The following is a 57,671-nucleotide window of genomic DNA, read 5'->3' as shown; positions in this document are numbered from 1 at the left end:
TCAGTACCGCTCCGGCGGCCTCCCAGCGCGTCTCCGGATACTCCCGGTCCGTGACCCGGACGATCAACCGGTCGCTGTCCGGGTCGTGTGCGGCAGTGACCTCCACGGGCAGCCACTTGCGGCTTGGCGTGCCCCGTAGCCCGGCTGCGAGGCTCGCGCTGAGCAACCGCTTTTTTCGGTAGCCGCGCTCGGCCGTCCGCTCATCGAGATCGCGCTGGGACTGGTCGAAGTGGTGTCGCAGCGCCCGGAACAGCTCGCTGTGCGGCGTGTCCTGCAGAGTGAGTTCTGGCCTGGCGTGATGGATCAGTGTGTCGCGGTCGAGTTGTGGCCACTCACGCGGCACCGGCCGTACCAGTCCGCCGATCCGGTCAAGCATGATCTCGATTTGGTCCTCGACGGACTCGGCGCTGGAGAGGCCATCGAGGCGCCCCGCAGCGTTCAGCTCGGCGGTCCTCCGGCTGAGCCCGATCGTTCCGTTGGCGAAGTCCAGGGTGAGGTAGCCCTGACGCCACATGTCGTGGAGCAGATCGAGGACCACGCGGTGGCTCAGCCCGAGTAGCTCGGTGAGCTCGTGGACGTCCAGTCGCTGCGCGTTGGCTCGTGCGGCGATAAGGCGTAGGGCGGTCTCCTCGATCGGTGAGATGCCGTCTCCGAAACCGAAGCGGACCCGGACGGGCAGCGCGTCGCAGGGGAAGAAGAGCATCATGGTCTCCGTCATGAGCCGTCCCCCAGCACCTCCCCGGCGGCGAGCACGTCGCCGAACCGGGTCACAGCGGTGGTCAACTGACTCCAGAACGCCAGGTCGGGACCGGAGACCTCACCGACGGTCGCGAAGTGGGCGATGTCGCCTACGATGACCAACAGCCTGCGGGCCCGCGACATCATCACGTTGATGATGTTCGAGTACGCGAGGTGCCCGATGCTCTGCTGCGCACCGCCACGCATCGTCGATCGCACCAGAGACACGATGACAACGTCCGCTTCTCGTCCCTGGAACGAGTGGATGGTGTGCACTAGGGGCCCGAGGCCCTGCTTGTCGCGCAGCTCGGCCAACTGATCCTGGTACGGAGTGAGGATTGCGAGCCCTTCGTCTCCGAGTTCGGCCGGCGGCCCGCCCATCGTCCGCACCAGCTTGGCGACCAGCCGGGCCTCGCCGGGGTTCTTCCAACGGGGCTCGTCCCCACGATCAGGGAGTGCGCCGGTGTCGAGCCAGACCAGTGATCGGCCGCGAAGGGCGGACGGATGGCGCACCCAGCTCGGCTCGATCTCTCTACCCTGGTGCAGCCCCGACTTGTGTAGGCCGTCTGGGTCCGCGGGGACAGTCGTGTCTGGATAAAAGACCCTCCCCACGCACTCGGCGATGGGCCGGGCCATACGGAACTGGGTGTCGAGTCGTCGCAATGGCGGCCCGGTGTTCGGTGTCGCGGCGTCGTCGGCGTAGTGCTTGAAGATTCGCTCGAAGGCGTCGAATACCTCCATGTGCTCCTGTTTGCGGGCGTAGATGTCGGCGAAGGAGGCGCTGGGGTCGCCCGCGCAACTGTCGATGAACCGTTCGAAGTCCTCCCGGCCGTGCGCGCCGATCTGTTTGTGGTCGCCGATCAGGGTCCAGCGGGTGCCGCGCACGAGGGGAATCGCGATCTCCGTCATCCACGCCTTCGCGGCCTCTTCCAGGACCACCCAGTCAAACTGGGTTCGCGCTCCGCCAGGCGTCACGTTCTCCGGGGTCGCCATGGCACAGGTCGCGAAGACCAGGTTCGCCGAGCGCTGCAGCCGGTCACCCAGCTCGGGCCAGATGTGATTGTGCGCGTCGGTCCGCAGGGCGTTCCGCCATGTCTTCAGCACCGGCAGTACGGGGTCGTTGGCTGCGATCTTGCGGAGAACCGCGTCGACCCGGTCTCGCATCCAACCAAGCTCCCGTTCGGTGGTCCGCTCCCGCATCCAGGGCTCCACCGCTGGGGCCACCCGGGCGTTGTCACGGGTCTCCCCGGAGGCGATCCGCATCGCCACGCCGGGCCAAGCACCTGAGGGGCGTCCCCGCCCGTCGAGCGCGCCGAGCTCGAGGAGTAGCCGCTCGGCGAGGTTGTCCAGCGCGTATCCCGATTGGGCCGAGATCAGCACGCGGGCTCCCGGCTGCGCGGCGAGGTAACGCTTGACTGCCTCGACGACCAGAGTCGTCTTGCCGGTTCCCGGCGGGCCCTGAACGGCGAAGAACGGCTGGTAGGAGAGCATGTCCCGGACGGTCTGCCGGTGCTTCTTCCCGGCCAGTCCCTCGCCGGCCTGCACCCAGCGGTTGGGGAGGAGCTTGTAGCTTCTGGGCTTGCGGAACTGGCGCAGCAATTCCGCAGAGTCGGCCAGTTCCCAGTAGGCGGTGGTCTGCCTGCGAAGCGAGACGATCGTGCCTCGGTCCTCATCGAGGCGGATCCATCCTGCCCCGGGCGGCGTGCGACGCGTTCGTTCCGTGGCGCGCGACGCGGTCACCTTGATGCGGTCCTGCCCAGCATTGCCCGAAACCCGCCAGTTGGAGCTGTCGTGCCAGGCGGGCCTGCCCCTGTGGTCGGCGCCGATCTGCAGGATGACATCCCCGCCGGTCTCCTCCAAGGCCCTGAAAAATTCGCCGAACTCCAGCCGGGCCCGTGAGTCATCGATCTTGGTCAGCAGCGGGTTCTTGCGGATGCGATCCAGATCGCGCTTGCGGTCGTACTGGAGCTCGAAGTCGCCGTGGTCGGTCTCAACAAGTGTGTACGGGTAGATGCGAGCTTGGAGGTGGGCTCCCTGGTACTCCAGCGTCCATTCGATCAGGGTTCGGTCGCGCGTGTCGGCCGGGGTCTCCCTGGCCTGATTGCGGACGGAATCGATGAGCGGGAGCCAGCTCGGCCGATCGGCCAGGACCGTGTCCAGCACGCTCGTGGACATCCGATCGGAGAAAAGCTCGATCGCGGGCAAGGAGATGCGGGTGGTCTGCTCCAGCAGGTCCTCCAGCCGCCTGCGGAACTCGGGCTGGTTCTTGTCCACCGGGTATTTGATGATCAGAGCTCGCTCCTCCGGACTCCCGGACCGGCCGAACACTGCCCCCCGCCGGTACAACTGGCAGAACCACGCGCCGCGCGAGCCGAGGAGGAGGATCTTCGCTTCTCGCTTGGACTCGGCGTTGCTGCCGCCGAGGGGGACGTAGGGCTCGGCGCCGTGCTCGACATGGAGCATCTGAGCGTCTCTGAGGTCGTCGGCGATGACGGTTCGCAGTTCGTCTTCGCCGGTTTCCGTGGTGGAGCTGTGAGTGATCCAGCCCCACGTGAGCAGGGTGCTGTCGGACCATGTCGGCATGTAGAGGACGGCGCGCGGCGAAGTGGCGTCGTCGTCGGTGGTCCAGAACGCGGCGATCTGATTGTGGTCGCGTGCCAGCTGGTTCGCGGCCTCGCCAGCAGGTAGGCGGGACTCGGCGTCGTCAGCGAGCATGCGCGCGAGCAGCGCGCCGAGCTTGGCGGGCAGGGAGCCTGCCTGCGCTGCCTCCCTGATTGCGTCCCGCATCGCCTGATGCCGCTTGCGGACGGCGACTACGCGTTCGTATGGCGTGCCGTTCTCCGGCACCTCGGGGAGCCCAGCCGGGTCGAGAAACCACTCCCAGGCGATCGCGGCCAGGCTGAAGACGTCGGAGTCCGGCCCTTCCTCGAAGGGGGCGCCTTCCAGCAGGTAGAGCAGGCGTTCGGGCGGGCAGTAGTGGAGCGGGTCGTGGCCATCAAGGCGGCGCAGGAAGAAGTCGCGGAGTCGGGTGTCGGGGGCGTTGGCGTCGACCGCCGCGAGATCCAGCAGGTTTGAGATCAGCGTGCTCATCTCGAACCTGGCGATCCACATTTCGTAGTCGTTCTCGGCGTCGACGTAGATCGTCGCAGGAGACAGATCGCGGTGCGTCACGCCGAATTCGTGGAGTTCAGCCAGTGCTTCGGCGAGGGCGCCGAAGCGGTTGACCGCCAATGTCGGCTTGGCGCGCATAAAAGGAGCGGCCTCGGGAGTCGCCATCGAGAGATCGGAGCCACGAGTGGCGATGAACGCCACTCCGCCCGTCCGCACGCCCGCCTGCCGGGTGTCCTCGTCCTCCTGATATCCACCGCTCAGCACCTCCGGGACTGCGCGCAGCGCAGAGTTGCCGAGGCGAAGCAAGACCCGAAGTTCCTGCTCCCATAGCGCGCCGCCGAGATCCGCGAGACCCGTATAGACGTGCAGATCGACGGGGGCGTTCTTGGCATCGACCAAGCGGTAGAACCACACCGAGCCCTCGATCACCGGCTCGCCGCGCAGTTGCCCGGCGGGGGCCGAGTAGGGGCCGTATTGGCAGGCAGGGCCGTCGAAACAGAAATGCCGCACCAGACGATCTACATCACCGATAGTGGTCACGAACCGCCTCCCGTGCCCCCAACTGCGGTGGGCAATAGGAGTCATCTTGTCACGCTTTGTAGGGACGAGGCGGGTAATCGTGTCTATCCAGCGGCCACATCAGGCCCATCAATCCCTCCACAGGTGTGAACCGATCGCGGCCACCGCTCGTCCCGGACGGCTATGGAGGTTTCGCTTGGCGGGCTGGGTTCTTCGACCTTCGCCATGGTGCTGCGACGCTGAGCCGGCTTGGCAAGGTCGACATGAAGGTGTTCGGTGCGACGCTCGGTCACTTCCGGTCATTATTCACGGGGGATACCTACGCCTCGGTTCTGCCTGAGGTGGCCGAAGCGATGGCCGCCGTGGTACCGCCGCGACGCGATGGCCACACCAGACACCAAGAACGCCCCCGCCGCAGGCTTTCAAAGCGGCCGCACATCGCGTGAACACTCACCGTAATCGCCCCGGCGGTTGGTGACCAGGATCAGCACCAAGCGCCCCGCTGGGCGCAGGAGGCACGGTTGTGGGACGCCTGGGCTACGGTCACCGGCCACCCACCTTCTCCGCCCGAGGTGAGGAGCAGCATCCTTGACCCATCTGGTCGGGATGGTCAGCGAAGAGCTCGGCGCATCCGTGCCGCAGGAGTCCATGGAGGCCGACGCTTGATCCATGACGAAGCCCGCGGAGGCTCCCGGTGGAACGATGGAACACCGGGTCGTAATGAGAACAGCCGCTGGCCGGCGAAGGGATTCGCGGTCCTGGCAAGATCGACCGTATCGTCTCGGCGTGCTGGCACGTGCGATTTGATTTACTGGCTTGCGAGACGACGAGGAGGCTGCAGTGCCGCTGGAAATCGGATTGTGGCGCGTCGACGACGAGCCGGTAAAGGTCCCCATGGCGTCGATGCCGCTGGAGTCGCGCCTTGAAGACCTGATCGAAGCCGACCCGAGCCTGCTCGGCCTACCGCTTTTGCTCATTGGTCGCCAGGTTCCCACGGCCTACGGCACCTTCATCGACCTGCTGGGAATCGACGCGGAAGGCACGCTGCACGTGCTGGAGCTCAAGCGGAACCGCACGCCACGCGATGTTGTAGCGCAGGTGCTGGACTATGGCTCCTGGGTGCACGGTCTTACCAACGAAGAGGTCCGTGCGATCTACGCCCAGTACATGCAAGCACGCGGCAATGACATGGAACTTGACCAGGCTTTCGCCGAATGCTTCGACTCTGGCCCTCCAGATGCCTTGAACACCGCCCACACCCTGACCGTGGTGGCCAGCGACATCGACGCCGCAACTGAACGAATCGTGACGTACTTGGCGTCGGATTACCAGGTACCGATCAACGTGCTGTTCTTCCGCTACTTTGAAGATCAGGGCCACAAGTACCTCGCGCGGACCTGGCTGATGGACGAGGCGATAACGGCCGCTGCAGCGACAGGGCCCAAGAGCCAGAACAAGAAGGAGCCTTGGAACGGGCAGGACTGGTACGTCTCCTTTGGCGAGGAGGAAGGTATCCGAGACTGGTCGGATGCCCGTCGCTACGGCTTTGTGTCCGCTGGCGGCGGTGACTGGTTCTCCCGGACGCTGCGGGCCCTTAAACCCGGCGCGAGAGTGTTCGTGCACATTCCCAAGGTGGGGTACGTCGGCGTCGGCACGGTCTCGCAGGAAGCCCAACCCTATGAGGATGCCGAACTTGTTGTTGGCGGTGTCCCCCAGAAGATGGCCGGCCTGGACCTGGCCGGCCGCTACCGCCATGACCTGCCGGAAGACGAACAGGATCGCCGCGAATGGGTCGTCGCCGTGGATTGGCAGGCAACCGTCTCCCGCGATCAAGCGCTCTGGAAGACCGGCATGTTCGCCAATCAGAACTCTGCGTGCAAACTCCGAGCCAGCTTCACCCTGGACGAAGCCACCCGCTATTTTAAGATCGACGTTTAGTTCGATGCTGCCTATCCCTCGTTGACCCAGTCGGCTGAAGCCAGCAGCGGGGCGTGGGATCTCCATCGGTAGGGTGGCGGTGGCTTCTTGAGTGCCGGTCCACAGCTTTCCGCCGTCCTTGCCTACGGGTGCCTCCAGCGCTCGGAGCCAGGCGTTTCCGGAGGACGTCGTGACGGGGGCGCCGATGGTCCTTCCGCTATGGCCCCACGCTTCGGCTTTGCCGCGAGTGGGTGTGCAGCCGATCCGGAACGTCGCGCCAGCGAATGCGGCGTGCATCCGCTCGCGGACGTCGGGATCGTCAGGCTCGGAGAACACGGCAGATGTCCTGGAGATGTGGGAGTGGAATGGCTGGCCGCTGGAAGAGCTGAGTGCTTCTCGCCAGTGTGGCGCAGTCGATGCCGAGAGCAGGGCTCCGGTGAGTCCAGGCGTGGGGGTCACTACCGCGAGCGTCGCGGCGACCTGTGGGGAGCGGGACTGATGAACTCGGCCAGGTCGGAAGTGACCAGGTCGATGAGTTCGCCGCCGTTCAGTGGCGCGGAGGCCCACACCTCCAGACCGGCCCCGGCGGCCTCCACCACGGGCCGACGCGAACTGCGTGCGTGGTTGGCTGAGTTTTGTAGGGCGGGTGTTAGCCGACGCTGCGGATTCCAGGTGGAAGAGGGTCATCGTGCCGAAGACCGTTCAGTTGAGGACGTACACGATCAGAGAAGGGCTGCTCGAGGAGTGGGCGGCCAGGTGGCGGGAGTCGGTGGTGCCGCTGCGGTTGAAGCTGGGGTTCGGGATCGGGGGTGCCTGGCTTGATCACGAGCACAGCCGGTTCGTGTGGGTGATCTGGTACGAGGGGGAGGAGACGTTCGAGGAGGCGAACCAGCGGTACTGGGCGTCGCCGGAGCGGGAGGCGATGGGGCTGGACCCGTCCGAATACCTGGTCGATCGGGACGTGCGGGTGGTCGAGCAGGTCTACTGACCGGGCTCGGGGAGTAGGTGGGCGAGGCGTTCTTCTTGCGCCAGTGGGCGGAACACGCGGGTCCCGGCCTTGGATTTCAGGACGTCGAGGTCGACGTCGAAGGGCCAGAGCCGGGCGGTGCCGTCGAAGGAGGCGGAGATGACGGTCTGGCTGTCCGGGGTCCAGGTGACGGAGACGACTGGGCCGCGATGGACACCGACCACGCCGATCTCGGCGTAGGTCCTTCCCGCCCACAGACGGACGGTGCGGTCGTAGGACGCAGTGGCGATCATGAAGCCGTCGGGTGACCAGGCAACGCCGGCGACGCGGGCCTCGTGGGCGTCGAGGACGGCCAGTTGCTCGCCGGTGGTGGCGTCCCAGACGCGAGCGGTGCCGTCAGCGGAGCCGGTGACGACCCGGCGTGCGTCAGGGGACCAGGCGATGTCGTCGACCCAGTTGGCGTGGCCGTGCAGCGTCATGACTTCGCCGGGGTCATGGACGTTCCAGATGCGGGCGGTGCGGTCGTCGGAGGTGGAGCCGAGGTGCGTCCCGGTGGGCGACCAGGCGAGGCCGACGACCCAGTCGTGGTGACCGGCCAGGCTCTCGGTGGAGTCGTGGTCGCCGCGGGGGTGGAGGACGATGGTGCGGTCGTGCCCTGCGGTTGCGAAGGTGTCCGAGCCAGGGCACCAGGCCACGGCCTCATGAATGTCGCTGCTGGGAATCCGTTCGCCGGAGATGTCACCAGGTGAGGCTTCGTCCAGCCTCCACAGGCCGATCGTGCGGTCGCTGGAACAGGAGAGCAGCATCGTGCGGCCTTCCACGCTGTTCCAGGCGAGGTCGTGGACGGTGTCCTGGTGGGCGGTGATCACGGCGTGGAGGGTGCCGTCGGCGGCGTCCCAGATCCGGATCGTCGCGTCGTCACCAGCGGTGGCGATCAACCGTCCGGACGGCGTGACCGCGGCGGCGCGGACGGGGCCGCGATGGCCGGCCAGTTGGAGCCCCTCGGCGCCCTTGGGGGTGACGTCCCAGATGCGGGCGGTCGTGTCGGCCGAGCCGGTGGCCAGACGCGTGCCGTCGGGTGACCAGACGACGCCCCACACGTCGTCGGTGTGGCCGCGGAGGGCGAAGATCTCCTCGCTGGTCCGCGGGTTCCAGACGCGGGCGGTGTTGTCGCTGCCGCAACTGGCCAGGTAGGCGCCATCGGGTGACCACGCCACGTTCCACACCCGGGTGCCGTGGCAGCGGATGAGCCCGGTCTGTGCTGAGGAGCGGATGTCCCAGATGCGCATGGTGCCGTCGCCTCCGGCCGACGCGACGAAGGCTCCATCGGGGGACCAGGCGACACCTTCCACGAAGTCCTGGTGACCGTGGAGCACCGTGGCCGAGCCGGCGGCGAGATCCCAGATACGGACGGTCCTGTCATGGGATCCGGTGGCCAGCAGGTTCCCGCTGGGCGAGAAGGCGATGCCGAGGATGTTGTCGGTGTGGCCGTGCAGCTCGGTCAGGAGTTCGTAGGTGTCGGTCCGCCAGATGCGCACCACCCGGTCGCGGGCCCCTGAGGCGATCCTGGTTCCGTCCGGTGACCAGGCGACGGTTCGCGCGACGTCGGTCGCGCCTGCCAGCACAGCCAGCGTGTGGCCGGTGGCGGTGTCCCAGACGCGGACGGTGTGGTCGCGGGAGGCGGTTGCGATGCGGCGGGCGTCCGGTGCCCAGGCGACCATCTCCACCATGCCGTGGTGGCCTTCCAGCATGGCGGTGTTGGAGCCGGTGGTCGCGTCCCACAGCCGGCATGTGCCATCGCGGGACGCGGTGGCGATCAGAGCCCCGTCGGGCGACCAGGCGAGATTGCGGACCGCGTCGGTGTGCCCGTCCAGTACGTGGGTCAGGTGGCTGAAGGCCAACGCTGCCATGAGTGCCCGGGTGGCGGCGGGGGTCGGCGGGCACTCCGACAGTGCTGCCGCGGCCAGCAGGATCGCCAGCTCGGGGTACTGCTCGGCGTTGGCCAGGACGTACTGGCCGACCCCCTCCGACACGCGTCGCAGGAACGCCAGGTCGCGCCGTTTGGACGCCTCGATGAACGCGCGGATCTCGCCGCTGTCCTGCCCGGCGGACTCCAGGCCCTCCAGCCACTGCAGCGCGAGCTGGAGTCGCTCGCCGGTCAGCAGGTAGTCGGCCTTGTGCCCGGCCTGGCGCCAGTCCGCGGCCCATCGTTCCAGCTCGGCGCGGCGCCGAAGCAGCTCCGCCCGTGCCTCCACCTCCTGGCGCAGCGGCGCCCACTGGCGGAACAGCGCCTCATGCGCGACCTGTGCGATGGGCGTTCCCTCCCACACGTCGGTGATCAGCAGCCGGGCCTCCACGAACGCGGTGACGACGCGTCGCTCGTCCTGGCTCAGATCGTCCAGGACGACGCGGCGGCGGGTGGCCTCGGTCCCTTCCGTGGTGACGAACTTGAACAGCACCGCCAGGATCGGCTCGATGCCCTCGTCTCCGCGCAGCGCGATGACGAGCTGGTCGGCCTGCCGGGACAGCGCGCCCGCAACCCCGCCGAGCCGGCGGTACGCGTCGAACGTGGCGACCTTCCCGCGCCCGGCCGCGAAATACAGCTCCTGTAGCAGATAGGCCAGCAGCGGCAGTGCGTCGGCCGTCCCGGTGTCCTCGACGATCCTGGTGACCAGGCCGGGCTCGAACCGCAGCCCGGCCAGTGTGCCTGGTGCCTCGACCACCGTCGCGAGTTCGGCCCGCGTCAACGCGCCGAGCGCTATGGGGCGGGCGAACAGTGCGGCATGGCCGGTCTCCAGGAAGGAGCGCAGGAACTCGATGCGGACCGTCGCCACCACCCACAACCTGGAATCGGCACGCAACGCCGCCGACAGCGCCGACAGGAACAGGTCCCGCTGGTCGGATCCGGCGAGCGTGAACAACTCCTCCAACTGGTCGACGGTGATGAGGACGCGGGCGTCGCGCCGCCCCGAACGCCGCCGCGTCTGTGCGACCAGTTCGGCCAGCGCGGACGGCGCGCCTCGCAACCGTTCTGCGTCCAGAGCGCTGCCGAACGTCGTCGCCAACGCAGCGATCGGATCGGACCCCGGCGTCAGTACCGGCTGCACCAGCCAGCGGCGCCCGCGCAACCTGGGGATCAACCCCGCCTGCACCAGCGAGGACTTGCCGCTCCCCGACGCCCCGGCGACGACCACGAACCGCTCGCCATCGCGCTGGTACAGCTGACGGAGCAGCGTGCTCACCGGCTCGTCCCGTCCGAAGAACACCGCCGCCTCGTCCTCGGCGAACGCCTCCAGCCCCGGATACGGAGTGCGGCCCGGATCCCACTCGCGCTCCGGCGCCCGCGGCGGATTCTCCAGCCGCGCCGACACTGCCGTCAGGACGATCAACGCCACGATCAGTACCCCGAGCCCGGGAACGGCGAACTTGCGCAGCAGGTCCAGCGGCAGCGGCGCGTCGTCGCCCCCAGTCGCGTAGTTCGTCAGGATGCCCAGAAGGGCGAGCACGACCACGAGCAGGACGTTCAACGCGATGTTCAGGCGGGGTCTCATTCGCCGCACCATCGGCACGCGCCGCCCATCCCGCTACCCACGCGACCCCACCCCGTCCCCGGACACGGCCTGATCTTCTTCAATAATCGAGCGGGACGCCATTGCTGCAAGGGGAAGGCGATGCTGAAGGTCCGACCCGAACGACTGCGGTCCTGGACGTCCGGATGAGCGCTGCACGGAGTACGACCAGGTCAGCCGCGCACACTCGCCAGCTCGACGCACTCGCCGCCATTGCTGTGGGGTCGGCTCCCTTGCGCCGGGTGAGGCTTCCGAGGGGCATGAGGCCAGTGTCGGACGCGCGGCTGGACCTGTCAGTGGGCATGCCGCTCGGCTGGGGCTGCCTCTGGTGGAGGTGGACGGGCGTGGGGTCTTGCCTGTGGGGACGGTGGGGTGCGGTGGGTCGTCCGGGTCGGGGGACGGGACGACTCGCCGCTGCCGGTGGTCGGGGGCGGCGCGGGAGTGCCGGGTGGTCAGTGCGTGTCGGCGGCGGCCTGGACGGCGGTGCGCAGGGCCACGCGGGTCAGCAGGAGGACGGCCCCGTCCGGATCCTTGCTGTCCCGCACCGCCACCGCCCCGGCTGCGCCCGCCAGTTCCACGCAGTCCCCGCCGTTCTCGCCACTGTGGCTGCTCTTGCGCCATGGGAGCCCCGCCACCTCGACGCAGTTGCCGCCGTTCTCGCCGCTGCGACTCGCCTTGCGCCAGGTGACGTTCGTCAGGTCCATTTCTCCAGCGCCTCTTTCATCTTGTCCCGGGACATGTCTTCCGGGAGCGCTCTCGCGCGCAGCTCCCTGAGCGATTCGGAGAGTTTGGCCAGGTCGGAGGGGTTGTCGGTCGTGATGCCTCGCACCGTCGTCTCCAGGTAGGCGACCTCACTCCGGTCCTCCATCGTAGCCACGACGAAAGCGCCTCCCGTGCCTGCCGGACGCCCGTTGTTCCGGACGATCTGGATGGTGACGTTGGGAAGCTCGCTCATAGCGATCAGGTGCTCTATCTGCTCGCGCATTACCTCCGGCGAGGTCACCAAATAGTCGAGGACGTGTTCACTCAAAAGTGCGACCAGCGCTGTGGGGGGTGCGTCCTCCCGGGTGAGGATGGCCTGACGCGCCATGCGAGCTTCCACTGCCTCGTCCGAGTTGAGGAAGCCGCGGGCGTAGGCCGGAGTCTGGAGCAGCCCGGGGACGATCGTGTGCTGCCAGGTGACGAGTTCCGCGGCGTCCGACTCGGTCTGGGGCCAGTCGAACCAGCTCGGTACCGGGTGGCCGTCCCGGTTCAGGTCCTCCCACAGGCTGAGGAGCGATCCGCCCGCCTCCAGGTAGGTGTCGACGGTCTCCACGAAGGAGCGGGTGGCACGCTTCTTGCCGTTCTCGATTCGGCTGACTTGCGCAGTACTGACCTTTGTCAGGTGAGCAATCGTCTCCTGCAGAACGTCTTTGGCTTCTCGTAACCGGCGCATCTGGCGGCCGAAGGCCACGAGCGCGGGGGACTCGTTGGGACGCTGACGCCGTGGCGGCATGATCGCTTACCCCTTTCGGTAACTTGCTCCCACACCTGTGGCGCTTGCTGACGAGATCCGCTTTAGAGCGGCATGCCAAACCTAGCTCCGAAAGTGGCTGAATGTGTGGTGTTCACCACACACAGTGAGGAGAGGTCATGGGCGAGGCGGCGCGTCACGAGCACGAATTGGTGGTGAAGAACGACCTCAAGGTCGTCGCCGAGGTCCGGCGGTTCGTCCGGCTGGTCACCGGCCAATGGGATATGGACGACTTCGTCCCCTGCCTGGTGGCCAGCGAGTTGGTCACCAACGCGCTCCAGCACGCGATATCGGAGTCGGACGAGGATGTGATCTTGCGGTTGAGTCGCACCGAGGACGACGCGCTGTGGATGGAGGTCCAGGACGCCGCCTACGCCCTCCCGCACATGCTGGCGGCCGACACGACCAGCGAGACGGGCCGCGGCCTGTTCATCGTCGACCAGTACGCCCGCTGCTGGGGCATCCGCGCCCTGGCCGGCAACGTCGGCAAGGTCGTCTTCGCAGTCCTCGATGGCTCATGACGACCGCAAAGGGGGAGCGGTACCGTCCGGCGAGCGGCGCGCTATGGGGTCGTGGGGAGGCGTATGCGGACGAGGATTTCGGCGATCTCGCGAGTGCGCTCGTCATCGGGGCCGTTGATGACCAGGTGGTCCTGGAAGAGGTGCTCGAACACGTTGTCTGCGGCGGTCTTGTCGCCTGCCGAGAGCAGGAGCATGCCAATGCTGTGCCGGATGTCGAGCGCGAGTTCGCTGGCGTGGCTGTCGGAGGCGGCAACGTCGTCGAGGAGGCTCTGGAACTGGTCGAGCGCAACGGTGGTCTGGCCGAGGTTGGCGCGGCAGAGGGCGGCGTAGCGACGAGATACCAGTGCGCGATCGCTGGTCGGCCCGGCAGTGCGGGCGTAGGCGCCGGCCAGGGCATCAAACTCGGGAAGGGACGTGCGCGAGTCCCCGCCGAGGAAGAGGATCAGCGCGCGGTGGAAGCGAAGCTTGAGTAGGTCGGGGCTTTCGGAGCCCAGCATCTTGGCTGCCGGATCGATGACCGCCTCGACGACGTCGGCCGCCTGCGCGAACCTCTCGTAGCCGAGAAGCTGGGTGGACCGCTTGAGCGCGTCATCGATGGCGGCCCGGAGTTGGGTCGGAGGTGTGGTCGGCGCCTGCGGCACGCTGGGCGGTGCCGAGACGGGTGGTTGACGGCGCGTGCGCCGGCGAGGGGCGTTCGGCTGCCGATACAGCAGAGTCGGGTCAGGCATTTCGCCAAGTCGCTCGCTTGTGGCGACCGCCGGTGAGCTGGGGGACGGCAGGAACGGGAGAAGGCGCTCGTAGACGGCGTAGGCGTCGGCCGGCCGCTGTTCGGGCTTCTTGGCGAGCAGATCCAGGACCAGCTTTTCCAGTTCCGGCGCTACATCCGGACGCAGCTTGCGTAGCGGCTCGGGTGTGGCGGTGAGGTGCTGCTTCCAGAGTTCGTACTGGCCATCGCCAATGAAGACTGGCGCGCCCGACAAGAGTTCGTGCAGGACGCAGCCCAGCGCGTAGAGGTCGCTCTGCGGGGTCACCTGGGCGGCGTTGACCTGTTCGGGGGACATGTAGCGGCTAGTGCCCATCGGGCTGCCCGTGACCGTGATCTTGGTGATGTCGCGGCGGAGGATCGCGGCGATGCCGAAGTCGAGGACCTTGACGGTGCCGTCGTCGGTCACCAGGACGTTGTCGGGCTTCAGGTCGCGGTGGACGACCGGAATCGCGTGCGCGTGGGACAGGACGGTGGCGATCTGCGCGCCGACCGCGGCGGCCCAGGCGATCGGCAGCGGGTCGTCCGGGTCGATGTAGGAGCGCAGGTTCCTGCCCTCGATGTACTGCATCACCAGATAGAGGCGATCCGCGGAATCGGCCTCCAGCACCGCGTCGTACACCTGTGGAACGCCGTGATGCTGGATGCGGGCGGTGACGCGCGCTTCACGGCGGAACCGTTCGGCCAGGTCGGCGATGCGCTCGGGCGAGAGCAGCATGTCGGGGCGGATGGCCTTGACGGCGATCTCGCGGTCGAGGGTCGAGTCGTAGCCGCGCCAGATCGTGCCCATGCCCCCGGAGCCGATCTCCTCGATCAGTTCATAGCGGGTGGCAATGGTTCGGATCGGCATCCTTGCTCCGCGTGCATTGGCTTTTGTCCGGTGTGGCCAGTGTTATGGCGGCGGAGATCGGCTGTCCAGCCGTCCTCCGATTCGCTCGGAGAACGGCCGGGCAGGCGAAGGATCAGTCGACGCCGGCCTGCTCGCGCAGGAGTTGCCATGCCGCGCGGCGGGCGCGGCTGTTGAGGGACGACTTGAATTCGGGGTCAGAGCCGAAGTACTTCTCGCCGAGGGTGGCGATGGTGTCGACGTGGTCCATCATCTTCTCCTCGAAGACCTTGTCGAAGACGACCCCGAAGTTCTCCTGGTCGTTGTTGGCGACCGCGGCCTGCTTCACCTTCGGCTCGGCCATCGCCTCCTCGAAGGGCCGGATGATGTCCTCTTCGGTGAAGTCCGTGCCGAACTTGGCGTTGAACTTCTCGATCAGCTCTGTCAGCGGCGACTTCTCGGGCTCTTGGGCGCCACCGGCGCCGTCTCCGAACCCCTTGACCACCGTGGCGCCCTCAGGGGCGAGGCTCAGGTCGTGCTCGCCGGTCTTCTCCACCCGCATGTGGCTGAGGTCGACCTCGCCGATGTCGACACCGCCGTCGGCGCGCCTGGGAAGCCGGTTGAGCAGGTGCCGCCCGTACAGGTGGAGGCGCTCCAGTTCGGGGTCGCGGTACGGGACGATCTGCGAGAGGAACCCGTACTTGCGCACGTAGTCGTTGAGGTTCGCGCGGAAGTCCTCGGCGGCCTCGTGGTCGTCCTCGTCTTCGCTGTCGATCAGCGCGGTGAAGCGCTCGACGGCCGGGTTGAGCAGCCGGTACAACTCGGCGTGCAGCTTCTCCCATCGTGCGACCGAGCCGCCGGCCTTCTCCTCGGCTTCGAGGTAGGCGCGCGCGAACTCGTCCATTTCCGCGTCGACGAGGATCTGCGCGGACATGACCCGGCTCTGCGCGGAGTAGAGGAGGTTCGGGTCCGACGGGAGGGTCATCGCCTCCTCGTAGTACGGCCGGAAGTACTCCTGGATCTCGTTGGCGTCGTTGACGAAGTCCACGACCGCCAGGTCTGTCTGGCTCTTGCGGTCGGCGGTGCGGTTGAGCCGGGACAGCGTCTGGACGGCCGAGATCCCCGCCAACTTCTTGTTGACGTACATCGTCGTCAGCAACGGCTGATCGAAGCCGGTCTGGTACTTCTCGGCGACGATGAGGATCCGGTACTCGGGCTTTCCGGGACCACCGGTCTGCGTGCCGAGGTCGTCGGCCCGCGTGTACGCGAACGCCTTGGGGAGGGCGCTCTCGGGCAGGCCGCCGTTCTCCTTGGACTCGGTGACCTCGTCCTTCTCATAAGTCAGCGAGCCGGAGAACGCCACCAAGACGTCGATGCCGTATCCCATGTCCTCGATGTGCTGCTTGATCGCACGCGACATCTGCACGGCGCTCTTGCGCGATGCGGTCACCACCATGGCTTTGGCACGTCCACCGAGCCGCCCCTGCGTGTGCGCCCGGAAGTGCTCCACGATGATCTTCGCATGCTGCGCGACGGTCGAGGGATGCGTCACCGCGCACCGCGCCAGCAACGTGTTCGCCTTGGACGGGTCGACCTCGCGCTCGTCGGGGTTCTTGTTGACGAGCTTCCAGTAGGTGTCGTAGGTGACGTAGTTGCGCAGCGGGTCGAGGATGAAGCCCTCCTCGATCGCCTGCCGCATCGAGTAGGTGTGGAACGGCCGGTACATCGGCTTGCCGTCCACAGTGCCCAGCGTTCCGAAGTGTTCCAGCGTCTTGCTCTTGGGGGTGGCCGTGAACGCGAAGTAGGAGAGGTTGGACGCCTGCGAGCGCTGCGCGGCCTTGTGCTCCAGCTTGGCCTTGACCGTCGTGGCGCCCTCGTCATCGGTGTCGGCGTCCAGGGCGTCCAGGCCCGAGTCGCGCAAGGCGGCCTTGACCGCCGTCGCCGCGTCCCCGGACTGGGAGGAGTGCGCCTCGTCCACGATGATCGCGAAACGATGCCCGGCGATCTCGGTCGGGTTGCGCCGCAGGAAGTCGATCAGCGCCGGGAACGTCTGCAGCGTCACCGTGATGATCTTCCCGGACGACTGGGACAGCGCCTTCGCAAGCTGCTCGGACTTGGCACCGATTTTCTCGTCGATCTTCACCACGAGCCCCGCGGTTTGCTCGAACGCGCCGATCGTCTCCCGCAACTGGGCGTCCAGGTTCCGCCGATCGGTGATGACGATGACCTTGTCGAAGACCGGCGTCCCCGGCTCGACACCGTTCGCCACCGCCTCCGGAGCCAGGTCCGCCGCGTTTACGGAGGTGTGGAGTGACGACAACCGGTGCGCCAGCCACGCGATGGTGTTCGACTTGCCTGAGCCGGCCGACGCCATCACCAGGTAGTCGTGCCCGGCCCCGTAGCGGGCGGCGTGCGCGGTGAGCTTCTTCACCACGTCCCACTGCTGGTAGCGCGGGAAGATCAGCGTCTTGCTCGTGCGCCCGCCAGCGCTCTTGGTCTTCTGCTCGTGGACGAACCGCTGGAGCATGTCCAGCCAGGTGTCCGGCTCCCAGGTTCGCGTCCAGAGGTATGAAGTGGCATACGTCCCCGGCTCGACCGGCGCAGGATTGCCCGCGCCGCCAGGCTGGCCCGGCCCTTCAGACCCGGTGTTGAACGGCAGGAACCGCGTCTTCTTGCCACGCAACTGTGTCGCGACGAACACGAGATCAGGATCGACGCAGAAGTTCGCCACCACCCGCTGCCGGAAGATCAGCTCGCTCGGATCGCGGTCGCTGCGGTACTGCTCCTTGGCCTGCTCGACGCCCTGCCCGGTCAGCGGGTTCTTCAGCTCGGCCGTCGCAAGCGGAATCCCGTTGACGAACAACGCCAGGTCGAGGCGGTTTCCTTTGTCGGCCTGCTTGGTCGCGTACTCCAGCTCCCGCACGACCGTCAGCCGGTTGGCCCGGTACTCGTCCAGCACGGAGTCGTCCAGCACAAGGTTCGGCTTGAAGTACGCGACGCGAATCAGGACGCCCCGATCCTTCACGCCCTTGCGGAGGACGGTGAGCACCCCGTCCTCGGCGATCGCCTTGTCGAGCCGCTTGGCGAAACCGACTTGAGCGGCCTCGGTGCTGTTCCCGTAGAGCATGACGAGGCGTTCCCACTCGTCGCCCTGCGTCGCCCCGATGAACGTGAAGAGTTGCCGCGTGTCCAACCCGAGCTCTGGCCGGTAGTCGCGCGGATTGCCTTCCAGCCAGCCGCCCTTGAGCATCACCGCGACGATCGCGTCCCCGAACGCCTTCTCGTCATGCACAGGACTCATGCCCTACTCCGTAACCCCACGACCGGACGCCGTGGACACATCGAACTGCCCCGTAACCGCCGCCGTAATCAAAGCCTGCCGCCGCTCCGCCAGAACTTCGAGCTGTCGGTCTAGCTTGCGTTGCAAATCGTCACCCCTATGACTCACTTCGTCCATCTGGAGGGCGATATTGCGCTGCTCGCTGGGAGGTGGGCAGGGGATGCCGAGGCCAAGAAGCGTGGCAATATTGATGCGCGTGAAGGTGCTGCCGATCTGCAGTGATTCGATCTCACCCTGTACGACCACATTGAGTACGAAGGAAAGAAAGAGTTGATCTTGATCGACACTTGTGATTCGGCATACATCTTGCCCCATTGTAAATCTTGCGGCGGTGTCGACGTATGCGGCTATGCCGACGGACGCATTCCTGCTATATACAATGTCGCCTTTGCGTGGCCTTCTCAAGTCATCCGCTAGGTCGCGATAATCGGACTCGCTGACGAAACGATGTGCCCGCGATAGATCCAATCTTCCGGGTTTGATGTCGCCAGGGCTGATTACAGGAATGCCGTGATCTAGGTATGTAGGGGTACGATGCTTGCAGTCAATTACTGTCCATCGCCGCTTGAGGGGTAGGAGTTTCCAGCCCTCAGGGAGGTTGGGTATCCACGGGCTTCCTGTGTTGTATATATTCTTATATTTGGCAACGCCTGTCGCCAGTTCTGAAATGCGTTGATTTGTGTGCTCCACAAGGAGGCTCTTCTGGCGCCACCGAGCCTGTAGTAGCTTGTCGATGCGTCTAGTCTCGGCGTCGAGAAAGTCGGCAATGCGTCGCTGTTCTGTCAATGGCGGAACGGGTAGGACGAGATTGGCTAGCATTGCCGAATCGAATGCTGTCGATCTCTCTCTAATTCCCTTGGCGAGTGAAGTGATATGCCCATTTAGGGCCATTTGTCGGATAAGATAAGCGTAGTAGCGAAGGTCGGCCTGCGACGTAGGTGTGTATGCATGGACAACGGGCGATGCTTTGCCATTGGAGTCGGATATGCCAATAGCTCCAGCAAATCCGTCCATGCTGTGGACAACTAGGTCGCCCTTCCTGATGCCTTGGTAGCCGATTTCTTGAAGGGCTTCGGTAAATCCGCTCAGTCGCCGGTTGGCTCGCAGGGTCACTGTACCATCGCGAAACGCAGTTACAACCCGATCGCTGCTATTGATCGAACGGCGTTCGCGATTCATCAACCACTTGGCGCGTTGTACGGGCCATGATTCAGGAATGCTGCCGATTCCCACGATCGAGGTCATTCAGTCACCTCACTGAGCAAGGTCTGGATCTCGGCTTCGAGGGTCTTGAGCTCTGCGTCGATCTCCGACAGGGGGCGTGGGGGGGTGTAGACGTAGAAGTGGCGGGTGAAAGGGATCTCGTAGCCGATCTTGGTTTTGGAGTGGTCGATCCAGGCGTCGGGGACGTGCGGGAGGACCTCGCGCTTGAGGTACTCCTCGACGTCCTCGTCCAGCGGGACGTTCTCGTAGTCGCGGAGGTCGGTGTCGGGTTCGATGACGCCCTTGCGCACCACCTGCACTTCGCCTTCGGGGTCGCGGACACCGATGGCGTCGCGTACGGCCTTGGCGAACGGCGCGCCGGGTGGCCACTGGAGGCCAGCGTCCACGACGGCGCCCATGAGGGCGTTCAGCATCTCCGCCTTGGTCGGCCAGGTGGTGCCGAGGAGCGGGCGGACCGCATTGATGAAGGCTTCCGCGTAGCCGAGCTTCTGGACCTGCTTCGTCGCCTCAAGCGCCGCGAGGGTCTCGTCGGTCAGCGCGAAGCGGAGCTTGAGCGGGCGTTCGACGGTGATGCGGTGGTAGCCGAAGTCCTGGTTGCGGAAGACCTTCACCTTGCCGTGCAGCGGGTGCTCGGGGTCGTCGGCGACCTCCAGGGCGTCGCTGTAGAGCTGGGTGATCTCGGCGATGTGGTCGGGACGTCCGTCCTGGCCGTCGCCGATCTCCTTGCGCTTGTCGCCGAGGGACTTGCGCATCTTCTGCCAGTAGTCCCGGGCGTCCAGCAGGATGACCCTGCCCTCGTGGTCGGCGTGCTTGCGGTTGGTGACGATCCAGAAGTACGTCGAGATGCCGGTGTTGTAGAACAGCTGGTCGGGCAGGGCGACGATCGCCTCCAGCCAGTCGTTCTCGATGATCCACTGGCGGATCTTGGACTCGCCGGACTCGGCGGCGCCGGTGAACAGCGGGGAGCCGTTGAAGACGATCGCGACGCGGCTGCCGCCGGCCTCCCGCGGCTTCATCTTCGAGATCATGTGCTGGAGGAAGAGGAACGAGCCGTCGTTGATGCGCGGGAGCCCGGCCCCGAAGCGTCCGGACTCGCCGAGCGTCTCGTGCTCGTGCTCGACCTCCTCCTTGACCTTCTTCCACTCGACGCCGAACGGCGGGTTCGCTAGCAGGTAGTCGAACTTGGCGGTGCGGTGGCCGTCGTCGCTGAAGGAGTTGCCGAACGCGATGTGGTCCGGGTCCTGGCCCTTGATCATCAGGTCGGACCGGCAGATGGCCCACGACTCGGGGTTGAGTTCCTGCCCGTAGACCTCGACGGTCGCGTCCGGGTTGAGGGAGGTGATGTACTCCTGGGTCGTGCTGAGCATCCCGCCGGTGCCGCAGGCCGGGTCCAGCACCTTGCGCACGACGCCGGGGACGCTGAGTGCGTCGGCGTCCGGCGCCACCAGCAGGTTGACCATCAGCTTGATGACCTCGCGCGGCGTGAAGTGCTCACCGGCCGTCTCGTTGGAGAGCTCGGAGAAGCGCCGGATGAGGTCCTCGAAGAAGTAGCCCATCTGGTGGTTGGACACGACCTCGGGCCGGACGTCCAGGTCGGCGAAGCGTCCGACGACCTTGTAGAGCAGGTTCGCGCCGTCCAGCCGCTTGATCTGCTGGGCGAACTCGTACTTCTCCAGCACCTCACGCGCGTTCGGGGAGAAGCCCGCGATGTACTTGGCGAGGTTCGTCGCCGCGTGCTCCGGGTCGTTGGCGATCTTCTCGAGGGTGTAGCCGGTGGTGTTGTAGAAGGACTGGCCCGATGCGCGGCGGAGGAACCGGTCGGTGTCCATGTCCTTGCCCTTGAACCGCTCGACCGTCTCCTGGACGGCCGCCCGGGTCGGCTCCAGGACGGTCTCCAGCCTGCGAAGCACGGTGAACGGCAGGATGACCCTTCCGTACTCCGACTGCCTAAAGTCGCCGCGCAGAAGGTCGGCGACCGACCAGGCGTGGTTCACCAGTTCGGTGTGCTTGCTCGGGTTCAAGGGGTTCCCTTCTTGGTGTGGCGGACCGTGGGGCCAAGGGCTATCAAGTCTGGTTCACCAGAGCCGCGTGGTGCTGGCCCTCATGGCAACTCGGGTCCATGGGGCAGCAGCGCTCCGCCGCTGAGGGTGGTGGCTATGAGCTCAGCCATCTCGTTCGCGCACGTCGCAGCGCTTTGCGCGCACCTCCTGAGCTCGTGGACATTTCGGAACGCCTGGCCATAAGCGGTCTGCTCGTCCAGCGGGAGCAGAGGGACGCGCAGGCGGGACGCCACGAGTTGGTGCGTGGAGGAGCCGGTGGTCGCCTGGTTGACGTTGTCGGGTGCGCTGACGAACCCGGCGAGGAACCACGGATCGAGACGTGCCGGGTCGGGCCGGAGCAGGAACACGCCGCTGCCGAGCAGGCATCCGGCGTCGTCGTCTCCGGCCACCCGTGTCGCGACGCCCTGGGGGCCGACGACCTGAGTGACCAGGACGTCTCCCGCCTCGATGACGAACGGGTCGGCCAGGGGCGTCTCGCGGGCGTCGCCGCTGGCCCGCGTGCCGTCGAGCAGGTCACGGGCCCGGAGCACGGGACGGGCCGCGAGGTCTGTGGGCGGGGTGTCGGCCGAGGAGGCCCGCACCCCCCGATGGACGGCGAGCGCGCCACCGCGGGCGAGGTCGGCGATCGTGGCGCTGCGCCAGGTGCGGCTCGCTTCCCCGGCCGAGGCCAGCGGCCCGATCTCGCTCGCTTTGGCCAGCGCGGCCACGCCCGTCTTGAGTCGTTCGGTGAGCTTGAGGACGTCGCGCAGGGCCGCGTCCGGAGTGACCATCGGCGCCGTGCGGACGTGCCGTGCCGGTGAGAGATCGACGAGATCGTCCAGGAGGTCGATCGTCGCCACTGCGCGGGCGGTCCCCGGGATCTCGGTGAACTCTGTCGGCGCGGTGAACGCCTCCCACGTGCTGAGGATCGTCTTGCGGAGCTTGCCCGTGTCCGGCGCCCTGCCTTGGCTGGACGGCTCCTCCGTGGCGGCGGCCTCGTCGGAGGCATCCATCAGCAGGACCTGGTCCGGGCCGGAGCGGCCGGCTTCGGGGCGTCGCAGGATCCACAGGTGAAGCCCGATGTGGTGCGGTACGGCGAGGCCCGGCGGGAGCGCGATGATCCCGCACAGTGCCCCCTGCCGCAGCAGTTCGACCCGGATGCGGCGGCCGGACGAGCGTGACGCGGTCGCCGGCGGGAGCAGCAGCACGGCGCGGCCGCCCTCGGCCAGATGCGCCAATGCGTGCTGGATCCAGGCGAGTTCCGGTTCCGAGCGTGGTGGGACGCCGTAGGCCCATCGCGTGTCGAGCGCGAGTTCGTCGTGCCCCCAGTCGCGATCGCCGTAGGGCGGGTTGCACACGACGGCGTCCACAAGCAGGTCGGGGAAGGCGTCGTTGCGCAGGCTGTCCCCGGTCCTGACGTCCACGGAAGCCTTGGGCACCGTCTCGGCCAGCCGGGTCTTCGCTTGGGCCGCTGTGACAGGGCGGTACTCCTGGCCGTTCACGCTCGCGCCGGGCTTGAGGGCGGCCGCGGCCGCGGCGAGGAGGCGCCCGCCCCCGCAGGCCGGGTCGAGAACGCTGCGGACCCGCTGGCCTTCGGACGTCGCCAGCCCGGCCATCAGGTCGGCGAGCGCCTCCGACGTCGGATGCGTCCCGCGGATGCCGACCGGTCCTTCGGTCTGATCGTCGAGGACGTCGAAGACGGCAAGCGGGCCTTCCTCGTGCGCCACCTTCGCCGCCGAGCGCAGGAGCTGCGCGGGGACGTCCGCAAGGCCCGCTTGACCGGCTCCGGTCGACGAGAGCGCTTCCGCGTACAGCGCGATCAGTGCGCTGTCGTCCAGGGCCGCGGCTTCAGCGCGCTTCTTGGTGTCCAGTCCGGCCAGGTGTGCCGTGAAAAGGGCCACGGCCTCGGCTTCACGCGGCGGGCGCCCGTGCAGGTGCGCCCGCAGGTCGTCCCTGGACGAGCGCGCGGGAAGGCGGCCTCGCGCGTCGAGCCACGCCTCGATCTGCGCCCGGTCGTAGCTGGGGCTGGCCTCCGTCCCCCCGCTGGGCTGCGGAAAGTCGGGGTGGCGCCGGCGCCAGTTGCTCACGGTCGCCCGCGTCACCCCGGCGAGCCGAGAGATCTCGGCGGCGGTCAGTTGCTCGCTCTGCGATGCCATCAGAACTTCCTCGTCAGCTTTCGGGAGCAGCCCAACTGTACAGCATCCAATGATGCAAAGCTGTTTGACAGTGCTTTCACGTCGTGCTCTCATAGTCATGCTTTCAACCGCTCGACGCTAGGAGCGAGGATGACGAGTTGGGTGGCGATCGACTTCGAAACGGCGAACGCCCGGCGGGCAAGCCCGTGCTCGGTCGGACTGGTCAAGGTGAAGGGAGGGCGGATCGTCGAGGAGTGGTCATCGCTGATCAGACCCCCCGACGGGCACGACCTCTTCGACGCCTTCAACGTCGGAATCCACGGCATCACGGCGGACCGCGTCAGAGACGCTCCCGGCTGGTCGGAGACGCTGGAGCACATCGTTCGGTTCGTCGGCGATACGCCCTTCGTGGCGCACAACGCCGCCTTCGACATCGGGGTCCTCGCCGACACGTGCGAGGCGAGCGGCCTTCGCGTCCCGGACCTGCGGTTCGCCTGCACGCTCGTGGTCGCAAGACGGACCTGGACCGGCCTGCTCGCCTACAAGCTCCCGGTGCTCGCCGACGCCCTGGGCATCGAACTGCCGCACCACCACGACGCCGGCGATGACGCGCGGGCGGCGGCCCAGGTGATGCTCGCCGCGCTGAGACGGCAGGGGACGGCCACCCTTGACGACCTCCTTGCCGTCCAGCGGATCCAGATGGGCTCCTACCGCGGCGGCGTCCGCCGGGGGTGCAAGTACCGGGGAGCCACGCGGCGCGAGCCGTACCCGGATGCCGAGCCCAACGCCGACCCGGACAACCCGTTCTACGGACTCACCGTCTGCCTCACCGGATCACTGCCAGGGATGACGAGGACGGCGGCCGCCGAACGGATCGCCGCCTTCGGAGCCTGGACCGTCCCCCACGTCACCAAGTTCGTCGACCTGCTGGTGGTCGGCGGCATCGAGCCCTACCAGCTCGCCCCCGGGGCGAAGAAGACCGGCAAGCTCGCCAAGGCCGAGCGGCTCCGCGACTCCGGTCACGACATCACGGTCATCGACGCCGAGGAGTTCTACGAGCTCCTCGCGGTCGCCGAGGGCTGACCAGCTCATGCGGAAGCGCGCCGCGGCCTCCGCTCCCCGAAGACGCGCCGCCGTCCGCTTGACCAGCCCTACCCCTAAGCGGGCGGCGGCGCCCCGCCAACACGAACCCCATCCCAGGGCGCCGTGCAGAACGCGCCCGGACACAAAGGAGCGCCCCATGCGCAAGATCATCCTCGGCCTCGCCGCGGTCGCCGTCCTCACCGCCGGCTGCAACCTCGAAGAGGACCCGGTCGCCGTCCAGTCGGCCGACCCGGGCAAGTCGGCGGGCAAGAGCGGCGCCGCGTCCAAGGGCAAGGCCAAGGCCTTCCCGATCAAGCTCACCGCCAAGCGGGCGCGCGCGAGCAAGAGCGTCCTGAGCGACGGCGGCGCCCTGTCCTGCGTCAAGGTCACCGTCACCAACCAGACCAAGAAGCAGCTCGAGGTCAACCCGCTCTACTTCTCCATCACCGACACCAAGAACACCAAGCACGACAGCAGCTCCGCCCTCGGCGAGTACGAGGGCCAGATCGACACCACGGAGCTCGCCCCCGGCGAGAAGGCCACCGGCCTGGTCTGCGCGAAGGGAGCCTTCCGCCCCAAGATCGTCGCCATGACCAACCCGCTGTTCTCCGAGGCTGCGCGAGCCCAGGTCGCCTGATCAGGGACGGGGCCAAAGGAAAAGGCGGTTCGGGATGCGAGACGCCGCTTCATGGCCCAACCCGGTCACCACGTGCGCTGTTTCGTCTCTTTAACCAGATAAGTCGCAACACGCGGCTACCGTTTCGCAGGTCACTGGAGTTCCAGGGCCATCCCCGCATCGGTGCCGACCTCACATGAAAAGGGAGAGCATGAAGATCCTGCATGCCGCCGATCTTCACATCGACAGTCCACTGCGGGGCCTGTCTCGCTACGAAGGAGCTCCGGAGGACGACCTGAGGCTGGCGACTCGGAGAGCCCTCGAAAACCTCGTCCGGCTCGCGACTGACCTGTCCGTGGACGCCGTCCTGCTCGCAGGGGACGTGTACGACGGCGGTTGGACGGACTACCACACCGGCCTGTTCTTCAGCCGCCAGATGTCACGTCTCCGCCAGGCCGGCATCGGCGTCTACATGGTCTCGGGCAACCATGACGCGCAGAACCGCACAATGAAGGACCTCAAGCTCCCGGACAACGTGCACGTCTTCTCGACGGACGTGCCCGAGACCGTCCGGGACGAGAGGATCGGCCTCGCCGTCCACGGCCAGGGCTTCGCCGAATGGGACCTACGCGACAACCTCGCCACCGGGTATCCGGTGCGCGACGACGGCCTGTTCAACATCGGGCTGCTGCACACCGGCCTAGAGGGCGGATACACCGAGCACAAGCGGTACGCGCCCTGCACGATCGCGGACCTCGAGGCGTGTGGCTACGACTACTGGGCGCTCGGCCACATCCACACCCGGCAGATCGTCGCCCAGGAACCGTGGATCGTCTACCCAGGCAACATTCAGGGACGCCACGCCCGTGAGACCGGCCCGAAAGGGTGCACCGTCGTCACCGTCGACGACACTGACCTCCGCGTCCGCGCCGTGGAACACCACGACCTGGACACCGCCCGCTGGGAACGCCTCGACGTGGACGTGACCGGTCTCGACGACGTCGACCGCGTCCTCGGCGCCGTCCAGCGACGCTTCCAGGCCATCCCAGAGGAACGGCTGACGGCCGTCCGCGTCGCCCTGACCGGTGCCACATCCGCCCACACCGCGATGTGGAGGGACCGCGAACAGATGCTCAACCAGCTCCGGGCGGCGGCCGGGCACCACCCGCACCTGTGGCTGGAGAAGCTCGATCTCAAAACGACCGGTGAGGACCTCGGGGACTCCGGCGTCGACGCGGCTGGAGTCCTGGCCGACGTTCGCCGGGTGCTCAAAGCCCTTGGTGCCGACCCGGAGGGCCTCACCGCCGAGCTTTCTCGCCATCCGCTCGCCGGGGTGATTCCTTCCGAGGCCAAAGGGCCGGACGGCATCACCCCGGATGATCCGGCATGGGTGAGGAACCTGGCCGACGACGCCTACCAGCTCGTGGAGTCCCTCTTGCAGGAAGCACGGTGACCGGAATGCGCATCGACCGCCTTGACCTCATCGCCTACGGGGCCTTCGACGGCCACAGCCTGGAGGACCTGGGTGCTCCCGGCGTCCACCTGGTCCACGGCCCCAACGAAGCCGGGAAATCCACCGCCCTCAGCGCCTTGGCCCGGCTGCTCTACGGCATCGACCACGCCACCCCGTACGCGTTCCGGCACGGCGGCCGGACGCGGCTCGGCGCCCGGCTCTCGAAGTCCGGCGGAGTGGCCCTGGAGATCGTCCGCCAGAAGAAACGGAAGGACGTGCTGCTGGACGGTGACGGAAGTCCGCTCGGGCAGGAGGAGCTCGCCCCGTTCCTCGGTGGCATCGACCGCGACACCTTCACCACCGAGTTCGCCCTGAACAGCGACGAACTGCGTAGAGGCGGGGCACTGCTCGCCTCCGGCGAGGGGGACATGGCGCAATTGCTCGCCGCCGCACGATCGGGCATGCGCCTGAAAGCCGTTCTGGAGGCGATCGAGAACCGTCAACGCAAACTGTTCCTGGCTCGAGGGAGGACGACCCCCAGGATCAATGTCGCACTGAACCGCCTGAAAGACGCGCGGCATGAGGCCCGCGAAGCCACGCTGCGACCCGAGCAGTACCGGGGCGCCGAAGAGGCCGCGTCCGAGGCCGAAAACCAGTTCGCGGCGAACGAGAAGGAGCTGAAGGACAAACAGGCGCTCCGGGAGGCCAAGCGGCAACTCCTCGGGATGCTTCCCCTCCTGGACGAGCAGCTCGACCTGGAAGAGCGAATCGCGGAGATCGCCGCGCAGGGGCCGTCCGCCCCCGACGACATCCGTGAACAGCTCGGCGACCTCTTGACGGAGCAGAGCAACCACAACGCGGTGCGCGCGAAGAACGCGCCGTTCCTCGAGAACATCGATCAGCAGCTCGCCGAGATAGGCGACGACGGCTCCCTCCTCCCGCACGCTGCCGCGATCGGCCGACTCTCGAAGGACGTCACGGCGGTACTCGAGGCTGTGACGCGGCGGGACGAATCGTCCAGAGAGGCCGCGCGCATGCGAGTCGGCGCCGAAGCGCGGCTGCGCACCGTCCATCCGCATGCGACCGTGGCCGATGAGAACCTCTACCGGCTCCCCGCCGCCCTCCGCGCGACGGCCCAAAGCCTGAGGGACGAGGGCCGCAAGCGCCAAGACGCCCTTGGCCGCGCCCGGGATGAGGTCAAGCGGCACCGGGAGAAGAGAGAGCGGCTCGGCAAGCAGCTCATTTCCCTCCCGGCGGCCGAGGATGTCACGCAGCTGAAGAACGCGCACGCCGCAGCCCCTCACGAACTGCCGGACAAGGTGGCGGACCTCCAGGCCACGGAGAAGAAGCTTGCGGGGCGGTTCCAGCAGACGCTGAACCAGCTGGAACTGCCCGAGCTGACACCCGCCGACGTCCTGAACCTTCGACTCCCCGACATCAGAACAGTCACCACAGCCGAGGCCGACTACCGCGAACTCGACAAGGGGCTTCGCGAACGCGCCGCAGAACTCGATCAAGCTCAGCGGCAGCTGGCCAAGGGCAGAAAGGAACTTGAGCGCCTCGTCACAGACGAGTCCCCGCCGACCCGCGACGAGCTCCGTGACCAGCGAAGGTTGCGGGACGGACTCATCACCCGGTTCCGGGACGACCCCAGTGCCGAAAGCTCCCTCCGGGAGGCCGTTCAGCGAGCCGACACCACCGTCGACCAGATGCTGCGGCACGCGGAGGAGGTCAACAAGAGGGCCGAAACCGAACGTGAAATCGCCGAACTGGAATCCGCCATCCCCGAACTTCAGGCGGCGGTGGAAGAGGCGCAGACCAACTTGGCGCAGGCTTGCCAGGTCTGGGACGTCCTGTGGAAGGGCTTTCCCGGTGTGACCCCCGAGCCCGACCGAGGAGCGGGCGTCCTGGACACCTTCGGAAGGCTCGAAAACGAAGCCCGGGACCTCGAGGACTCCCGTATTGACCTCCACGAGCAGCGTGACCGCATCTCCGCCCACACGGCTCGGCTCAAGGAACTGCTGCGATTCGACGACGCACCGGCAACCGCCGGCAACGCCCGCGCTGCCGCGCTGTTCACCGAGGTCCTTCGCACGGCCCGCGCCCGGATCGATGAGCACGACGCGAGCGCCGCGGCACGGACGGCGGCGCGGCGCGACCTCGACAACGCCGAGATCGAACTCGCCGAGGCGGAGGCCGCCGAGGCCGACGCCGAGAGGGACGTGACCGACCACGGGAAGCAGTGGCAGCAGTTTCTCGGCACCGCCGGCCTGCCCGCCGACCGAGACTTCGACACCGCCTTGACCGAGCTGGACGCCCTGTTCCAGGTAGCGACCGAAGTCGACGCCGTCGCCGCGACCGAGGACGACCTCCGGCAGGCCGAACAGCGGATCTCCGAATTCGAGCGGCTGTTGCAGGACACCCTTCACTCCTGCGGGCGGAATCTGCCGGCGTCCTCCATCGGCTGGCAGCAGGTCATCGACACCCTTGGGCAGGACCTGCAGCAGCAGCGGGAGGATGACCAGAAGCGTCGCGGCCTGCTCGACCACAAGTCGGGGCTCGTCAAGCAGATCGAAGAAGCCGAACTCGAACTCAAGGGAATCGACAGCCGCCTGCAGGACTTCTGCGCACGCCTCGGCGTGTCCTCGCCCAGCGAGGCGGAGGACGCGGTGGCACGCGCCCGCGACCTGAGGGAGAAGTCCACCGCCCTGGCGAAGATCCAGCGGGCCCTGCCGGCCGGGTCGAGTCTTATCCAACTCCGCCGGCAAGCGGAGGAGACGTCCACCGATGAACTGACCGGCGAGCTGGCCGAACTCGACCACCAGATCGAGGAGCTCGAAGCGACCAAAGACGACTGGTTGGAGCAGCGGACGACGCGACGGGACGCGCTCGGCAGGCTCAACGGCAGCGGGGACGCAGCCCGCGCCACCGCCGACATCGCCGCGATCTGCGCCGAATTGGCCGAGGACGCCGAGGAGTTCCTGCGGCTGGAGGCCGCGCGGATCGCCATCCGGACCTGCATGGAGGACTATCGGAACAGCGATCAGGAACCCGTCCTGGCGGAGGCCTCAGAGATGTTCGCCAAGTTGAGCCTCGGCCGCTATTCGGGTCTTGAACTGTCCGACGAAGAGCGCCCCACCATCCTGGCCAAGTCGTCCACGGGAACGCTGCTGGCGCCCGCTGCCCTCAGTGAAGGCACGCGCGACCAGCTTTACCTGGCCCTGCGCCTGGCCACACTTGGCCGCCATGCCGCGGACGGCAACACCCTCCCGATCGCCATCGACGACATCTTCATGACATTCGACGAGGCGCGTACCGAGGCGGCGCTGCGAGTGCTCGACGGCCTGGCGGACCGTTTTCAGGTCATCGTGTTCACGCACCACAAGCACGTGATCCGCAGTGCGGCCAAGGAACTACCCGTCGGCCGGTGCCACGTACACCAGCTGCCGAATTAGCCCTGACGGCGTTAGAACTTGAGGCCCTCGGGGTCCTCTCTCTACTCATGTGGATCATTTTCAACGCTCTCGACGAGCCTCCAGGTTCCGTACTTCGATCAGGAGATGGCGGCACGCCGTGCCGTAGTCTTCGCCAATGCCCACCGACGATGTCCGGCGCGGCACCCCCCACGGTAAGGAGATCACATGCAGGACCCTTTGGACTCGATGGAGATCTCCGAGCCCGAGACCTACGGCCACAGCACCACATCTGACTCCCCTCTCGCTGACGATCCGACACCGGACGCGGACGGCGACTCGGCAACGGGACCGAGGGTCCCGCAAATGTCCCCGTACGAAGCGCGCATCTGGACGGCGCTCGAAACCCACTGGCAGCGCAAGGCCGATCGACGCCAGTTGTTGCCTGCGAAGGCTCGAGTCGCCATCGAGGCCGCTGGGTCGAAGACGAAAGATGCCTTGGGCCGTGCGGGAAACGCAGTAGCGGAAGCTACACCAGATTCCGTCAAGGCTTTCGGCGAGCGTGCAGCCGACACGGTGCTCGCTCCAGCGGTAGAGGGTGCTATCCGGTTGGTCGACCTGGTCAACGATTGGGCAGTGGAGCTCACCGATCCGCAGAAGGTCATCGACTTCCATCGGAGCCGTGGTCGCGATGTGTCTTCAGTTGACGACCTTCGTAGTCTGGACCTCGCAGAACTCGATGAGGTCGTCCGGAACCTAGTACTGAAATGGCGCTCCCTTGGAGCTGCTGAGGGAGCCACGCTTGGCGCCCTCGCTCTCGTTCCGATCGCGGGTGGGGCAGCGGCGATCTCAGCGGACATCGTCGTCATGCAGGTGCTCACAACGGCGATTGCAACCCGCGTCTGCTACGCATACGGTTTTGACGCGACTGACCCGGAACTTCAGCACGTCGTGGAGCGGATGGTAGCTCGGTCTTTTGGCGAGCAGATTCCAAAGGCGTCCACAAACCGCAGTGCGAATCTCGCGGCGGCGGCTGCCAAGGGCCGTAAGAAGTGGAGCGCCAAACTCCGTGACGACCATAAGCTCCTCGCGGCTCTCGAGAAGCTGATGAAGCAGTGGAGCAGCAGCTCCCGTGTTCCTGTCGACAAAGTAGCGAAAGGTATTCCCGTCGTCTCGATCGTGACGTCGGCTGGAACCAACGCCTGGGTCATTGGGGACGTTGCGAAGCAGGCTCGTCTCTACGCTCAGACCCTCTTCCTTGCTGAGAAGTATGATCTGCCCCTGCCCCCTCGGTTGACCAAATTCGCCAGCGAGCCAGACGGAAAGGATTCGGCGGACGATTTCGAGGCGAATTAGCAGGTCCTCTAGAGTGCGTAGAGCGCGAGAGAGATTCGTCCTCGGATGGGCCGCTCATCCTGCTGCCTCTCTATAAGCATTGGTGAGGGCCTCCAAGAGGTCGTCGGAGACCTCGTGGGTGACGTTGCCCCGCTTCAGCGTGGCCTGTAGAGCCGTTTCGACGAGTGGGATCGAATGGGGTGCCCGTCGCTCGAACACGCCTCGCCAGAACTGCAGGTAGACCGATTTGGTGTCCTTATAGATGGTCACCAGGCCCGCATCGCCAGGTAGGCGAGGGAGCAGCGTGGTGATCCCTGCTTTTCCCTGGTAGGTGGACAGGTCTACCAGCCGGTCTCGCTGCAGTGCCTCTGCCCACCGGGTGAGCCTTTCGAGCAGCTCCCGTTTGTCGGCTGGCGCGTCCGCGATGACCGCGCGGAACTCCTCGGAGCCTAGGACCGTGCGCTGTCGCTCGGTCACCTCGGCCGTGGACAGCTCCCGGTCCCGTCGTGCGGGTTCAACGCGCTGGGGCACGAGGACCTGCCCGCCGTTCACGTCGTAGACCGAGACGGTGACGAGATCGATGACGATCCCTTGGGTCACCGATTCCAGATAGCCGACGATCTGCGCCAACTCATCCGGAACGCTGTCGAGGACGACGACCAACCGGAAACTGCCCTCCGCCAGGCTTTGCGCGAGTCCTTCGGTGAACGCCTGCGGATCCACGGAGTGCTCCTGATCATCTGCCTCGACAGCGCTCACTACCGTTTTGAATCCGCGCTGGTTCAGGTGGGACGCCAGGACCTGCGACTCAAGCTGGCCGGCATCAAGACCCTGGAGGTATGCAGCGTACGAGAGGACCTGGGCCACCACCGCGCGGCGAGCCTCAGAGTTCCCGGCCAGCTTCACCTCCACGATCACCATCTGCCCGGATGGCTCCACAGCCACAAGATCGGCATATCCGCCGCCCAGCCGTACTTCGCGCCCCAGCACCGTGATCCGCGGAGAGCCGGCCAGCGGCAGAATCTGTGGACTCTGCTCGACGAGGTCGTGCAACGCTGCCTCAGCTGGATAGCCGCTCGGCGTGAGAAGGCGCCACTTTCCGCTTTGATCGGTTCTCCAGATAGCCGTCACAACCTGAACATAACGCCCGAAGGTATGACCAGCCCAGCTTTTCCAACAGCCGCAGGCGACGTTGACGATCGCCCGCACTGATCGGCTCACGGTCGCAAATCGTTATCCCGAAGTCGGCACACCGAATCGGATCTCAGCCCTGTGTGCCGTACCGCCCCGGCCGGGCGAGCTATACGCATCCGCCTCTCGGTGTGTTGATTTTAAGCGTCAGTACGACACACCGATGCTTGAAGTTGTCGTTTCGCATGCGATGAGAGAAGCTGGGCGCCAACGCTGCGCCCTGCGCCCTTGGTCCCGCTGGCGCAGAGCGCAGGGCAAGAAATGGAAAACGCAAGCGTTATCGGGCGCGGACCGGGCGCGGTCCGCAGTGGGAGAGGGATCGGGCGCGATCCCAGGTCAGGAGGCTGATGGTCGAAGACGGGCGTGGCGAGTCCTCGTCGAGCATGGCGAGGCGACGCAACCGCCGAGCTCATGGCGAGTCGAAGCGGAGGCGGGTGTTGTACATCCTGTTGTCGGACGACGAGCACGCGGCGGTGTCGAGAGCCGCCGAGCGTGAGCGACTGGCGACCGCGGCCTGGGCAGCGCTGACGCTGCTGGCCGCTGCGAGCGGGACGCCGCGAGCAGAGCACAACGAGATGCGCGAGGTACTGCAGGCCGTCATGCAGGCGCGTGGGCAAGCGCAGCGGATCGGCGTCAATCTCAACCAGGCGGTCGCCGCGCTGAATTCGGGGGAGGTGTCGTCGACGATCCAGTGGTATGCCCGCGCCGCCGCGCAGACGGTCCGCAAGCTGGACGACCTGGCCGAGGAGTTGAGAAGGCGGCTGCCGTGATCGCTCTTTGAGCGTTGCGTCGTGATCGGGAAGGTCTTGCGGGGCGTCCGGGTCCAGGGGTTGCTGCGCTACCTCTACGGCCCGGGCACCAACGGCGAACATCACAACCCGCACATCGTGGCGGGCTTCGAGGACGCGGCCGATCTGGAGCCGGGGGTAGGGCCTAATGGTCGCCGCGACTTTCGTCATTTGGAGGGCCTGCTGACACAGCCGCTGGCGTTGCTCGGTGAACGGAACTACCGAAAGCCCGTCTGGCACTGCGCGGTCCGGGCCGCTCCTGAAGACCCGGTCCTCACCGATGGGCAATGGGCGCAGATCGCGGCCGAGATCATGAGCCGGACCGGCTTGGCGCCGACGGGGGACGTGGACTCCGTTCGCTGGATCGCCGTCCGCCACGCCGACGACCACGTCCACATCGTTGCAACGTTGGCGCGGCCGGACGGCGTCCGTCCAGAGGTATGGAACGACGGGTACCGGGTCCGCAACGCGTGCCGGGCGGTGGAGGAGCTGTTCGGTCTGCGTTCCACGGCGCCAGCGGACCGGACAGCCGCCCGCCGTCCCAAACGCGGTGAAACAGAGAAGGCCGTCCGCCGTGGTCAGCCGGTGCCAGCCCGTACCGTCCTGCGTCGCAAGGTCCAGACGGCGGTCGCCGGCGCCTGCAGCGAGAGCGAGTTCTTCGAGCGCCTCCAGGCCGACGGTGTCCTGGTGCGGCAGCGGTTCAGCCAGCGGACGGCCGGCGAACTGACCGGGTACGCCGTGGCTGCACCCGGCGACGTGAACGCGGACGGGCAGCCCGTCTGGTACGGGGGAGGCAAGCTCGCCTCCGACCTCACACTGCCCAAGCTCCGCCACCGCTGGGCAGGCGCGGACGGCTCGGTCCGCGGCTCGTCCGCCGTCCGTCCGCTGGACGGACGGCACCTGTCCGAGCGGACGAAGCGGGCCGTGCTGCGGACGACCGTCCGCCGCGCCGCGGACGAAGCCCGGACGACCAACGAGTTCCTCAGCCGCCTCCAGGACTACGGCCTCCTGGCCAAGGTCCGCGACAGCCAGCACACGCCTGGCCAGATCACCGGCTACGCCGTCGCGTTCCCCACAGACCACGGTGACGAAGAACCGACCTGGCACGCGGGAAGCCGCCTTGCAGACGACCTCTCAATCACGCGGCTCCAGCAACGCTGGGCCTCGCCCGCCGCCGACCACGCGCCAACTGTCGACGACGACCTCACGACCGAGGAACGGCAGGCGTTCTACGACGACGCCGCCCGTGCCGCTGCCCACGCCACTGCTCATCTCCGGCGCGACCTGGCTACCAATCCACACGCAGGCCAGGACGCCTGCTGGGCTGCGTCCGATGCCCTTCACGCGGCTGCCCAAGCAACCGGGAACCACCACCTCCGCCGCGCAGCCGACACCTACGCCCGCGCTGCCCGTGCACCCTATGGGCGTCTTCCTCGCCCGACTCCTGCTGGCAACGCCTTGCGCACCACGGCCCGGCTCCTCGCGCTAACCGGCGTCATCAAGGACCGGACGGCGGTGTCGATGATGCTGCTGGTCTCCAGGCTCATCACCCTGCTCGACACCATCGCCGAGCTCCGCCGACTCCAGGGCCGCCACGCGCAAGCCGACGCCGCCCGAAGAGCCGCCTCGCAGGTCCGCGCAGCAAGACCCGCCGACCCCGACAACGTCCCACGTCCACCCGCAGAGGCAGCCATGCCCTCGCAAGCGCGCCTTGCCATGGCCGCGTTCCCCAACCCGTGGGCTCCGCTGCTATCCACGACATCCAGCCGCCCCGCACCGCCCAACCCCACGGCACCAACCCGCCCAAGCCGCCCGCGCCGCTAACAAGTTCGCCATGGCGAAGCATCACCCCACCTCCACACACCAAGACACGGAGGCATCCGAATGCAGACCATGCACCACAAAGACCTCGACACACTCCCCACGGTCGTCAGCATCATGACTGCTGCTCGCGCACTTGGCCTGTCGCGTACGTACGCCTACGAGCTAGCGAAGCGTGGCGACTTCCCCTGCCGCATCATCCGAGTCGGCACCACCTACCGCGTGCCGACCGCGGAACTCCGCAAGCTGCTCGGCGTCACGTAGTCCTCAGGAGTCGGCTGGCTCGCTGATTCCGAGTGAACCAAGGAGCGGCTGGCAAGTCCGGAGAGAGACCGCCCGGCGCCGGGATGGCGACGAAGCTCGGCATCCCGGTGCAGGGCGTCTGACCTCGGCTTTCAACCACCAAGGCTTTGCTTGAAAAGATCTACCTGCCTGTAGTTGACTCACCGTGAGCGTGCAGCAGCAGAACGCCACTGCCTCCTTTCCGTGCCCCGGGACCTCCCGTCACCCCCTGCCCGTGAAGGCGATCGAGGGCCTCGCTGCCCGGCAGGAAGCGTTCTGCGAAGCCCCTTACACCCGCCTGAAGCTCACCGAGATTGACGAGGAGCTCGGCGCGAATCGAGTGGTGTCCGACTGGGAGACGGCCTCGCGAATAGAGAGCTCCCGCAGAGCCGTTTCGCAGCCCCCGCCACCACGGAACGAACCGTTCCCGAAGGAGGAGACATGCGAGGTACGACCTACAAGCGTTGCGGTTGCCGTAATCCCGAGACCGGCGAGAAGTACCCCGCGGGCAAATGCCCGAAGCTGGTCAACCGCGACCACGGAGCATGGTGGGCGCGCTACGACGCCCCCGCAGGAAGCAGCGGCCGACGAAGACAGCCGACCGTCGGGCCATTCAAGACCAAGAAGGCGGCGCAGCAGGCACTCACGGAAGAGCTGGCCAAGTTCGAGATCCATGGACGGCAGCTGGATCGGAGCCTGAAGACGGGCGCGTACCTGGAGACGATCTGGCTTCCGGCTAAGAAGGAGAGCCTGTCCACCTCGACGTTCGCGGACTACACGGAGATCGTCCAGCTCTACCTGGCGCCCGGCCTGGGACACCTCAAGCTGGTCGACCTCAGGGACAAGCACGTGATCGCCCTGTACGAGGCGATCATGCAGATCAACCGCCCCCTCCCCGAGGGAGCGAAGCCGAGCGAGATGCTCCGGCGCCTGCTTGAAGTCCGCGCGTACTCAACGCGACAGCTCAAGGTCGGAGAGGCTCCCCGCCGCAAACAGACCAAGCCCATCTCCCCGACGCGGGTGAGGAAGATCCATGCGGTTCTGCTCTCGGCGCTCAACTGGGCGGTGAAGTCCAAGCGCCTGAGGGAGAACCCGATCGCGCACGTAGAAACACCTCGCGTCAGGGGAAGGCGGGCGAAGCCGCTCGTCTGGACGACCGAACGCGTCCAGCGATGGCAGGAGACCGGAAAGGTCCCTGGACCGGTGATGGTCTGGACGCCCGCCCAGACGGGCGCCTTCCTCGACTTCATCGCGGACGAGCGGTTGTACGCCCTCTTCCACCTGGTCGCCTTCCGGGGGCTGCGTCGAGCCGAGGTCGCAGGACTGGCCTGGGCGGACACCGACCTCCAGGGCGCGGGCACGCTGACCGTCCGCGAGACACGTCCTGGTTCCGAGAGCCAGGCCGACGAATACGACGACACCAAATCCGAGGCCGGCGAGCGCACCGTGGCGCTGGACGAGGCGACTATCTCGGTACTGCTGGACTGGCGGGCCGTTCAGGAACGAGAAAGATCCGCCGCTGGCCCCGAGGTATGGGTGGACTCCGGACGGGTCTTCACCCGCGAGGACGGGGCACGGCTGCGTGCCCCGTGGATCTCCACGCGGTTCGAGGAACTGATCAAGAAGTACGGACTCGTCCAGGACAAGCACTCCGTCGAGGGCTGGGCCATCGACAGGATCGCTCGTCACCATCGGATCTCCGTTCGCACCGTCCAGGTGGCGACGGGAGGTGAGCCGCTGCCGCCGATCCGCTTCCACGACCTACGGCACGGAGCCGCGACGCTCGCCCTGCTCGGCAACGTCAACATGAAAGTGATCAGCGAGACTCTCGGCCACGCCCGCCACTCCTTCACCGCCGACACCTACACCTCAGTACTTCCCGAGGTGTCCCGGGCAGCCGCCGAGGCGGTGGCCGCGGTCGTCCCTCGTCGGACGCGGCAGAGCACACCTGACGCCGCCAACGTGATCTCGCTTGCGGACCGACGCAACCGGCGCGGCCAACACGCAGGGTAGTCAGAGCCGAGACGGTCAGCACCCGCATCGTCCGGCGACGAAAGCGCTCCGACGACATCCCGTGCACACCATGTGCACACCAGGCCAGGAGAAACGGACATCTGGAACGCGACAGGGACTTCGCTCAAGATCGCGATCTTGGACGAAGTCCCTGGTCAGTGTGGCGGAGGATCGGGGATTTGAACCCCGGATGGGCTTGCACCCAAACCGCATTAGCAGTGCGGCGCCATAGACCGGACTAGGCGAATCCTCCAGGAGCCGTCAGGCCCAGGACAGGTTACCGGTTCGGCGAGCCAACCGGCAAAGCCTGACCCTCGGCTCCGACAGCATAGTCGGAAACACGTCCCGGCGCCGCGCTCCCGGGGCCGCGGGAGCGGGTCGCGCCGGGCGTCAGCCGCCGAGCCGGAACCCGGTGAACCCGCAGGCCTCGGCGAGGTCGTTGCCGTGCTGCCGCATGCCGGCCAGGTCGGGCTGGCGCGGGGTCGTGCTGCCGGACTGCACCTGGCGCAGCATCGAGGCGGTCTCGTCCAGGTCGCCCGCGAACGCGGTCGCGGCGGTCTCGACGTCGCCGCCGGCGCTCTGGCCCTCGGACCGCACCTTGGAGGCCGTGTCCGAGAACTTCTGCGCGGTGGCCGAGGCGCCGCCCGGCGTCGTCATCGACATGCCGCCGGTGGAGAAGCTCCGCAGCTCGGTCTCGATGTTCTTGCAGGCAGTCTTCTTCTTCCCGCCGGCGATGGCGTCGACCGCGCCACAGCCCGTGGAACCGAGCATCAGTCCACCGACGGCGAGGACGCCGACCAGCTTGGTGGCGGACATGCGCATGGGGATTCTCCTTCAGGGGGTTGGGCTTGCGAACGGGCTACACCCTCCCAGGTCACACCCGCCCTAATCACCCCTTTGGCGTAGCTACCCCACCAAGGGTTCCGTGACTCAAGTCACAGTGTGGGCTCCGTGCATCCGTGAACCGATTCGCGGTCAGGTCCCCGGAGCCGGTACAGTACTTCCGGCAGGCACCCGTAGCTCAACGGATAGAGCATCTGACTACGGATCAGAAGGTTAGGGGTTCGAATCCCTTCGGGTGCACATGGCTTAGAGGCCCCTTCCGGTTTCGGAAGGGGCCTTTTGCGTGCCGTGCCTGGTAGGGGGCGTGTGGGCGTCTCTGTGCGGGTCAGGCCTTGTTGGTGGTGGTCCAGCGGGTTTGGTGGCCTGAGGGGCGCGGGAGTGTGCCGTGGGCGAGGATCTGTTCGTGGATCTGGTCCAGGGCGGTGTGGAGCGGTCCGAGCAGGGTCGGGTCGAGGCCGTCGAAGAACATCTGCTTCACCAGGGCGGCGTGGCCCGGGGTGGCCCGGCGCAGCGCGTCCCGGCCCTGTGAGGTGAGGACCGCGTCGGTCCCTCGGGCGTCGGTGCTCGACGGGCGGCGCGCGACCAGGCCGCGTGCTTCCATGCGCAGCACCTGGTGGGAGAGCCGGCTCCGCTCCCAGCCGATGCGGACCGCCAGGTCGCTGAGCTGCAGCCGCTGGTCGGCGGAGTCGGCCAGGGCGTTCAGGACGTGGAAGTCCTGGTGGGAGAGGCCGCCGTCGGCCTGCAGCTCGCGATTGATCTCGTAGTTGAGCCGGAGCGCCACCCGCATGTAGGCGAACCAGGTCGCCTCCTGCTCGGCGGTCAGTCCGCTGTGGGCCGGCTCGTCCGCGCTGTCCCCCAGGTCGTTCGGCATGCGGGCTCCTCTACGTGGCGCGGCGCTCAGGCTAGCCGATGCCGCATCTCCAGGAACAAGTGCGTGACGAGCCGTGTTAACCGCGATGCGTGACATGTCACGTAAATCAAGGAGGTAGATGTGACTAAGGCAGTCGTGCTCAGCGACTACGGCTCCCCGGACGGGCTGGTTCCGGGTGAGGTCGAGATCGGTCCGCCGGGGGCGGAGCAGATCCGCGTGAACGTCGAGTTCGCCGGGGTCGGGCCGACGGACCTGGCCATCAGGTCGGGCCGCCTGAAGGGCGCGTTCGGTGCCCGTCCGGGTTCGGTGCTCGGGTTCGAGGCGGCCGGTGTGGTGGACGCGGTCGGCTCCTCGGTGATCGACGTGCGGGCAGGTGATGCGGTCGCGGTCTTCCTGCCCGAACTCGGCGGTTACGCCGGGCAGGTGCTGGCCCGTTACTGGGTGCGGGTTCCGCGGTCGGTCGGCGCCCAGGCGGCCGCGGCGCTGCCGGCCTCTGGGGAGGCGGCGGCACGGGTCGTGGACGAGGTCGGCGTCGCGGCGGGCGAGACCGTGCTGATCGTCGGCGCGGCGGGGTCGGTCGGGCTGATCGCAAGCCAACTCGCCGTCGCGCGCGGGGCGGAGGTGATCGCCGCGGTCCGTCCCGGCGATTTCGACCTCGTGGCGAGTGTGGGCGCCGCTCCGGTGGCTTACGGGCCCGAGCTGGTGGCGAACGTCCGGGCCGTCGTGCCGTCGGTGGACGCGGTCATCGATGTCTCCGGTGCAGGTGTCCTCGGTGCCGCGGTCGAGCTGGCCGGCGGACCTGGCCGGGTGGTCACTCTTTCGGATCCGCACGCCGCCGACTTCGCCGTCCGGCTGTCCGGGCCGGACGGGCCACGCATCACGTCGCGGTTGGAAGCCGTCATGGAACTGCTGGCCGCCGGGCGGCTGACGCTGCGCTCGCAGAGCGTCGCCCCGCTGATGGACGCCGCGCAGGTCCACCGCGGCATGGAAAACGGTGGGCTGCGGACCAAGGTCCTGCTTTCCACGCAGGTCTGATATCTGGAACAGGAGTAGTCATGGGACAGCTGGACAACAAGGTGGCCCTGGTCACCGGGGGCACGTCGGGCATCGGAAGGGCGACGGCGCAGCGGTTCGCGGACGAGGGCGCGTTCGTCTTCGTCACCGGCCGCAGGCAGGCGGAACTCGATGCGACGGTCAAGGCACTCGGTGATCGAGGCCGGGGAGTTCGCGCGGATGTGTCGAGCGCCGAGGACCTCGACGAGCTCTATGCGCAGATCCGCGGGGAGGGGCGCGGTCTCGACGTGCTGTTCGCCAATGCCGGCGGCGGGACGTTCGCGACCCTGGCCGACGTCACCCCGGAGCATTTCGACGAGACGTTCTCGATCAACGTGCGCGGCACGCTGTTCACGGTGCAGAAGGCTCTTCCGCTGCTCAACCCGGGCGCGTCGGTCATCCTGGCCGGCTCGACCGCGGCCACCAGCGGCACCGCGGCGTTCGGGGTCTACGCGGCGAGCAAGGCCGCGATCCGGTCGTTCGCCCGCACCTGGGCGGTCGAGCTCGCCGACCGGGGCGTCCGGGTGAACGCGATCGTGCCGGGGCCGATCGACACCGAGGGGCTGCGCGGCCTGGCGCCCGACGCCGCCTCGGCCGACGGGCTCGTCCGGCAGTTGGGCAGTGCCCTTCCGCTCGGCCGGCCCGGTCGTCCCGAGGAGGTCGCCGGCGCCGTGCTCTTCCTCGCCTCGGGCCAGAGCAGTTTCGTCACCGGCAGCGAATTGTTCGTCGATGGCGGTGACGAGCAACAGTAGCCCGCGCGCAACCGGTTGCCCGGGGCGTCACTCGAAGGCGGGAGACACCGGTTCGGGCTCGCGTGGAGGTCGCGTCGCGAGTCCGAACCGGGCTTCGGTCGCGTGCGGACGGGGCCAAGGCCGCTCTGGGGTCAGCGGCCCAGTGCTCGGCGGACGGTGAGGTGGTGGCGGGTTCTGAGGCGGCGGAGTTCCCAGAGGCTCACCAGCGTGACCGACAGCGGGCCGCCGAGGATCACCGCGAGCCGCGCCGGGACCGGGAGGCCGTCGTAGTCGTGGGAGAACAGGTCCATGATCGCGAGTTCCCAGACCAGGACGGTCGCGATGATCGGGGGCAGGACCTCGTGGATGTCGGCGGTCCGGAACACGTGCACCAGTGCGACGGCGGCGCCGAAGAACACGAACACGATCGCCCAGAGCGCCACGAGGGCGATGATGACCATGACGAGGAGCTTCGCGTAGACGGCCGGGGACGGCTGCTCGTCATCCCCGATGAGGCCGCCTTCCGGCATGACGGAGGTGAGCACGACGAAGAACAGCACCGTGCCGCCCAGAGCCAGCAGCGACCCGAGCGGCTTCAGCGTCCGCCGCAGGTGGAGGGCCCGGAGGTGCGGGCGGCTTCCGAGGATGAACGCGCCGACGACGATCGGGAAAGTGGCCGGCAGCAGGGCCGCGGACGTCACGATCTGGTCCGCCCGCTGGTAGGCCAGAGACTGGGCGTCCGAGGCGACGCGGTACGCCACCGTGATCCACACCACCGCGATGAGACCGACCACCGCGCGCAGGACCTGGACCTTCCGCACCGCCGGATCGTCCACCCGGTCCGGGCGCGTCGGCCTGGCCACCTGGCGTCCGGCGATGACCGGGTTGAGCAGCCGGAACAGCCGCCGCCTGCGGGACGGCGGGCGCGGCGGTCCGGGCGGGGGTGCCCGGCCCGGTTGGGGGCCGCCGCCGTACTGCCAAGGGCCCGGCGGCATCCCGCGGCCCGGCGGTTGCGGCGGCCGGGCGGGGGGTTGCGGTCCGCCGCCGTACGGTCCCCAGGGGTTCTGCCCAGCACTCATCGACGTTCCCGCACTGTTGAGGATACGGCCGGACGCTCATCGTCATTGAGTGAAAACACATAGCAAGGCCTGAAATGTGCCCACTCTTGATGGTTTCGTCCGGGGGGCGGATCCACGACCCCGCCCCTCAGCCCATGTGACACCGCCGGGGAGGGAAATGTTCGCGCGACCGCCCTTGCTGATCGTGACCGTGCCGTTCACCTCGAGAAACCTGGCGATGCCTGTGGATCGGCGGCCGGCCGGGTTGCGTCGAACGCGCGATCGGCGAGACGGAGAACCCGGCCGGGGATAGTTTCGTCGGGAAGCCGATGGCAAGGACGGCAGGTTGCCGCCGCCGCGCCGGTGCCGGGCGTGACGCTGTGCTGGGAGCGATGGGTGGATCTGCGCGACGAGATCGAGACGGTCCTGCGAGGCTGGCACGCCTACGAGGCCGACCGCGGGCCGGTGGCCGTCATCGACTTCGACTGCGCGCCCACCGCCGCGCCCGTCGAGGCTGCGACCAGCCGTCTTGCGGTCTACCGGGCTCTGTCCGACCTGCGCGTCCGCACCGTCGGGGCCGGCGCCGACCGGCCCACCGCGCGCCTGACCGCCGATCTCGCCTATCTCGGCGCCCTGCTGGGGGAGCATCCGCCGCTGGGCGACTATGTGCGGGCCACTCAAGGGTGCGTCGCTGTCGGGTGGCGGGACGACTACGTCGCCTACCGCGGCGACCAGGCCCGCCAGGCACTCGGCGCCGTCGGGGTCGGGTGGGGTTCGGAGACCGTCCGGGAGCTGAGGGCGGTCGAGGGGCCGATCGAGGCCGGCGAGGCGCCGGACGCGATCAGGCAGGCCGCGGCGGACTACGAGGCCGCCGTCCGTCAGGCCACAGGTAGCGAGGCGCCGTTCAACCTCACCATCGAGACCGCCGAGGTGGACGCCTACTGGGCGTACTGGCTGGACGGTTCCGGGGCCGACGTCCGGCTGCGCCTCAACCTTCGGCGCGCCGGCTTCACCAAGGTCGCGGCTCGCCAGTTCGCTCTGCACGAGGTGCTCGGCCACGGCCTTCAGAGCGCCAGTTGGTCGGCGCGAGCCGCTGCCCAGGAGGTCTCTTGGGTGCGTCTGATGTCGGTGCACGCGCCGCAACAGGTCCTGCTCGAAGGGCTCGCGCAAGCGCTCCCCCTGTTCATCGCCCCCGATGACGAGCTGATGGTCGCCCGCACCAAGTTCGACCACTACAACCAGCTTGTACGCGCCGAACTGCACGTGGACCTCAACCGGGGTGCCGGCATCGGCGAACTGGCCGAGCGCGCCCGTGCGCGCATGCCCTGGACGACCGAGGCCGCGATCGCAGACGTCCTCACCGACAGGGGAGCCGACCCCCAACTCCGCTCCTACCTGTGGGCCTACCCCGCCGGGATCGACTGGTTCGCGAACCTCGCCCGAGCAGACCAGGCCACCAGAACGGCCGTCCTCCACGCCGCCTACCGAGACCCGTTGACGCCCACGGAGCTCGCAGCGCTCTGGCCGGCGGGCCCCACCATCGGCGGCCAGGGCGTGGCGGCCGACTCCGTGCGCTGACGCTTCGCAGACGGCCTTGAACCGGCCCGGCGTCCTAGCCTGAGGGCATGCCGGGCGAGTGGCGTGTGCGCGAGGTCAGGTTCGGAGCCGGGGGCGTCACATTGGCCGGCCTGCTCGGGGTTCCGGGCGGTGAAGCAGTGGCGGGCGTGGTCCTTGTCGGGGGTTCGGGGCCGTCCGACCGGGACAACGACGGCTCCTTTCGCCCGATCCGCCGGTATCTGCTGGAGGCCGGGGTCGCGGTCCTGAGCTACGACAAGCGCGGGGTGGGGCGGTCGTCGGGCCGGTGGTGCGCGGCGACGATGGACGACCTGGCGTCCGACGCGCTGGCGGCGCTGGGCTTTCTGCGCGCCCAGCCGGAGGTGCCTGACGAGGCCGCCGGGTTGTTCGGCCATAGTGAGGGCGGCTGGGTGGCCTTGCGCGCGGCCGCCCGGGGCGCGCCGTCCTGGGTCGTCACCAACAGCTGCCCTGGTGTCACCCCGGCTGAACAGGAACGTTACGCGCTGACCACCGCTGCCGGAGCGTCCGGCTCGCGTCATGAGCGTGACGTGGACTCCGTCGTGGCGCGCTACGACCGGCTGGTGGAAGCGGGCCGGCGTGGTGCCGGCTTCGCCGAGGCCACTCGGATCGTCGCCGAGGCGGGGCACCCGGCCCTGGCCGCCTTCTGGTCCGATGTCGACGCCGATGGCTGGGAGTTCCTCAAGCGGAAGCAGGATCACGATCCCCTGCCCGACGCGCTTCGGCTGCGCTGCCCGCACCTGGCGATCTTCGGCGGTGCCGACGAGGTCGTTCCCGTCGCCGCCAGCGTCCGGCTGTTCAGCGAGGCCGCGTGTGACGCCGACCGCGATCATCGGGCGTCGCTGACGGTGCAGGTGTTCCCGGGAGCCGACCATCGGGTGCGGCGGGACGGTGTGCTCGCCCCGGGCTACCTTCCGACCCTCGCGAAGTGGATCCACGCCCCGGGCTAGCTCGTCCCGGGCCTGCGGAGGGCAGGCGAGATAGCGAGTCGTTCCGCTGCCTAGCCGGGACGTCGTACCGAGGTCGTGTCGCTTGTCAGCGGCGAGCCGTTCGCTGACACGGGCAGGAGGTCGGGCACTCGGGCGCCGTCGCCGTCGACCAGGACGGAGTGCTCCTCGCCGGCTGCGAAGGCGTGGCGCTCGCCCCATTGCCGCAGCGTGACGATCACGGGGAAGAGGTCCCTGCCCGCGTCGGTGAGCGCGTACAGGCGGCGCCTGCCCGACGGGGCGTCGACCTGGGTGAGCAGTCCGTGGGCGGTGAGCTTGCGGAGCCGGTCGCTGAGGATGTTGCGGGCGATGCCGGTGCGCTGCTGGAAGTCGGTGAACGAGCGGGCGCCGTCCATCGCGTCGCGGACGATGAGCAGGCTCCACCGGTCGCCGACCAGGTCGGCGGTGCGGGCGACCGGGCAGCCCGGGTCCGTCCACGCGGGGCTCCGCCCGCCGGTCTCGTCGCGCGCCATCACCCCTCCAAGGAGTTGCGTAATGAAACCATTCTGACCTACGCTCCGCAGAGTTTCAAAATGAAACCAATCGGAGGTGGGCCGGTGCGCTGGACGACGAGGCTGCTGCTGGCGGCGGTGTGCGGGGTGGCGGTGGCGAGCGTCTACGCCGGGCAGCCGGTGCTGGGCGCGATGGGGAGCGATCTGGACGTTCCGGTCGACTCGCTCGGCTGGTTCGTGGCCGCCGGGCAGCTCGGCTACCTGGCCGGACTGGTGCTGCTGGTGCCGTTGGGCGACATGCTCGACCGCAGGCGCCTGATCGCCGCGCACCTCGCCCTGGTGGCCGCCGGGACGGCGATCACCGCGGTCGCCCCGGCCGCCTGGGCGGCGTTCTCCGGGCTGGCCGCGGCGGGGGTCTTCGCGGTGGTGGTGCAGACCGCCGTCGCGTACACGGCGTCGCTCTCCCCGGCCGGCGAGCGCGGGCGCAACCTCGGCATCGTGACCTCGGGCGTGGTGATCGGCATCCTCGGTGCGCGCGTCGTCGCGGGAGTCCTCGCGGACCTGTGGGGGTGGCGGAGCATCTACCTGGCCCTGGCGGCCCTCGCGGGAGTCCTCGCGCTGCTCGCCCTCACCGCGCTGCCCGCGGACGTCCGGTCCGGGACGGCGAGATACGGGCAGGTGCTCCGGTCCTTCGGCGGGCTCTTCGTCCAGCCGGTGTTCCTCGGCCGCGGGCTGATCGCGTTCTTCCTGTTCGCGTCGTTCGGCGCCCTGTGGAGCGGCATGGCCCTGCCGCTGGCCGGGGCGCCGTGGCATCTCGGCGAGGCGCAGATCGGGCTCTTCGGCGTCGCCGGGCTGGCCGGGGCCCTGGGCGCCGCCCGGTCCGGGCGCTGGGGCGATGCCGGGCACGCGCGCCGGGTCACCGGGATCGCGCTCGCGCTCCTGATCGCCTCCTGGGCCGCGATCGGACAGCTGCCCTGGTCACTGCCGCTGCTGATCCTCGGCGTGGTCCTGCTCGACTTCGCCGTCCAGGCCGTCCACGTGAGCAACCAGCACACGCTCACGACCGCCTACCCCGACCGCACCAGCACGACCATCGGCGCCTATATGGTCTTCTACTCCCTCGGTTCGGCTCTGGGAGCGGCCGCGACCACGGCCCTGTTCGACGCCGTCGGCTGGATCGGCTCCACCGTCCTCGGTGCGACGCTCGCCCTCTGCGCTCTCGCCGTCTGGGCCGTCACCCCCCACCCGGCGGGACGCGCCGCCCGCCGTCCCCGGCTCGAACAGGCGGAGAAGGTGTGACGGACGGTCGAGAGGTCGCGGGCGCGCTAGCGGCGGGCGTGGCGGATCTTCAGGCGGCCGAGGCCCATGGTGCCGGTGATCCGGATCTCGGGGCCGCCGGGCCGGGCGGGACGGCGGGGCGTGTAGCGCGCGTCCTTCAGCCCGGTGTGCAGGCCCTCGATGTCGACGACCGCGTCGCGCGGCACGATGATCTTGGCCTGACCGGTGCCGACCTGCAGCTCGATGGCGACGACCGGATGCTCGATGATCGCCTTGGACAGGTCCAGCCGGACCCGTCCGAAGGCCGACTCGACCTTGAGGGAGCGCGGTACGCGCCAGGCGCCCCGGCGCTTGATCCGTCCGGTGGCGGCGCCGATCGTGGTCGTGGCGCCCGTGTCCTCGTCCGGGAGCGCGGCCAGGGGCACCGCGAGGTCGCCGTGGGTCCTGGCGGTGAGGACCTGGTCCAGGCGCTCGTCCATCTCCTCGTGCGTGAGGTGCCCGGTGGCGTAGGCGTCCCGCAGGCGCTGCGCGGCGGTGTCGCGGTCATCGTCGCCGACGAGGCGCGCGAGGTCGTCCGGACGGGGGGTCACGAAGGCCACTCTAGCGCCGTCCCCCCGCAGGGGTTCGAGGCGCGGGGCCGCCCGCCGGGAGTCAGCGCGAGTAGGGCCCGGAGCGGGAGGTCAGGGCCGTGAGGGGCTTGCCGACGCCAAGGAAGGTGTGGCCCGTCATGCCGTTGATGATGCCGGCAGCGGAGGCGTACCAGGCGCAGACGGCGGTGAGGACGCCGAGGTAGCCGCCGATCTTGATCGTGGTCTCGCTGGTGGAGAAGTTCCCGATGAACAGGATGATCTCCGTGGCCTCCAGGGAGACGAACACCGCCAGGACGGCCTGGTTGACCTGGGTCGCCCAGAGCATCATGTAGGTGTTGAAGATCGCGAAGGCGAGGAGGATCCAGCCGAGGTCGTTGGCCTCCTGGGCCGGGGTCGCCTCACCGGCGATCAGGACGACGTACAGGCCCAGGCCGAGCCAGAAGCCGCCGTAGGACGAGAAGGCCGTCGCGCCGAACACGTTGCGATTCCGGAACTCCCACATGCCGGCCAGGATCTCGATGACGCCGCCGTAGGCGAGGGCGTAGCCCAGCCAGGCGTCGGTGCCGTCGGTCCATCCGGCGTTCTTCACGGACAGGAGGAACGTGGTCAGGGCGAAGGCCGCCAGGCCCAGGGGCGCGGGATCGGCGATCGCGGGCGGGGTCTGCGGGGTGGACTCTTGCTCGACGTGGGTCATGGTGCCTCCTCGCTGGAGTCCCATCGCCTTGTCTCGCGCGGTCTCGGCCGGACAGGGATGGACGCAGGAATGCGGACAACGGACGTCCGGACGTCCCGGATGGGACCGTTATCTCCTCGGCCCTGTTTCGGATCATAACGCCGCTTGCGCGCCAGGTCAGGGGCCCTTTCGCGGGGCATTTCCGGCGTATCCGTATTAATCGCCGTAGCCGGGCGGAAGGGCTCGTCGCGGCGTCCGGCGACATGAAGAATGCTTTGCCTCGCATGAGAGGCCGGCGAGTCGAATCAGAAAAGTCTCTTGAATTGCCATCCGGCAGGCGGGCAAGCCTTGGCGAAGGCGTTGCCGACTACTTGACGACGGTGGGGCTGAAGGTGGGCGGGTCGCCGAGGTGCCCGCGGTGGGAGCGGGGGCTGGTCCCGTCGACGTCCACCACGCCCAGTTCGGCGCCGAGCTCGGCCCCGATGTGGACCTGCCCGCTCCAGCGCATGTACTCGGGGTGCCGCGCGAGCGCGTCGATCACCCGTCCGCTGAACTCGGGAGACTCCGCGCCCGCGGCGAACGACCTGTACCGGTCGGGGACGCCCTCGAAAAGCGCCCTGTTCCGTTCGGTCTTCAGCAGACCCATCCACAGCGAGATGACGGCGACGTCGTAGGGCTGGAAGTCGACCGCCATATCGTGCGCCATCTTGTCGACGGCGGCCTTTCCGGCCCCGTAGGCCGGGCCGTGCATGTAACAGCGTCCTCCGAAGGAGGAAGTGTTGACGACGAGACCCGCGTTGTTCCTGACCAGCAGCGGGGCGGCGTAGTAACCGGCCACGTAGGCGGAGCGCATCCCCACGTCGAACATGCTCTGAAGCGCCAGCGGCTTCTCCCAGAACGGCCCTTCGCGGGTGAGGCCGTCCGGGATCGTGAACGCGTTGTTGACGAGGATGTCCAGCCTGCCGTGCTCGCGCTCCACCCGCTCGAACAGGTCCGCGACCTGCGCGTCGTCGGAGTGGTCGCAGATCACCGGCACGCCGGTGCCGCCGCGGGCGTCGATCTCCTCGGCCGTGGCCGCGACCGTGCCGGGGAGGCCGGCGTCGCCCTCGGCCCGCGTCCGGCCCGTCACGTACACCGTCGCGCCGGTCGCCCCGAGGGCGAGCGCGATGCCCTTCCCGGCCCCGCGGCTGGCGCCGGTGACCACGACGACGCGGTCTTCGGTAAGGCTCACCTGTCGCTCCCCGTGAGGAATCCGAGCATCGCCGCCGTGGTCTCGGCGGGCCTCTCCATCTGCATCATGTGGCCGGCCCGCTTGATCATCCGGACGCCGCGGACGTCGGCGTGGTGGTCGCCGAGCCTGTTCAGGGGATCGTCGCCGTGCCAGCCCTCGAGGTCGGCGTCCTGCTCGCTGCCGATGAAGTAGTACGGGACGGGGTTCTTCCGGTCGCCGTAGGACTTGCGGTACTCCCAGGAAAGGTCCATGGCCCGGTACCAGTTGAGCCCGCCGGTGAAGCCGCTGCGGCTGTAGGCGTCGACGTAGAACTCCAGTTCCGGTTCGGTCAGCCACGTCCACGGGAGCGGCGGCGTCTCGGGCAGGGCGTCGATATAGGACGTGCCCGGAGGCTGACGCCAGACGTCGAGGTAGTGGTAGTCGCTGGAGAGCGCGTAGAAGACCTTGCGCAGGAACTCGCGGGGCGCGGCGGCGAGGTCGCGGTCGGCGACGCCCGGCTCGGCGAAGTAGTGGATGTGGTTGAAGTGGCGCTCGGCCTGGCGGGCGGCGAGCGTCAGGGGCGACTCGCGGCTCGGGGTGAAGAACGGGTTCTCCAGGGCGATGATCGCGGCGATGCGGTCCGGGTGGTGGTGGGCGAGGTCGTAGGCGGCGAAGAGGCCGAAGTCCAGTCCGCTGAACACGGCCTTCTCCTCGCCGAGGTGGTCGAGGAGGCCGGTGAGGTCGCCGACGATCCGGTCGACGTCGTACTCGCGGTGGTCCCGGGGGCCGCTGGTGTGCCCCATGCCGCGCATGTCGGGCGCGACGACGCGGAAACCCGCGTCGGCGATCGGCCCGATCTGGTGGCGCCAGCTGAACCAGAGGTGCGGGAAGCCGTGCAGGAGGACGACGAGCGGCCCCTCGCCCTGCTCCACGTAGTGGACGTCCAGGCCGTTGACGCGCGCGTACCGATGACTCCAGCCCGCCATGCCGCGGTTCCTTCGGTTCGGGGAGCCGACCTTCGGACTGTGCAGGACGGCGCCACCGGCGGCACCGGGATGTCCCGCTCAGTGGGAATCGAGCGTGATGCGGACGATCGTCCCCTTGGACGGTTCGGACAGCAGCTCGGCCCGCCCGCCGTGGGCGGCGGCGATGGCGGCGACGATGGGAAGGCCGAGGCCGGTGCCGCCCTGCGTGCCCCGGTGGAAGCGTTCGAAGGCGCGGGCGGCGTCCTCCGGGGCCATGCCCGGGCCCTCGTCCGCCACCTCGATCAGGCCCGGCGCCAGGCGGACGGTCGCGGGCGTTCCGGGGGGCGTGTGGGCCCGCACGTTGGCCAGGAGGTTGGCGAAGACCTGGCGGATGCGGGCCTCGTCGACGGTCGCGGCCAGAGTGTCAGGGGCGTCCAGCACGATGGGACGGTCGGGCGAGGCCGCGGTCGCGTCGGCCACGGCGTCCCGGGCGAGGGCGACGAGATCGGTGCGGACGGGGTGCAGGGACGCCTCGCGGTCGAGACGGGCGAGTTCGAGGAGGTCGGTGACGAGGCTGTTCATCCGGCGGGCCTCCTCCTCGATGCGGCGCATCGCGTCGGGCAGCTCGTCCGGCCCGAGCGCGCCGTGCCGGTAGAGCTCCGCGTAGCCCTGGACGGCCGTGAGCGGCGTGCGCAGCTCGTGGGACGCGTCCGCCGCGAACTCGCGGACGCGGGCCTCCGAGCGGCTGCGCGCCCAGAACGCCTGCTCGATCCGCTCCAGCATCACGTTGATGGCGGACGCGAGGCGGGCCGCCTCGGTGCGCTGCCCGGGGCCGGGCATGCGGGCGCGCAGGTCGCCGCCCGCGGTGATGGCGTGCGCCGTGGCGGCCATCCGGTCCAGCGGCAGCAGGCCGCGCCGGATGAGCCACCGGCCGAGCACGAGCAGGACGGCGAGCAGCAGGGCGGCCGTCGCGACCTCGGACAGCACGAGGTTGCGGACGGCCGCGTGGATCTCGGTGAGGGGGGCCGCCACGACGACGACGCCCTTCCCCCAGGGGCGCGCCACCGCGCGCAGCCCGGGAAGGGAGAACGGTTCCATTCCGCGCGCGCGGGCGGCCAGCTCGTCCCGTCCCAGCCGCTGCACCTCGCGGACGGCCTGCTCCGGCGCGGGGTCGTCGCCGCTCAGGACGCGGACCCGCCCCGCCGGGCCGACGGCCAGCACGACGAACTGCGCGGGGGCGACGCCCTGCTCGGGCAGGCCGGGGCGCAGGAGCCGGGTCACGGCGCGGTCGCGGGTGGCCTGGAGCTGGCCGTCCACGCGGTGCATCAGGTACCCGTTCAGGACGAGCGCGCTGACCAGGCCCATGATCGCCAGCCCGGCGGAGGTGACCGCGAGCAGGCCGGTGAGGAGCCGGGCGTTGAGCGTCATGGCCGCAGCGCGTAACCCACCCCGCGCTGGGTGTGGATGAGCGGGGTGCCGAGCGGGTCCAGCTTGCGGCGCAGGTAGCTGATGTAGGTCTCGACGACCTGCGGGTTGCCGTGGTCCCAGCCCCACACGCCGTCGAGGAGCTGGGCGCGCGACAGCACCATGCCCGCGTTGCGCATCAGGTAGGCGAGCAGCCGGAACTCGGTCGGGGACAGCTCGACGGGCACGCCGCCGCGCCGCACCGTCCAGTGCGCCTCGTCGAGTTCGAGGTCGGCGACGCGCAGCACGGGCCCGGCGGACGGCTCCGGTGGGGCCGCCCGGCGCAGGACGGCCCGCACCCGGGCGATCAGCGCATCGATCGAGAAGGGCTTGGTGACGTAGTCGTCACCGCCGAGCGTGAGGCCGGTGACGGTGTCGGACGGCGTGTCCCGCGCGGTCAGGAAGATCACCGGGACCTGGTCGCCGTCCGCGCGCAGCCGCCGGCACACCTCGAAGCCGTCCAGGTCGGGGAGCATGACGTCCAGCAGGACGAGGTCGGGCCGCGCCTCGCGGACGGCCCCGAGCGCCTCCTCGCCCGTGCCGGCGGTGGCGGTCGCGAAGCCGTGGAAGCGCAGCGCGACCTCGACGAGGTCACGGATGTTGGCCTCGTCGTCCACGACGAGGACCCGCCGGGTCTCGCTCATCGGCTCCCGCTGCTCGCTCCCGCGCCGGCCTCGCGCCCGCACATCGGACTCACCCGCCCGAAACTACCCGCGCCGGTGGACTAGCGGTGCTGGGGGACGCGGACCAGGCGCGCCGTCCGGGTGCCGCCGGAGCGCTCTCCCGCGACGAGCACCTGGTCGCCGCCGGTCAGGCCCTGGAGGGACGCCTTCGCACCGTTCTTGCGCACGTGGGTCTTGCCGTCGGCCGTCCACGTCCAGGAGACGCCGTCCTCACTGCGGACGGTCACCCCCGTCGCCGAGACGGCCGTGATCTTGCCGCGCTGCCAGGTGGCGAGGTGGAACCCGTCCTTGCCCTTGACGGTGGCCTCACCGTGGACGCCGCGCAGCGCACGCGCCCGGCGCAGCGGATGCCCCTTTCCAGGGTGGCCGTGGCCCTCGTGGGCCCTGGGCGAGGGCGCGGGCGAAGGGTCGTCGGCGAAGGCGGGGACGGAGAAGTAGAGCCCGAGCCCGAGGAGCCCGGCGGCTCCGGCCCCGGCCGCGATCGTCTTCCGGTTGTTTCCCATGCCGGACATGGAAGCGGACGCGTCTGGCAGAAGCCCACGCGGAATCCTGGGAGAACCCTGAGAATTCCCCGAACCCCGCCCGGCAACACCGACCCAGCCATGAACCGGAAGCCCGCTCCGAACCTTCACCGGACGAACCGGCGCCCGTCCACCCCAGAGCCGCCTTAGCTCACCACTACAAACCCCACCACCGAGGACGCTCCCTGAGGGCCGCGCCACCAGGGCCAAGACGGGACAACCAGTACCGCCCCGTGTCCAGTGGGTGTCGGCTCAGGAAGAGCTGATGCCGAGACAAGTCCAACTGGTACCGGGACCGCTCCAGCGGGTCCCGATACAGGTCCAGCTGGTGCCAAGGCGGGCCTGACCCGTGCCGAGACAGCTCCATCTGGCGGCAGCACAGGTCCAACTGGTGCCGGGGAAGGTCTTACTTGAGGCGGGACTGGTCCGTCTGGTTTCCGGATGCGTCCCGCTGGTGGCAACCCGGGCCCAGCTTGTCTTGGGACCGCTCCACCTAGTGGTGATACAGGTCCAACTGGTGCCGGGGCGAGTCTGATTTGGGGCGAGACCGGTCCACCTGGTGGGGGGACGAGTTCCGCCGGGGGTGAGCCGGGTCCAGGTCGTGCCGGGGGCGCTGCGTCTGGGGGCGGCGCAGGTCCAGCTGGTGCCGGGGCGGGTTCGGGTGGTGGTGGGGGAGGGGGACGTGGTGTGGGGGGTGGGGGCTTGGGTGCTTTGGCGGACGCCCTTGGGGCCCCTTCGGGGGTGAAGGTGCCGCGCGGGCGGGTCAGCGGGAGGCACGGGCTTGGACCGTGGTGGTGTGTGCGGGGCGTCCGGCTTCGAGGCGGAAGCGGACGATGCCGGCGCGCTGGAATCTGAGGGAGGCCGTGGAATGCCAGTGCCAGTCGCAGGGCTGGACGCCGGTGTCGCGGAGGATCTGCCCGTTCTCCCTGATGATCTGTAGCCGCATCGTTCCGCCGTCCCTGTTGTTCCAGCAGATGAACCGGCCCTGGAGCCGTCCCCTGGCGATGAAGGGCTGGGACACCCATCGGTGGGCGTGGGCGTTGAAGTAGCTCGCGGAGATCTTGGCCCGCCACTTCACGCTCCACGCGGCGGGCGCGGCCTGTTCGGTGGAGGCGGGCCTGGCGGGGGACGTCGCCGGAGCGGCGGCGTGCGCCGTGGTGGAGAGGCCGGGGAATAGCGACGCGACGGTGAGCGCACCGCCTAAGGCGATCTTGTTCATGCGTGTCATGCGCATATGGTAATCAACTGATAACACAGAGTAAAGGCAAGTCGATTGCCTCGGCGGCGACACAGCAGTGTGGCCGCTGTGTCGCCTGGTGCTCTCCGGGGTCTACTCGGCGGCCAGGGTTTCGAGGACCTGGTCGCCGTACTTGGCGAGTTTGTTCTCGCCCACGCCGTTGACGCGGCCCAGTTCGGCCAGGGAGGTGGGGAGTGCGGTGGCGATCTCGCGGAGGGTCGCGTCGTGGAAGATGACGTAGGCGGGGACGCCCTGCTCCTTGGCCGTCGCGGCGCGCCAGGCGCGGAGGCGCTCGAAGAGCGGCATCGCCTCGGCGGGGAGCTCGACCTGCGCCTTGGCCGACTTGGCGGTCTTCGCGGCCTTGGCGACGGGGCGTTCGGCCTCGCGGCGCATCATCACCTTGCGCTCGCCGCGCAGCACGCCGGCGCTCTCGTCGGTCAGGACGAGCGTGCCGTGGTTGCTCTCGACCGCGATCAGGCCCTGGGCGAGGAGCTGGCGGACGACGCCGCGCCACTCGGTGTCGCGCAGTTCGGTCCCGATGCCGAAGACCTTCAGCGAGTCGTGGTCGAACTGGATGACCTTCGCGTTCTTCTTGCCGAGGAGGATGTCGACGATGTGGCCCGCGCCGAACTTCTGGCGCCGCTCGCGGTCGAGCCGGACCACGGTCGACAGGACCTTCTGGGCGGGGACGGTGGCGTCCCACGTCTCGGGCGGCGTGAGGCAGGTGTCGCAGTTTCCGCAGGGCTCGCCGGACTGGCCGAAGTAGTTCAGCAGCTGGACGCGGCGGCATTCGACCGTCTCGCAGAGGGCGAGCATGGAGTCGAGGTGCATGGCCTGGCGGCGGCGGTGCGCGGCGTCGCCCTCGCCGCCGTCGATCATCTTGCGGAGGTTGACGACGTCCTGGAGGCCGTAGGCGAGCCAGGCGGTGGACGGGAGGCCGTCGCGTCCGGCGCGGCCCGTCTCCTGGTAGTAGCCCTCGACGGACTTGGGGAGGTCGAGGTGCGCGACGAAGCGGACGTCGGGCTTGTCGATGCCCATGCCGAAGGCGATGGTCGCGACCATGACGAGGCCGTCCTCGCGGAGGAAGCGCGCCTGGTTCGCGGCGCGGAGCCCGGCGTCGAGGCCGGCGTGGTAGGGCAGGGCCTCGATGCCGTTCTCGGTCAGGAACGCCGCGTGCTTCTCGACCGAGTTGCGGGACAGGCAGTAGACGATGCCCGCGTCGCCCTGGTGCTCGTTCTGGAGGAGGCGCAGCAGCTGGCGCTTGGCGTCGGTCTTCGGCTCGATCCGGTACTGGATGTTGGGACGGTCGAAGCTCGCCACGAAGTGGCGGGCCTGTTCGAGCCGGAGGCGGGAGGCGATCTCGCCGCGGGTGGCCTCGGTGGCGGTCGCGGTCAGCGCGATGCGGGGGATGTCGGGCCAGCGTTCGTGCAGGCCGGACAGCGTCAGGTAGTCGGGGCGGAAGTCGTGCCCCCACTGCGACACGCAGTGCGCCTCGTCGATCGCGAACAGGGAGACGTCGCCCCGGTCGAGCAGCTCGACGGTCGCGGCGAGCTTCAGCCGCTCGGGCGCCAGGTACAGCAGGTCGAGCTCGCCCGCCGTGAACTGGGCCTCGACCACGCGGCGCTCGTCGAAGTCCTGGGTGGAGTTGAGGAAGCCCGCGCGGACGCCCAGGGCGCGCAGCGCGTCGACCTGGTCCTGCATGAGGGCGATGAGGGGGGAGACGACGACGCCGGTGCCCTTCCGGACGAGCGCCGGGATCTGGTAGCACAACGATTTGCCGCCGCCCGTCGGCATCAGGACGAGGGCGTCCCCGCCGGCGACCACATGCTCGATGATCTCCCGCTGGCCGTCCCGGAACGCGTCGTAGCCGAACACGCGCCGCAGGGTGTCGAGGGTCTCCGGGGTCTCAGGGGAAGTCACCGGGCCATACTATGAACCGCCGCGGACACCCGTCCCCCGAACCTTCACCTGTGGACGACGGCCTCGGCGAGCTCGGGGGTCAGCTCGTCCAGACCGCCCGCGACGTGCGCGGCCAGGGCGAGCGCGTCGGCCGCCGGCGGGTGCGCCGGACGCGGAACCGCGATCACGGCCATCCCCGCCGCGTGCGCCGACCTCAGCCCGTTGCCGGAGTCCTCGACCGCGACGCAGTCGCGCGCCGCGACCTCCATCCGCGCCGCGACGGTGAGGTAGCCGTCCGGGGCGGGCTTGCCCCTCTCGACCTCCTCGGTCGACACGGTGGCGAGGAACAGGCCGTCCACCCCGAGATGCCCGAGCGCGAGGTCGATCAGGGCGCGCGGGGACGAGCTCGCCAGCCCCAGCGGGCGGTATTCCGCCATCCGGCGGACGGCGTCCTCGGCGCCCGGCAGCAGCGGCGGCCCGTCCGCGTACCGCTGCGACATCCGGTCGACCACCTCGTAGGCGACCTCCTCGGCGGTGACGCCGTCGACGAGGTCGGCGGCGATGTAGCCGGCCCACTCCTCGGTGCTCATGCCCATGAGCCGGTCCTGGGTGTCGGGGAGCCACCGGCCGCCGCGCTCGGCGACGTAGCCGCGCCGCACCTCCTCCCACACCGGCTCGGAGTCGATCAGGACGCCGTCGAGGTCGAACACGATGGCCTGCACGGACATGGCCCCTCCACGGATCTCGTCGCGACGTCCCCTCACTACCCGCCGCGATCACGTCGGAACCCGGCGCGATCGGTTCGGACGAAAGCCTCTGAGCAGGATTTATCCGGCGAAACCGACATGATCGTCTTCGGGTCTGGCATGGTGGGGGCCCTCCGTTCCCCCTCCGGAGTCACTGCAGAGGAGATCTGCCCATGGTGTTCCTCGGTTTTCTCCTGGTCGCGGCCGCCATCACGGTCGGCGCCGGTGTCGTCATCGACAACACCGGCCCTGCGGACCTCGTCGTCTTCGGCCAGGCCGTCCCGGGCCTGGAGAGCGAATGGCAGGTGTTCCTCTCCGGCGCGGCAGTGGCCCTCGTCTTCCTCAGCGGCATGGCGTTCACCTTCAAGGGCGCCGCCCGCCGCATCCGCACTCGCCGCGACCTGCGCGACCTGCGGGAGGAGCACGAGGAGTCGCTGACCACGCTGGAGATGGAGAAGCGCCGCCTGGAGCGCGAACTGGCCCGCGTGCGGCAGAGGAGCGCGCCCCGCCGGGACGCCGCTCCCCGCGAGCCCGCCGTGCAGGGCGCCCCCGTGGCGGGCCGGCGGTCCGACGCCCGCTCCCAGGCCGCCGCCACCTCCCCGTTCTTCGACCGCGCCGAGTAGGACGCCGCCGGACGGGTCATCCGCGGTGATGACGGGAGCGTCCGCCCGGATGGTCTCGCAGTGGGATGACATGGCCGTGTCCCGGCCAGCATGATGCGTGGCGTGCGAATACTTCTCAAGGTCGGCGCCACCGCGGTCGCCCTGTGGGTCGCCACGGTCCTGATCGACGGCATCACGCTCGGCGACCAGACCACCTCCCGGCGGATCCTCACGCTGGTCGCGGTCGCCGTCATCTTCGGGCTGGTCAACGCCGTCCTCAAGCCGCTCATCAAGACCCTCGGCTGCGCCTTCTACGTCGTCACGCTCGGGCTCATCGGGCTCGTCGTGAACGCGCTGCTGCTCTGGCTGACGAGCGAGCTGGCGGAGGGGCTCGACCTGCCGTTCCACGTGACCGGGTTCTGGCCGGCCTTCTGGGGCGCGATCGTCGTCGGCGTCGTCGGCTGGCTGCTCCACCTGTTCCTGCCCGACGACGACGAGGACGACTAGCCCGCCAGGCCGGGCGCGGCCGTCGCGGCGCGCTCGAACGGGCTCAGCTCCAGCCGCCCCGCCGGCGAGCCCGCGTACTCGCGGTAGCCCGGCGGGCGCGTCCCGGCCGCCCCCACGAGGATCCAGCGGCGCGCGCGGACGGCCCCGATGAGGAACTCGCCGTCGGTCACCGTCCCCGCGTCCGCGACGATCAGCGCGTCGAACTCCTCGTCGCGGACGGTCAGCCCGGCGCCCGCCGGCGTCCCGACGACGAGGTCGGCGGTGCGGAGCAGGACCTCGCTCCCCGCCGCCCGGCCGCCCTCCAGGAAGCCGGTGAGCTCCTCGATCCGGGCCATCGCGCGGCGCTGGTGCGCGGGGACGGCCTCCGGGTCGTCGGCGGGGTCGGCGCCGCAGATCTCCAGGACGCTCTCCCGCGACCGCTCCTCGGCCGCCGCCACCGTCTCCAGCTCGGCCTCCCGCGCGGCGGTCTCCGCCGCGGCCCGGGTAGGGGCTGCCGGTCGTGTGGCCGCCGAGGCGGGTGACGTCGCCGCCC

Annotated in this window: 45 protein-coding genes and 2 tRNA genes (1 of these 47 running past the window's edge); 20 read left to right on the top strand and 27 right to left on the bottom strand. The window is 68.7% G+C overall.

The genetic code is table 11. The features are described 5' to 3' along the window. Together ABWI04_RS05155 and ABWI04_RS05150 are read right to left on the bottom strand one after the other, a co-directional pair. A protein-coding gene (locus ABWI04_RS05155; protein WP_353831605.1) for a phospholipase D-like domain-containing protein crosses the window boundary here: on the bottom strand, positions 1–718 show its start. 2,606 nt of this gene lie to the left of the window's left edge; the window shows 718 of its 3,324 coding nt (coding positions 1–718); it begins with the start codon at positions 716–718; its stop codon lies beyond the left edge, outside the window. Next, positions 715–4,389 carry an AAA domain-containing protein gene (locus tag ABWI04_RS05150; RefSeq protein ID WP_353831604.1) on the bottom strand — a complete coding sequence of 1,225 codons (3,675 nt, stop codon included), beginning with the start codon at positions 4,387–4,389 and terminating at the stop codon, positions 715–717. The genes ABWI04_RS05155 and ABWI04_RS05150 overlap by 4 nt, the downstream gene beginning before the upstream one ends. A gap of 819 nt (positions 4,390–5,208) precedes the next feature. Between ABWI04_RS05150 and ABWI04_RS05145 the strand changes: the two genes are divergently transcribed. Both ABWI04_RS05145 and ABWI04_RS05140 read left to right on the top strand, forming a co-directional pair. Beyond that, on the top strand, positions 5,209–6,306 hold the full coding sequence (locus tag ABWI04_RS05145) for an endonuclease NucS domain-containing protein (protein WP_353831603.1): 1,098 nt from the start codon (positions 5,209–5,211) through the stop codon (positions 6,304–6,306). Between the two features lie 667 nt (positions 6,307–6,973). Beyond that, a complete protein-coding gene (locus tag ABWI04_RS05140) occupies positions 6,974–7,273 on the top strand; it encodes an NIPSNAP family protein (protein ID WP_353831602.1) in 300 nt (99 codons plus the stop codon). On the opposite strand, the gene ABWI04_RS05135 is transcribed toward ABWI04_RS05140, so the two are convergent. The 3 genes from ABWI04_RS05135 to ABWI04_RS05125 all read right to left on the bottom strand — a co-directional run bounded on the left by ABWI04_RS05135 (position 7,267) and on the right by ABWI04_RS05125 (position 12,316). Beyond that, a complete protein-coding gene (locus tag ABWI04_RS05135) occupies positions 7,267–10,803 on the bottom strand; it encodes an nSTAND1 domain-containing NTPase (RefSeq protein WP_353831601.1) in 3,537 nt (1,178 codons plus the stop codon). The genes ABWI04_RS05140 and ABWI04_RS05135 overlap by 7 nt on opposite strands. A 470-nt stretch (positions 10,804–11,273) precedes the next feature. Continuing rightward, positions 11,274–11,525, bottom strand: coding sequence for a DUF397 domain-containing protein (locus ABWI04_RS05130; protein ID WP_353831600.1), 252 nt, complete (start codon positions 11,523–11,525; stop codon positions 11,274–11,276). Further along, complete coding sequence (locus tag ABWI04_RS05125; protein ID WP_353831599.1) at positions 11,516–12,316, bottom strand: helix-turn-helix domain-containing protein; 801 nt, start codon at positions 12,314–12,316, stop codon at positions 11,516–11,518. Before ABWI04_RS05125 ends, ABWI04_RS05130 begins: the two co-directional genes overlap by 10 nt. Positions 12,317–12,453: 137 nt before the next feature. On the opposite strand from ABWI04_RS05125, the gene ABWI04_RS05120 reads away from it, so the two are divergent. Beyond that, on the top strand, positions 12,454–12,855 hold the full coding sequence (locus tag ABWI04_RS05120; RefSeq protein ID WP_353831598.1) for an ATP-binding protein: 402 nt from the start codon (positions 12,454–12,456) through the stop codon (positions 12,853–12,855). A gap of 41 nt (positions 12,856–12,896) precedes the next feature. Here ABWI04_RS05120 and ABWI04_RS05115 read toward each other — a convergent pair whose 3' ends face one another. From ABWI04_RS05115 to ABWI04_RS05095, 5 genes are all read right to left on the bottom strand, one after another. Further along, the gene (locus ABWI04_RS05115; protein ID WP_353831597.1) at positions 12,897–14,468 is read right to left on the bottom strand and encodes a serine/threonine-protein kinase; all 1,572 of its coding nucleotides are present in this window, start codon (positions 14,466–14,468) and stop codon (positions 12,897–12,899) included. Between the two features lie 112 nt (positions 14,469–14,580). Beyond that, positions 14,581–17,745, bottom strand: a complete 3,165-nt coding sequence (locus ABWI04_RS05110; protein ID WP_353831596.1) for a type I restriction endonuclease subunit R — start codon at positions 17,743–17,745, stop codon at positions 14,581–14,583. A gap of 3 nt (positions 17,746–17,748) precedes the next feature. Beyond that, positions 17,749–19,029, bottom strand: a complete 1,281-nt coding sequence (locus tag ABWI04_RS05105; RefSeq protein ID WP_353831595.1) for a restriction endonuclease subunit S — start codon at positions 19,027–19,029, stop codon at positions 17,749–17,751. Then, complete coding sequence (locus tag ABWI04_RS05100) at positions 19,026–21,029, bottom strand: type I restriction-modification system subunit M (protein WP_353831594.1); 2,004 nt, start codon at positions 21,027–21,029, stop codon at positions 19,026–19,028. Before ABWI04_RS05100 ends, ABWI04_RS05105 begins: the two co-directional genes overlap by 4 nt. An 80-nt stretch (positions 21,030–21,109) precedes the next feature. Beyond that, positions 21,110–23,203: an N-6 DNA methylase gene (locus tag ABWI04_RS05095; RefSeq protein ID WP_353831593.1), complete on the bottom strand. Its 2,094-nt coding sequence runs from the start codon at positions 23,201–23,203 to the stop codon at positions 21,110–21,112. Positions 23,204–23,332: 129 nt separating this feature from the next. Between ABWI04_RS05095 and ABWI04_RS05090 the strand changes: the two genes are divergently transcribed. From ABWI04_RS05090 to ABWI04_RS05070, 5 genes are all read left to right on the top strand, one after another. Next, positions 23,333–24,265, top strand: coding sequence for an exonuclease domain-containing protein (locus tag ABWI04_RS05090; protein WP_353831592.1), 933 nt, complete (start codon positions 23,333–23,335; stop codon positions 24,263–24,265). Positions 24,266–24,422: 157 nt separating this feature from the next. After that, positions 24,423–24,902: a DUF4352 domain-containing protein gene (locus tag ABWI04_RS05085; RefSeq protein ID WP_353831591.1), complete on the top strand. Its 480-nt coding sequence runs from the start codon at positions 24,423–24,425 to the stop codon at positions 24,900–24,902. Positions 24,903–25,092: 190 nt separating this feature from the next. Next, positions 25,093–26,334 carry a metallophosphoesterase family protein gene (locus ABWI04_RS05080; RefSeq protein ID WP_353831590.1) on the top strand — a complete coding sequence of 414 codons (1,242 nt, stop codon included), beginning with the start codon at positions 25,093–25,095 and terminating at the stop codon, positions 26,332–26,334. A gap of 5 nt (positions 26,335–26,339) precedes the next feature. Beyond that, positions 26,340–29,789 (top strand): AAA family ATPase, encoded by a 3,450-nt coding sequence (locus ABWI04_RS05075; RefSeq protein WP_353831589.1) that lies wholly within the window; start codon positions 26,340–26,342, stop codon positions 29,787–29,789. A gap of 186 nt (positions 29,790–29,975) precedes the next feature. Then, positions 29,976–31,103, top strand: a complete 1,128-nt coding sequence (locus ABWI04_RS05070; RefSeq protein ID WP_353831588.1) for an EcsC family protein — start codon at positions 29,976–29,978, stop codon at positions 31,101–31,103. A 54-nt stretch (positions 31,104–31,157) separates the two neighbouring features. Here ABWI04_RS05070 and ABWI04_RS05065 read toward each other — a convergent pair whose 3' ends face one another. Further along, entirely contained in the window at positions 31,158–32,291 is a 1,134-nt protein-coding gene (locus tag ABWI04_RS05065) for a PDDEXK family nuclease (protein WP_353831587.1), read from the bottom strand. A gap of 329 nt (positions 32,292–32,620) precedes the next feature. Here ABWI04_RS05065 and ABWI04_RS05060 point away from each other — a divergent pair, with 329 nt between their 5' ends. The 4 genes from ABWI04_RS05060 (at position 32,621) to ABWI04_RS05045 (ending at position 37,177) form a co-directional block, all read left to right on the top strand. After that, positions 32,621–33,043, top strand: a complete 423-nt coding sequence (locus ABWI04_RS05060; protein ID WP_353831586.1) for a hypothetical protein — start codon at positions 32,621–32,623, stop codon at positions 33,041–33,043. Between the two features lie 21 nt (positions 33,044–33,064). Next, a complete protein-coding gene (locus tag ABWI04_RS05055; RefSeq protein ID WP_353831585.1) occupies positions 33,065–34,885 on the top strand; it encodes a relaxase/mobilization nuclease domain-containing protein in 1,821 nt (606 codons plus the stop codon). A 60-nt stretch (positions 34,886–34,945) separates the two neighbouring features. Then, positions 34,946–35,146 (top strand): helix-turn-helix domain-containing protein, encoded by a 201-nt coding sequence (locus ABWI04_RS05050; RefSeq protein WP_353831584.1) that lies wholly within the window; start codon positions 34,946–34,948, stop codon positions 35,144–35,146. Between the two features lie 459 nt (positions 35,147–35,605). Then, a complete protein-coding gene (locus tag ABWI04_RS05045) occupies positions 35,606–37,177 on the top strand; it encodes a site-specific integrase (protein WP_353831583.1) in 1,572 nt (523 codons plus the stop codon). A gap of 161 nt (positions 37,178–37,338) precedes the next feature. Here the strand turns inward: ABWI04_RS05045 and ABWI04_RS05040 are convergent. Together ABWI04_RS05040 and ABWI04_RS05035 are read right to left on the bottom strand one after the other, a co-directional pair. Beyond that, positions 37,339–37,430, bottom strand: a tRNA-Ser gene (locus ABWI04_RS05040). A 137-nt stretch (positions 37,431–37,567) separates the two neighbouring features. Next, positions 37,568–37,999 carry a hypothetical protein gene (locus ABWI04_RS05035; RefSeq protein WP_345171474.1) on the bottom strand — a complete coding sequence of 144 codons (432 nt, stop codon included), beginning with the start codon at positions 37,997–37,999 and terminating at the stop codon, positions 37,568–37,570. Between the two features lie 188 nt (positions 38,000–38,187). On the opposite strand from ABWI04_RS05035, the gene ABWI04_RS05030 reads away from it, so the two are divergent. Continuing rightward, positions 38,188–38,260, top strand: a tRNA-Arg gene (locus ABWI04_RS05030). An 85-nt stretch (positions 38,261–38,345) separates the two neighbouring features. Here the strand turns inward: ABWI04_RS05030 and ABWI04_RS05025 are convergent. Next, the gene (locus tag ABWI04_RS05025) at positions 38,346–38,891 is read right to left on the bottom strand and encodes a MarR family winged helix-turn-helix transcriptional regulator (protein ID WP_353831582.1); all 546 of its coding nucleotides are present in this window, start codon (positions 38,889–38,891) and stop codon (positions 38,346–38,348) included. Positions 38,892–39,011: 120 nt separating this feature from the next. On the opposite strand from ABWI04_RS05025, the gene ABWI04_RS05020 reads away from it, so the two are divergent. Continuing rightward, positions 39,012–39,926, top strand: coding sequence for an NADP-dependent oxidoreductase (locus ABWI04_RS05020; protein ID WP_353831581.1), 915 nt, complete (start codon positions 39,012–39,014; stop codon positions 39,924–39,926). A gap of 20 nt (positions 39,927–39,946) precedes the next feature. Then, positions 39,947–40,696, top strand: coding sequence for an SDR family NAD(P)-dependent oxidoreductase (locus tag ABWI04_RS05015; RefSeq protein WP_345171468.1), 750 nt, complete (start codon positions 39,947–39,949; stop codon positions 40,694–40,696). A 131-nt stretch (positions 40,697–40,827) separates the two neighbouring features. Here the strand turns inward: ABWI04_RS05015 and ABWI04_RS05010 are convergent, their stop codons facing one another. Beyond that, positions 40,828–41,670: a hypothetical protein gene (locus ABWI04_RS05010; RefSeq protein ID WP_353831579.1), complete on the bottom strand. Its 843-nt coding sequence runs from the start codon at positions 41,668–41,670 to the stop codon at positions 40,828–40,830. Positions 41,671–42,129: 459 nt separating this feature from the next. Between ABWI04_RS05010 and ABWI04_RS05005 the strand changes: the two genes are divergently transcribed. Beyond that, positions 42,130–43,311, top strand: a complete 1,182-nt coding sequence (locus ABWI04_RS05005; RefSeq protein WP_353831578.1) for a hypothetical protein — start codon at positions 42,130–42,132, stop codon at positions 43,309–43,311. A 47-nt stretch (positions 43,312–43,358) separates the two neighbouring features. Beyond that, entirely contained in the window at positions 43,359–44,276 is a 918-nt protein-coding gene (locus tag ABWI04_RS05000) for an alpha/beta hydrolase family protein (RefSeq protein ID WP_353831577.1), read from the top strand. Positions 44,277–44,326: 50 nt separating this feature from the next. On the opposite strand, the gene ABWI04_RS04995 is transcribed toward ABWI04_RS05000, so the two are convergent. Beyond that, positions 44,327–44,785, bottom strand: coding sequence for a winged helix-turn-helix transcriptional regulator (locus ABWI04_RS04995; protein WP_345171460.1), 459 nt, complete (start codon positions 44,783–44,785; stop codon positions 44,327–44,329). 84 nt (positions 44,786–44,869) lie between these two features. Between ABWI04_RS04995 and ABWI04_RS04990 the strand changes: the two genes are divergently transcribed. Continuing rightward, positions 44,870–46,063, top strand: a complete 1,194-nt coding sequence (locus ABWI04_RS04990) for an MFS transporter (RefSeq protein ID WP_345171458.1) — start codon at positions 44,870–44,872, stop codon at positions 46,061–46,063. A gap of 26 nt (positions 46,064–46,089) precedes the next feature. Here ABWI04_RS04990 and ABWI04_RS04985 read toward each other — a convergent pair whose 3' ends face one another. From ABWI04_RS04985 to ABWI04_RS04940, 10 genes are all read right to left on the bottom strand, one after another. Then, positions 46,090–46,632: a DUF1707 SHOCT-like domain-containing protein gene (locus ABWI04_RS04985; protein WP_345171456.1), complete on the bottom strand. Its 543-nt coding sequence runs from the start codon at positions 46,630–46,632 to the stop codon at positions 46,090–46,092. Positions 46,633–46,693: 61 nt separating this feature from the next. Continuing rightward, positions 46,694–47,326 carry an acetate uptake transporter gene (locus tag ABWI04_RS04980; RefSeq protein ID WP_353831576.1) on the bottom strand — a complete coding sequence of 211 codons (633 nt, stop codon included), beginning with the start codon at positions 47,324–47,326 and terminating at the stop codon, positions 46,694–46,696. Positions 47,327–47,672: 346 nt separating this feature from the next. Continuing rightward, entirely contained in the window at positions 47,673–48,536 is an 864-nt protein-coding gene (locus ABWI04_RS04975; protein ID WP_353831575.1) for an SDR family NAD(P)-dependent oxidoreductase, read from the bottom strand. After that, positions 48,533–49,501, bottom strand: a complete 969-nt coding sequence (locus tag ABWI04_RS04970) for an alpha/beta hydrolase (protein WP_345171450.1) — start codon at positions 49,499–49,501, stop codon at positions 48,533–48,535. The genes ABWI04_RS04975 and ABWI04_RS04970 overlap by 4 nt, the downstream gene beginning before the upstream one ends. A 78-nt stretch (positions 49,502–49,579) precedes the next feature. Then, positions 49,580–50,908 (bottom strand): sensor histidine kinase, encoded by a 1,329-nt coding sequence (locus ABWI04_RS04965; RefSeq protein ID WP_353831574.1) that lies wholly within the window; start codon positions 50,906–50,908, stop codon positions 49,580–49,582. Next, positions 50,905–51,588 (bottom strand): response regulator transcription factor, encoded by a 684-nt coding sequence (locus tag ABWI04_RS04960; RefSeq protein ID WP_345171446.1) that lies wholly within the window; start codon positions 51,586–51,588, stop codon positions 50,905–50,907. The genes ABWI04_RS04965 and ABWI04_RS04960 overlap by 4 nt, the downstream gene beginning before the upstream one ends. Before the next feature lie 80 nt (positions 51,589–51,668). Further along, positions 51,669–52,130, bottom strand: coding sequence for a hypothetical protein (locus ABWI04_RS04955; RefSeq protein WP_345171444.1), 462 nt, complete (start codon positions 52,128–52,130; stop codon positions 51,669–51,671). Between the two features lie 781 nt (positions 52,131–52,911). Then, the gene (locus ABWI04_RS04950) at positions 52,912–53,376 is read right to left on the bottom strand and encodes a hypothetical protein (protein WP_353831573.1); all 465 of its coding nucleotides are present in this window, start codon (positions 53,374–53,376) and stop codon (positions 52,912–52,914) included. Between the two features lie 102 nt (positions 53,377–53,478). Beyond that, complete coding sequence (gene recQ / locus ABWI04_RS04945) at positions 53,479–55,305, bottom strand: DNA helicase RecQ (protein ID WP_353831572.1); 1,827 nt, start codon at positions 55,303–55,305, stop codon at positions 53,479–53,481. 44 nt (positions 55,306–55,349) lie between these two features. Continuing rightward, positions 55,350–56,012, bottom strand: a complete 663-nt coding sequence (locus tag ABWI04_RS04940; RefSeq protein WP_353831571.1) for an HAD family hydrolase — start codon at positions 56,010–56,012, stop codon at positions 55,350–55,352. A gap of 191 nt (positions 56,013–56,203) precedes the next feature. Between ABWI04_RS04940 and ABWI04_RS04935 the strand changes: the two genes are divergently transcribed. Together ABWI04_RS04935 and ABWI04_RS04930 are read left to right on the top strand one after the other, a co-directional pair. Then, complete coding sequence (locus tag ABWI04_RS04935) at positions 56,204–56,653, top strand: hypothetical protein (RefSeq protein ID WP_353831570.1); 450 nt, start codon at positions 56,204–56,206, stop codon at positions 56,651–56,653. 102 nt (positions 56,654–56,755) lie between these two features. Continuing rightward, the gene (locus ABWI04_RS04930) at positions 56,756–57,139 is read left to right on the top strand and encodes a phage holin family protein (protein ID WP_345171437.1); all 384 of its coding nucleotides are present in this window, start codon (positions 56,756–56,758) and stop codon (positions 57,137–57,139) included. Here ABWI04_RS04930 and ABWI04_RS04925 read toward each other — a convergent pair. Then, the coding region (locus tag ABWI04_RS04925; protein ID WP_353831569.1) for a hypothetical protein at positions 57,136–57,671 on the bottom strand (536 nt) is incomplete at its 5' end. The genes ABWI04_RS04930 and ABWI04_RS04925 overlap by 4 nt on opposite strands.

This window comes from Actinomadura sp. NPDC000929 (genome assembly GCF_040492065.1).
In the GTDB taxonomy this organism is placed as follows: Bacteria; Actinomycetota; Actinomycetes; order Streptosporangiales; family Streptosporangiaceae; genus Spirillospora; species Spirillospora verrucosospora.
Note: the sequence above shows the minus strand (reverse complement) of the source record. Positions and strands in the feature narration are given on the sequence as shown.

What these genes read in the sequence shown, in the direction of transcription:
- ABWI04_RS05130 (WP_353831600.1), bottom strand. Translation starts at nt 11,525, where the DNA reads ATGGACCTGACGAACGTCACCTGGCGCAAGGCGAGTCGCAGCGGCGAG.
- ABWI04_RS05060 (WP_353831586.1), top strand. Translation starts at nt 32,621, where the DNA reads ATGGTCGAAGACGGGCGTGGCGAGTCCTCGTCGAGCATGGCGAGGCGA.
- ABWI04_RS05110 (WP_353831596.1), bottom strand. Translation starts at nt 17,745, where the DNA reads ATGAGTCCTGTGCATGACGAGAAGGCGTTCGGGGACGCGATCGTCGCG.
- ABWI04_RS04960 (WP_345171446.1), bottom strand. Translation starts at nt 51,588, where the DNA reads ATGAGCGAGACCCGGCGGGTCCTCGTCGTGGACGACGAGGCCAACATC.
- ABWI04_RS05105 (WP_353831595.1), bottom strand. Translation starts at nt 19,029, where the DNA reads ATGACCTCGATCGTGGGAATCGGCAGCATTCCTGAATCATGGCCCGTA.
- ABWI04_RS05090 (WP_353831592.1), top strand. Translation starts at nt 23,333, where the DNA reads ATGACGAGTTGGGTGGCGATCGACTTCGAAACGGCGAACGCCCGGCGG.
- ABWI04_RS05080 (WP_353831590.1), top strand. Translation starts at nt 25,093, where the DNA reads ATGAAGATCCTGCATGCCGCCGATCTTCACATCGACAGTCCACTGCGG.
- ABWI04_RS05070 (WP_353831588.1), top strand. Translation starts at nt 29,976, where the DNA reads ATGCAGGACCCTTTGGACTCGATGGAGATCTCCGAGCCCGAGACCTAC.
- ABWI04_RS04955 (WP_345171444.1), bottom strand. Translation starts at nt 52,130, where the DNA reads ATGGGAAACAACCGGAAGACGATCGCGGCCGGGGCCGGAGCCGCCGGG.
- ABWI04_RS04980 (WP_353831576.1), bottom strand. Translation starts at nt 47,326, where the DNA reads ATGACCCACGTCGAGCAAGAGTCCACCCCGCAGACCCCGCCCGCGATC.
- ABWI04_RS05125 (WP_353831599.1), bottom strand. Translation starts at nt 12,316, where the DNA reads ATGCCGCCACGGCGTCAGCGTCCCAACGAGTCCCCCGCGCTCGTGGCC.
- ABWI04_RS05025 (WP_353831582.1), bottom strand. Translation starts at nt 38,891, where the DNA reads ATGCCGAACGACCTGGGGGACAGCGCGGACGAGCCGGCCCACAGCGGA.
- ABWI04_RS04965 (WP_353831574.1), bottom strand. Translation starts at nt 50,908, where the DNA reads ATGACGCTCAACGCCCGGCTCCTCACCGGCCTGCTCGCGGTCACCTCC.
- ABWI04_RS05085 (WP_353831591.1), top strand. Translation starts at nt 24,423, where the DNA reads ATGCGCAAGATCATCCTCGGCCTCGCCGCGGTCGCCGTCCTCACCGCC.
- ABWI04_RS05050 (WP_353831584.1), top strand. Translation starts at nt 34,946, where the DNA reads ATGCAGACCATGCACCACAAAGACCTCGACACACTCCCCACGGTCGTC.
- ABWI04_RS04950 (WP_353831573.1), bottom strand. Translation starts at nt 53,376, where the DNA reads ATGACACGCATGAACAAGATCGCCTTAGGCGGTGCGCTCACCGTCGCG.
- ABWI04_RS05035 (WP_345171474.1), bottom strand. Translation starts at nt 37,999, where the DNA reads ATGCGCATGTCCGCCACCAAGCTGGTCGGCGTCCTCGCCGTCGGTGGA.
- ABWI04_RS05095 (WP_353831593.1), bottom strand. Translation starts at nt 23,203, where the DNA reads ATGGCATCGCAGAGCGAGCAACTGACCGCCGCCGAGATCTCTCGGCTC.
- ABWI04_RS05045 (WP_353831583.1), top strand. Translation starts at nt 35,606, where the DNA reads ATGCGAGGTACGACCTACAAGCGTTGCGGTTGCCGTAATCCCGAGACC.
- ABWI04_RS05115 (WP_353831597.1), bottom strand. Translation starts at nt 14,468, where the DNA reads ATGCCGATCCGAACCATTGCCACCCGCTATGAACTGATCGAGGAGATC.
- ABWI04_RS04935 (WP_353831570.1), top strand. Translation starts at nt 56,204, where the DNA reads ATGGTGTTCCTCGGTTTTCTCCTGGTCGCGGCCGCCATCACGGTCGGC.
- ABWI04_RS04995 (WP_345171460.1), bottom strand. Translation starts at nt 44,785, where the DNA reads ATGGCGCGCGACGAGACCGGCGGGCGGAGCCCCGCGTGGACGGACCCG.
- ABWI04_RS05010 (WP_353831579.1), bottom strand. Translation starts at nt 41,670, where the DNA reads ATGCCGCCGGGCCCTTGGCAGTACGGCGGCGGCCCCCAACCGGGCCGG.
- ABWI04_RS04940 (WP_353831571.1), bottom strand. Translation starts at nt 56,012, where the DNA reads ATGTCCGTGCAGGCCATCGTGTTCGACCTCGACGGCGTCCTGATCGAC.
- ABWI04_RS05120 (WP_353831598.1), top strand. Translation starts at nt 12,454, where the DNA reads ATGGGCGAGGCGGCGCGTCACGAGCACGAATTGGTGGTGAAGAACGAC.
- ABWI04_RS05015 (WP_345171468.1), top strand. Translation starts at nt 39,947, where the DNA reads ATGGGACAGCTGGACAACAAGGTGGCCCTGGTCACCGGGGGCACGTCG.
- ABWI04_RS05135 (WP_353831601.1), bottom strand. Translation starts at nt 10,803, where the DNA reads ATGAGACCCCGCCTGAACATCGCGTTGAACGTCCTGCTCGTGGTCGTG.
- ABWI04_RS04970 (WP_345171450.1), bottom strand. Translation starts at nt 49,501, where the DNA reads ATGGCGGGCTGGAGTCATCGGTACGCGCGCGTCAACGGCCTGGACGTC.
- ABWI04_RS05000 (WP_353831577.1), top strand. Translation starts at nt 43,359, where the DNA reads ATGCCGGGCGAGTGGCGTGTGCGCGAGGTCAGGTTCGGAGCCGGGGGC.
- ABWI04_RS05075 (WP_353831589.1), top strand. Translation starts at nt 26,340, where the DNA reads ATGCGCATCGACCGCCTTGACCTCATCGCCTACGGGGCCTTCGACGGC.